We start from the raw sequence: 54941 nt of genomic DNA, 5'->3' as shown, positions 1-54941 counted from the left end.
ATTCGTGAAAACGGAGAGATAAAACGTATCGTAGAAGAGAAAGACGCAGACAGCGAGCAGAAGAAGGTCAGGGAGGTAAATACCGGATTTATGCTGGTGCCGACGCCGGATCTTACGCGCTGGCTTAAAAACCTTCGCTGCGACAATAATCAGCAGGAATACTATCTGACAGATCTGGTTGGGATGGCTGCCAGTGAAGGCCGCACTGTACATGCCTTTAAAGCAACGGACCCTTGGGAAGTTGAAGGTGCCAACAACAAACTTCAGTTAGAAGCCTTGGAACGCGCTTATCAGGCCAGACAGGCAGTGGCACTGATGAAGCAGGGCGTGCTTCTCGCAGATAAAAACCGACTGGATATTCGCGGAAATTTGAAGTGCGGCCGCGATGTTTTCATCGATGTCGGATGCGTTTTTGAAGGTGACGTTGTAATAGAAGACAATGTGAAGATCGGCCCGTACTGTGTGATTAAGTCTTCTGTGATCGGAAGCGGAACAACCGTTGAAGCGTACAGTCATTTTGACGGAGCTACAGTCGGAAAGAACGCGAAGATCGGTCCCTTTGCGCGATTGAGACCGCTTGCAGAACTGTCGGACGATGTGCACATTGGCAACTTTGTAGAAATTAAGAAAAGCTCGATCGGTGCCGCAAGCAAAGTCAATCATCTCTCGTATATCGGCGATACGGCTATGGGTTCCGGAGTCAACATCGGAGCAGGAACGATTACATGCAACTATGACGGCGTGAATAAATTCAGGACGGTCATTGAAGACGACTGCTTTATCGGCAGTGATACTCAGCTTGTCGCGCCTGTTAAAGTGGGCAAAGGCGCTACAGTTGGGGCTGGTACGACAGTGACAAAGAACGTGTCGGAAAATGTTTTAGTTATCAGCCGCGTGCGGCAGACAGAAATTCAGGGCTGGCAGAGGCCTGTCAAGAAAAAAATTTAATGGAGTTTAGAAATGTGCGGAATTGTCGCTGGCTGCAGCTATAGAAATATTGTTCCGATTCTGACAGAAGGTCTCAGAAGGCTTGAGTATCGTGGTTATGACTCATGCGGCGTTGCCGTAGTCGATGAGAATCGGCTTAAAAGAGCGCGCACGGTTTCAAGAGTTCAGGATCTGATCGAACAGACAGAAAAGAATGGAATTAAGGGACTTTCCGGAATTGCTCACACTCGGTGGGCTACCCACGGCGCGCCCGAGATCTGCAATACACATCCGCACTTCTCGCATGATCAGATTGCGGTGGTTCATAACGGCATCATTGAGAACTATGAGCCGCTCCGAGAAGAACTCAAAGCGAAGGGCTACGTATTCGTAAGTGAAACCGATACTGAGGTTATCGTTCATTTGGTCCATAGTTATTACGAAGGGGATCTTCTTGAGGCGGTAAAGAAGACGGTTCTTCGTCTGAAGGGTGCGTACGGCATTGCGGTTTCCTGCAAAGATGAGCCGGATCGTGTCATTGGCGCCAAGATGAGCGCGCCTCTCGTGGTAGCGCTTGGAGATAAAGAAAACTTTATCGCTTCAGATCCGCTTGCTCTGGCCGGTGTCACTGATTGTTATATCTATCTCGAAGACGGTGACGTTGCCGATATTCGTCCGACTTCAGCACAGATCTGGAACCGCTTAGGAGACGAATTTGTCGAGATCCAAAGGCCTGTTTCTGTTGTTCAGGGCTTTACTTCAGGTATTGCCTTAGGCCCTTATACGCACTACATGCAGAAGGAAATCTTCGAGCAGCCGCAGGCGCTTTCCGATACCCTAGAAGGCGTCCAATTCGTTACCAGCGCCATTTTCGGACATGAGGCAAAAGAGATTTTCCAGCAGATTAAACGCGTTCTGATTATTGCCTGCGGCACAAGTTATTACGCGGGTCTGGTGGCTAAATATTGGCTTGAGGCCCTTGCCAAGGTTCCCTGTGATGTTGAAATTGCCAGCGAATATCGCTATAGAGAGTCAGTCCCCGATAAGGACACTCTGGTGCTGACGATTTCTCAGTCGGGAGAGACCGCGGATACCTTAGCGGCTCTTGAACATGCCAAATCTCTGGGCATGGACAAGACGATGACCATCTGCAACGTTGCAACAAGCGCTATGGTGAAGCAGACTCGACTGCATTACATCACACGAGCGGGTGTGGAGATCGGTGTGGCTTCAACAAAGGCGTTTACAACACAGCTTGCGTCGCTCTTTTTAATGACGCTGGCGATTGCAAAAGAAAAAGGCAGACTGAGCGCTGAGGCGGAGGAAAAACTAATGGCTGATATGCGTCATCTGCCTCAGGCCATGCATGTCGTCCTCGAGAAAGAAAACGAAATTAAAGAATGGGCTTCTTTCTTTGCGTCTAAAAATAATGCGCTTTTCTTAGGCCGCGGAGTCCACTATCCGATCGCGCTTGAAGGAGCGCTGAAGCTTAAGGAAATCAGCTATCTGCACGCTGAAGGATATCCGGCCGGAGAGCTCAAGCACGGACCGCTGGCACTGGTTGACGCAGAAATGCCGGTAGTGACGGTTGCGCCAAATGACGAACTGCTGGAAAAGCTGAAAAGCAATATGCAGGAAGTTCGTGCAAGAAAGGGAGAGCTTTTTGTATTCTGTGACCAAGGTACAAACATAAAAAGCGCGCCCGGTATTCACGTGATTAAGATGCCCGAGAACTATGGTCATCTTTCTCCGATTCTTCATGTGCTCCCTCTGCAGCTGCTGGCGTATCACACAGCGGTTGCCAAGGGGACCGATGTAGATAAGCCGAGAAATCTGGCAAAGAGCGTGACAACTGAGTAAGTAAACTAAAGGGGCCCTGAGGCCCCTTTGTTTATGATCCTGCGATAAACGTTCGCACGCCCGAGCCGATAAATTGGACGCCGATACAGATTAGCAGGAACCCCATGAGTTTAGTCAGCACCTGAGTTCCGCTCGGTCCGAGACGCTCGGAGATGTAATCGGCGCATCGAAGCACGATCCAAGTCACAAATGCGGTCAGGATAATGGCGACTCCGGTCATAAAGAAGGCGCCCGCCATATCGATTACCTGCGGAAGTTCCGCGATTTCTGAGGCGATACCGATAACCACAGCGATCGTACCGGGACCGCTGATACCGGGCATCGCAAGCGGAAAGAACGAGTAGTCGTCCTTGTCTCTGCGCACAACCGGCGCTCCTTGTTGGTCACGAGCTCCGAACAGCATTTGATATCCGATCAGACCGACGACGAAACCGCCGGAGATACGCAGCGCTCCATATGAGATTCCGAAGAAGACAAGGAGCAGGTTGCCGGCGGCAAGGCTGACAAGCATAATGGCGGCAGCGTAATAACAGGCCCAATTGGCTTGTTTTTTTCTGACATCCACCGACATTCCCTGTGTCAGGCTGATGAAAAGGGGAATCTTAGAGAGCGGATTTGTGATAACAATAAGACTGACAAATCCTCCGAACAGGTATTGGAGGTACAAAGATTCAACCATGACAACTTTGGGCTCAGAAAAATAATGCTGAATGATAAGACGACTTGGAAGGAAAAACTCAACTTCTAGGTAGAAGCTCAGGGGGAGAATTTAACGACAAAAACGGTGTCTGCCTAAGGCCGTCTTCTGTTAGGCGGCGAGAATCTGTTTTTTGAAATAAGTCGCTGAATAACAGCTGAGAGATTTCAATTTATTTACGGCTTGAGCCGCAATCATTTAAAAGGCTGCGGATATAAGAAGCGGTGATGTGGCTGCAGAGTCGGACCTCGTGCTCAATCATCGCGTCATTCGGAATGAAGTGCGGATCACAGAGACGATGGTGGTACAGGTCGGACTTCAGCATCTCGATGTAATGCAGAGAGATCTCTTTGAGGTCGTTAAAGTCCAGCGGAAGTTTGTTTTCAAGGACCTTCGCAAAACAGAGATAACTGAGCTGAGCGCCTTCTGTGTAGTACCAGCGTCCGATTTCCGGTTCCCTTGCAGTCACGGAAAAAATTAGTCGGCTCGTACCGATCGCTTTGTCCGAAAGAATGGAACGCAGATAGATATTGCCGAAGACTTCGAGTTCCTCTTCCCAGCCGCGTTTCTCATCATAGAAATCTTCGTAGGCATAGTAGACCTCGTCCACCAGATGTTTTAGGCAGGCTAAAAACAGGCCGCGCTTGCTGCCGTAGAGCGAATAGATCGTGGAGCGCGAACCGCCCGCTGAGAGAATGATTTTCTCCAGCGAAGCCCGCTCGTATCCATGCTCTAAAAACACATTAATTGCCGTGTCCAGGAGTGTCTTTTGACGATCTCTGCCGCGCTGTGTTTTTGCTTCTTTTGTAATCGGTTTCAAGTAGCAGCCTTTTTTCTTCCGTGCGCGGCTGATCTCTGACAAGCCAAAAGCACGTTTTGAGTAACATTCATTGATTATCCCATAATTGTACTGTACCATACGGTACAGATTTTTTTAGGGAAAACTATATGAAGCGTCGGAGCTTTATTCTTTCGGTGTCATCGGCCGTCCTTTTAGGCTGCGGATCAATCGTTTCCGCACAGACGGGCAAAGAAGTCAGTCTGATAGTTCCGTTTCCTCCGGGAGGTGGCGGAGACAATTTAGCGCGTGCTTCGCTGGATCTGTTTGCTGAAAAATACGGTGAGCCGATCTGGGTGCTCAATCGTCCCGGTGCGGGCGGCAATATTGGAACAGCAGCAGCTGCGGCCGCTAAGCCGGACGGTAAAACACTTGCTTATGTCACAAACGGGATCATGTGTGTCAATAAGAAGCTTTATAAAAATGTTCCATTTGATCCGATGACAGATTTAATTCCTGTCGGTCAGCTCTCCAAAATCGGTTTGATCATGGTGCTGAATCCGAAAACCATAGAGGGTGTGACGGATTTACCGAGTTTGATCAAATACGCCAAAGAGCATCCTGAGGCGGTGAACTTCGCCTCTTCGGGCGTAGGCACCACAAGTCACTTGGCAGGCGAGTATCTGGCGAAACGGGCCGGCATCAAGCTTACTCACATCCCGCATTCCGGCGGCGCTGCCGCGCTTGTAGAGGTCATGGCGGGACGAATTCCGTTCATGATTGATGTGAGTTCGAATGTCCTTCCTCACGTGAAGAGCGGCGCGTTGAAGGCGCTTGCCGTAACAACGCCCGAAAGACTGTCGGCGGCACCGGAAATTCCGACGATGAAAGAAGCAGGACTGGACAACTACGAGCTGTACGCTTGGGACGGTTTTGCACTTCCGAAGGGAGCGGATAAGGAGACCGTGAAAGGTTTTTCAGACGCTTTTCACGCACTTGCTAAAGACGATCAGGCACGCAGAAGACTTCAGAATCTAGGTGTGGAGCCGGTTTTCTCGGACAGTGAAACATTCAGTCGCTTTATTCATGAAGAACAGCCGAAATGGGATGCGCTCGTTTCTCAAATTCCGTCGGCCAGGAACTAAAATTTGTTGTCATTAATTTAATTATTCTCTAGGAACAAAAAATGCAGCCACAGCTTGATACTTCTTCTCTTCCCCGCGTCCCCGAGTGGAAAAAAGCGGGAGATTTTGAGGATATCCGGTACGAAAAATCCGAAGAAGGCATTGCGAAAATTACCATCAACCGTCCGCAGGTGAGAAACGCTTTTCGTCCGCTGACCGTAAGGGAAATGGAACAGGCTTTGGCCGATGCCAGAGATGACGAAAATATCGGCGTCATTATTCTGACCGGAGAAGGCAAGGACGCTTTCTGCTCCGGCGGCGATCAGAAAGTTCGCGGAAACGGCGGCTATGTGGGCAGTGACGGCGTGCCTCGTCTGAATGTTCTTGATTTTCAGAGACAGATCCGTACTTGCCCGAAACCGGTCATCGCTATGGTAGCCGGCTGGTGCGTCGGCGGCGGCCACGTGCTTCACATGATGTGCGACCTTACTTTGGCAGCCGACAACGCCAGATTCGGACAGACCGGACCGAAGGTCGGTTCTTTTGACGGCGGCTGGGGTGCGTCTTATATGGCTCGAATCGTCGGTCAGAAGAAAGCCAGAGAAATTTGGTTCCTCTGCCGCTTCTATGATGCGACAGAAGCCCTTGAAATGGGTCTTGTCAATGCAGTGGTTCCGTATGAAAAGCTCGAGGCGGAAACGGTTCAATGGTGCCGTGAGATTCTTGCGAATTCTCCGATTGCCATTCGCTGTCTTAAAGCTGCGCTCAACGCGGACTGTGACGGCCAGGCCGGTCTTCAGGAACTTGCCGGAAACGCTACGCTTCTCTACTACATGACCGAAGAGGGTAAAGAAGGCAAAGAGGCTTTCTTAGAAAAACGCCGCCCGAACTTCAAGAAATTCCCCCGCTTACCTTAATCATCGAGCATTATGAGCAAAGAGGAAACGGATAAGGCTTTATCAATTTCAGCGGCAGCCTCTGAAAGAGCGGAGGCGCCCGCGGTGATTGATCACGGCAAAGTGATTTCCTACCGTGAGCTTCTTGAGCTGGTCAGACAGAAAGATAAGGAGCTTGATGACTCGGTTCCTTATCATCTGACGGCTTCCCCCTGTTTGGACACCATCGTATCGGTTTTTGCGCTTCTGGAAAGAAAGCAGCCGATTCTTCTTTTCCATCCGGGGCTGACGGACTACGAGAAGCGCGTACTTGCGGAAAGTGTTGCGCACATTGATCAGAAGCTGCCGGAAGATGCGGCGGTTATTTTGTTCACATCCGGAACGACAGGGCTTCCAAAGCCGGCCGTTCTCACGCGCAGAGCGCTGATAGCCAGCGCTGAAGCTTCTCGGGGCAACATCCCTTTGAATCACGATGACGTGTGGCTCCTATCTATTTCTCCGGCGCGTATCGGCGGTTTTTCGATTCTGACCCGTTCGCTGGCTGCCCGAAGCGCGATTGCGCTCGGACCGAAGTTCAAGGTTGAGGATTATCTGAGGACAATGGAGGAAGCAAAAATCACTTACTCGTCCATTGTTCCCACGATGCTGATGAAAGTGTTTGATGAGGCGCCGGATTGGCGCCCCAATCCCCGTCTGAAGGCGCTTCTTGTCGGGGGCGCGCCGACATCGGCAAAGCTTAAGGAAGAGGCTGAGAAGAAAGGCATTCCTCTCATCATGACGTATGGGATGACGGAGACAGCGAGTAATGTGGTGACGACACCCTTTTCCCTGCGTTTTCATAAAACAGAAGGAAGCGGAAGGATCAATCCCGGGGTTGAGCTTGAATCGCGGGACGGGCATATCTTTGTCCGCGGAGATATGCTGATGAGCGGCTATTGGGGCAGGAAGCCTTTGGAAAAGGGCGAATGGTTCGACAGCGGCGATATCGGAGAGGTCGGCGAAGACGGATTCGTACGGATTTTTGCAAGACGTACGGACATGATTATCAGCGGCGGCGAGAATGTCTATCCCGCAGAAGTTGAGGAGGCGCTGGAGAGGCTTCCGTCGGTCAAAAACGCTCTGGTTCTCGGAAAGCCAGATGAGACGTGGGGCTCAATTGTGACCGCACTTCTCGTGCCGAGAGACAAAGACCAAATTCCAAAAGTGGAAGATATCGTTAAGGCGCTTGAGCCTTATTTAGCGGCATACAAATCACCGCGCCGTATCGCCTGGGTGGAGGAACTTCCGAAAACGTCTGCGGGGAAACCTAATCGAAATCCCGCTTGCCTGGATGGACTTATGCTAACCGCACTTCATTACGCCGGAAAACACTGAGGAGGCTCTTAGAGCCCCCTTTGTCCCGTCTTATTTGTCGGCGAGTTTGATCGGCACAAAAATTCGTCTGCCGGATCGATCAATAAGGATGGCAAGGCTGTCCTTAGCCCCTTTGACAGCAGAGGCGAAGTCCTCCCGACTCTTTATTGTTCTTCCGCCTGCTTTTAAGATGATATCGCCTTTGCGTATACCGGCAGCGGCGGCAATACCGGCTGACGAAACAACGGCGATGCCGTTTTCAACGCGCTTTTTCTCTTTAGGATCCAGAGGGCGGGTTTCCAAGTCCAGAATTCCGATACTGAAATTTTCAGGGCGCTTGAGATTGCGGATTCCTTCGGGAGTCAGCTCCCCGATAACAATGGTGAAATCCTGAAGCTTTCCGTCTCTTATGACTTTAAGCCGGGCTTTGGTTCCGGGCTTAGTGCCTGCGACTGCCTGAGATAATTCATTCAGTTCCGAGATCGGTGTGCCGTTGAATTCAACGATAATATCGCCTTCCTTGAGTTTTGCCTTGTCTGCCGGACCGTCTTTTTCTAGCTGAGCGATCAGCGCGCCTTTGGTCTCCTTAATACCGAAACTTTTAGCAAGTTCCGGCGTCATCTGCTGCATCAGTATGCCGATTCTTCCGCGCGAAACTTTCCCGTACTTCTGCAGATTATTTTTAATCTGAACGGCAAGATTAATCGGGATTGCGAAGGAGAGTCCCATAAAGCCGCCCGAAGTCGAAAAAATCTGAGAATTGATTCCGATGACTTCACCCTTCATGTTAAAAAGCGGTCCGCCGGAGTTGCCCGGGTTTACCGCAACATCGGTCTGAATGAAGGGTACAAATTGTTCATCCGGCAGGCTGCGGCTTTTTGCCGAGACGATTCCGGCCGTGACGGTGTTGTCCAGACCAAAGGGCGCGCCGATGGCGGCCACCCATTCTCCGACCTTGACGTTGTCGGAGTTGCCGAGACGAACTGCCGGGAAGTCCTTTCCTTCGATCTTAATCAGTGCGATATCGGTTTTAGGGTCCGTTCCGACGACCTTAGCTTTGAACTCACGTTTATCGGTGAGACTGACTGTCACGTCATCTGCGTTTTCAACGACATGATTATTTGTGAGGATGTATCCGTCCGGGCTAATGATGAAACCTGACCCTTGTCCACGTCTTCCCGGCGTAAAGCCTCCGTTATCTCCGAAAGGAAAGGGGAAGCCGAAGTGGCGGAAAAAATCGAGTTGATCCTTTGGGATCATGCTTTCGGCACGTTTCTTTCTTTTTTCAACGACGGCGATACTAACAACCGCGTTTCCGTTGTCTTCAACGAGTTTAGAGAAGTCCGGGAGGGAGGAAACGGCAGATGTCTGTGCATGGGCAGAGCTGACTGCGTTTAGAGAAGAGAGCTGAGCCGGCACAGTCATGACAAGTACTGCGGCAGCCGCCGCGGCAGCAAATTTGTGAAACGTCATTATTATTGGACTCCGTTATCGATAATCGCTTTACCTAATGCACATCATTGTAGGAAGGAATTTAGGCTGCTTCATTAAAAAAGCGGAATCAAAATTGTTTAATTTTCTTCCTGAGCGCCTGCTACCGGGAATGAAATTCGGAAGCATACGCCTTTGCCGTTTAGTCCGGCGTCAAGCGAAGGTGTGCCGCCGTGCAGTTCCGCGACGCGTCTTACGATTGCGAGTCCGAGTCCTGTGCCGGGAATTGTTTTTGTGCCTTCAGCCCGATAGAAGCGTTCAAAGATGCGTTCTCTTTCTGTTTCCGGAACGCCCGGCCCGTCGTCGCAAACCTCGATAAAAGCCTTGGAAGCACGGATATACGTCCTGATTTCGATGTGTCCGTCTGCCGGTGTGTAACGCATCGCATTGTCACAGAGGTTGTTCATGAGCAAACGCAGTGCGTCTTCGTTGGCGATGGCTACAGCGGGTTTATCCGAGGCCGCTTTCAGTTCGATATTCTTCTGGGCGGCAAGCGGCGCGAGTTCATCGCAAACGGAATGGGCCAAGGCGGTCAGATCGAGCGGAAGCAAGGGCTGTGAGCGGTTGTCCGGGTCAAGGCGCGCCATTGTCAGCAGCTGAGTAACCAGACGCGTCGCGCGTTTGATTCCGTCCTTAAGACGGCCAAAGGCTTTTTGTCTGGCTTCTTCGGTTTTAGCTCTTTCCGCAAGCTGGATCTGAAGTGTCAGCGCGGTGAGCGGAGTCCGCAGTTCATGGGCGGCGTCCGAGGCAAATCGTTTCTGAGCTTTAAGGCTGTCGCTGAGCTGTTCCAGAAGGTTGTTCAGCGATGAAACAAGGGGTTCAATTTCCGCAGGCAGACCTTTTAGCGAAAGCGGGGTTAGGGATGACGGAGAACGCCGTCCGATTGCCGATGCGGTTCGGCTGAGCGCTCTGAATCCCTGCCCGATGATAATTTGGCATACCAAAGCGATGAGCACCAGCATAAAAAAGAGCGGCAGCAGTACGGATTTTGCCGACTGCAGCGCAATTTCGCTGCGCACAAATGTAGGCTGCGCTACCTCTATGATTGGTCCGTAAGAGTTCTGAGTTGTATAAAGTCGCCAGATTTCGCCGCCGATTTTGACATTGGAGAAGCCAATCTGATCTGCTATCGGCAGAGGATCCATACTTCTGGAAAGCGCCTTTGCTCCGGTGTTCGGATCGATAATCTGTACCACCATGCTCTCGTCCTGCGCAAAGAAATCTCTTCGAATACGCAGAATGTCCTGTGAGCGGACATTTTGATAGGCAAGGGCGACCTGTCGAAGAGAATTATCGAGCAGTCGGTTGATCTCGTTTTCAACAGAGAAATAGATAGCGGCAGCCGCACACAGGGTTGCCAGGGTCAGGGCAATTGTTATGGCCGCCAGCAGTCGAGTCTTAATGGAATACATTAGGTTTCGAGAACGTAGCCCACTCCACGGACGGTTTTAATGCTGTCCTCACTGAGTTTCTTTCTCAGATGATGGATGTGAACTTCAATAGCATTAGAGCCGATTAGGGAATCATAGTTATAGAGTTTTTCTTCGAGCTGAGAGCGGGAGAGAACAATGCCCTGTCTTTCGGCGAGCGCAAACAGCAGTGCGTATTCCTTACTGGAAAGTATGACGGAATTGCCGTTAAAGACGACTTCCCGAGTCGAGGGATTAATAGTGAGGCGGCCTCTGCGTATGATCGGATCGCTTCTTCCGGCTGAGCGTCTCAGAAGCGCTCGAATTCTTGCGCTGAGTTCGTCAAGGTCATACGGTTTGACCAAATAATCATCGGCGCCGGCGTCCAATCCTTCGATTCTGTCGTTGACCGTATCACGAGCGGTGGTTACAAGTACAGGGATATGATTTTTTCGTCTGCGAAGCTCTTTAAGTACGGCCAAACCGTCTTTGCCAGGCAGCCCCAGATCAAGAATTACGATCGAAAAAGGAGTTGTATCCAGAGCGATAACGGCTGAGTTGCCGTCTTTTACCCAATCTACCGCGTAACCTTCCGACTTAAGTCCGTCAGAAACGGCTTCGCCGATCATTTCATCATCTTCTACTAATAAAATTCTCACGTTTACCTCCTCGCCGAAATCCTGATAAAGGATACGGAATGCCAAGCCTATTTCCCAAAAAAGCCACGATTCTGAAAAATCCTTGTCTAATTGGACTTTAATAGCAATGATACGTGCAGAACGTTCCTTGTTGGGGAAAAGAATGAGCGAATATGAAATTGTAACTGATGAGAGCGGGGTTAGACGCGCTCCGGTTCCGCCCAGTTTAATTACTGTTACACGTGTGGTTTATGCGCTTCATGCGCTGTCGATTTTAATCGGAGTATTTACCGGAGCATCAATAGCGACGGCCTTTGTATTCGGCTGGCCGTCGATTATTGCCGTTATTATCAATTATGTGGAACGATCTGACGTCAGGGGCACCTATCTGGACAGTCATTTCTCCTGGCAGATCAGGACATTCTGGTATGCGCTTCTGTGGATTATTCTCGTCTGGCTTCTCGGCCTGCTGCTTGCTATTTTCCTGATCGGTTTCGCCATTTGGATTGTCGGTTTTGTCATTTTAGGAATTTGGGTCTGCTATCGCATTATTCGCGGATGGATGCGTCTGTCCGATGGTCTGCCGATGCCAATGTAACGTAAGCAGGCGACTCAGCTATAAGCCTCTCTTATAATCTCTCTCAGACGGATTCTTTGAGGGCATGGTGGCGCTTTTTCTTCAGACTTTCCTGGTTTCGCTGCCTCTTTTCCTGACAATAGGGGCCGGTTGGCTCTGTGCGAAAGTGAAACTGTTGGGAAGCGAGGTTGGCGCAGCTCTGGCAAAATTTTCGTTTACGGTAACGATTCCGTGCATGCTTTTTCAATCTATGCGCAGAATCGGGGAACTTCCGCCGCCGGACTGGAAGATCGGGATCGCGTTTTTTGGCGCATGTTTTATTGTCTGCATAGCGGCTTGGACTATCGGTCGAAAGTCTTTTGCCATGGCGGGCGATGAAAGCACTGTATTTTCCATGGGCGCCATTTTCTCGAACAATGTTCAGCTTGGTGTACCGCTTGCAATATCGCTGCTTGGAGAAGACTGTATTCCGGCGATTTCTCTTCTGATTTCGATCAATGTTTTTGTACTTTGGCTTGTTGCGACGATTGCTGTTGAGGTTTGCCGAAGCTGCTCTCCGTCGTATTTAAGAACGTGTGCGGAAGGCTTGTACAGAACGGTTAAGAATCCGGTGATTGCAGCGATCTTAGCCGGTCTTTGTTTTTCGTATTTCCATATATCGCTTCCGACGGCTGCTGAGTCGGTGCTTACAGGACTTGCCGCAGCGGCGACGCCGGTAGCGCTTTTTTCTGTGGGCATCGGATTGGCGCAGTATCGAATCGCTTCGCATCTGAGCGTTACCGCAGCAGAAACATTTTTTAAGCTCGCTGTGATGCCTCTGACGGTGTACCTATTGTGCCGGGGGCTCGAGCTTGGCCGAATAGAAACTCAGGCTGCATGTCTTTTCGGCTGTCTGCCGGTTGGCGTCAATGTGTACATTATGAGCCGCGAGTTTAATGTGGTAAAAGAATCAACAGCGAATGCTCTGCTTGCGAGCACTGCGCTGTCGTCTTTAACAATGCCGGTATTTATGGCCTCTTTCGGACTGCTTTAATTAGCAGAACAGAGGTCCCTGACTGAGGATGATGTATCCTGCAGCGGCCACACAGGGCCACGCAACCAGCGGAGAAAAAATAATATTAAGAATACGGCTGTTGGTTTTAAATCCCACACCGTGCACAAAGCACAAACTCATTCCGATCAGTAGGAGCACCAGCCATCCGTGGGGGACATCCGTCATATCGCTGGCGATAGCGCGCGGATAAAGGATAACGGATGCGGCCACCGCCAAAGCGATCAAAAAGGACAAGATACGCATTATGAATTCGACTGATTATCGTCGGAAAAATCCAGGCCCAGTGTTGCAAGGGCGCTAAGGACGATCATCAGAAGAAAGGCGCAGATCCAAGCAATATACGTCATAGTTTTTTTGTCTCTTTTCTGTCCGGACAGCGCCCGGACAGTTTTAAGTTGAAATAGATCGATTAGTAAAGATTCTTAGAATCTTTCTGAATCATTGCGTCGGTCAGTTTTCCGCTCATGACTTTGTAAGCCCAGCCTGTGTAAAGCAGGACAATCGGCAGGAATACGATCGTGACGAACAGCATCGTGAACAGAGTCAGTTCAGAGCTCGTGCAGTCCCATGCCGTCAGAGAAGAGACGGGGTTGGAAGAGGACGGCATCAGGAACGGGAACATGGCGACCAGCGGAGTAAAGATGGTACCGATTTCTGCCAGAGAGGAGAAAACGATTGCGGCGCCGGCCTTCATTTTGCTCACGCATACGAACGAGAGGAGTGCTCCGGCAACAGAAAGAGCCGGGAATATCCAGAGGATCGGGTAGTTCATGTAGTTAGCGAACCAGGCGCCTGACTGAACTTCCACGGTTTTGCTCATCGGATTGGGAAGCATGTTCGGATCGATCGCAGAGGTAATGACATAGCCGTTGATACCCATGTAGACCCAAATACCTGCAAGGATGAAGAGTGCAAGGAAGAGCAGTGAAGAAATCTGACCGCAGACCTTAGCACGTCCCTGCAGCTCGCCCTCCGTACGGAGTACGAGGTAGTTGGAACCCTGAGCGACGACCATACAGATGGAAACCAGACCGCAGAGGATTGCGAACGGGTTAAGAAGGGCCCAGAAGGAGCCTGTGTAGAAGCTTCTCAGATGGTCGTCAAAGTGGAACGGAACACCTTCGAGGAGGTTGCCGAAAGCGACGCCGCACACAACCGGCGGGACAAAGCTTCCGAGGAAGAGAAGCCAGTCCCAAGTTCCTCTCCATGCGGTATTTGCGACCTTGCTGCGGTAATCAAAACCGACGGGGCGGAAGAACAGGGCAAAGAGGACAAGCAGCATTGCCCAGTAGAAGCCGGAGAAGGCGGTAGCGTAGATCAGAGGCCAAGCGGCGAAGATAGCGCCGCCGCCCGTGATGAACCATACCTGGTTTCCGTCCCAGTGAGGCGCGACGGAATTAATCATGACGCGTCTCTGGTCATCGGTTCTGCCGATAAAGGGGAGGAGTGTACCGACGCCCATATCCTGTCCGTCCATCACCGCAAAACCAGCAAGAAGCAGACCGATAAAGAGCCACCAAATAAGCTTGAGTATTTCGTAATCAATAAACATTCTCTCTCTCCTTATTTTGCAGCCTGTTCATGGTGATAAGCACCTGTGCCTAAAGCACTCGGTCCGAGTTTGGCAAAGCGTACCATCAGCCAGGCCTCAACGATCAGCAAGCCGGTATAGAGAACCACCAAGCTTCCCAGAGAGCCCCAAAGCGAGCCGACAGACAGTGAAGATACAGATAAGTGAGTCGGGAGGATTTCCCAAATCGTCCAGGGCTGGCGCCCGTATTCAGCAACGAACCAGCCGGCTTCGCATGCGATCCAGGGGAGCGGAACCGCAAACAGTACCAGTCGCAGCCAGAGACGTTTCTGAGCGACTACACGGCGAACCGAGTAGTAAACAGACAGTCCGAAGACAAGTAGCAGCGCAACGCCTGTACCCGCCATAATTCGGAAGGCGTAGAACATGGAGTTGACTGAATAAGGGATGGAGTCATCCGCGGCTTTCTGGATGTCTTCTTCGGTTACCTTAGCGCTGTCAGGCTGATATTTCTTAGTAAGAAGACCGAAGCCGAGGTCTTTCTTGTGCTGCTCAAAAATATTCTTAGCCTGTTCGTCCTTAGGATCCTTTCTGAGTTTTTCAAGCGCCTGAACGGCGACGACGCCCTGAGTGATTCGCTCTTTGTTCTGGGCAATAATGTCGTTAAGGCCCGGAAGAGTCTTATCGAGAGAACGAGTGGAGAGGATACCGGCGACCCAGGGGACGGTAATTTCAAAAGTGTTTTTCTTCTGTTCCGGATCTGCCCAGGCGAGGAGCGCCATAGGAGCGGGTGCAGGATCTGTATGCCAAATGCCTTCCATGGAAGCGAGTTTAGCCGGCTGATCCTGAGCAACGAGGTAACCGGATTCATCGCCCTGCTGAACGGTGAAAATCGCGGCGACAAGACCGAAGACAGCGGCGATACGGAAGCTGCGCTTAGCGAAGTCAAGATCTCTGTTTTTAAGGATGTAGTAAGCGGAAATCGCGAGCACGAAAGCCGCACCGGTGCAGTAGCCGGCGGAAACCGTGTGGAAGAACTTAGCCTGGGCCCAAGGGCTAAGGAAGACGTCGAAGAAATTCGTCATTTCCATTCGCATCGTCTGATAGTTGAATTCGGCGCCTGTCGGGTACTGCATCCAGCCGTTGGCGACAAGAATCCAGAGGGCGGATAAGTTAGAGCCGAGCGCCATCAGGAAAGTGCAGAGGAAGTGCGTGCCCTTTTTCAGACGGTTCCATCCGAAGAAGAACAAGCCGATAAATGTGGACTCAAGGAAGAACGCCATGAGGCCTTCAATCGCAAGAGGGGCTCCGAAAATGTCGCCGACATAATGGGAGTAATAGGACCAGTTCGTACCGAACTGGAATTCCATGGTAATACCGGTTGTAACGCCGAGAGCAAAGTTAATTCCGAAGAGTTTTCCCCAGAATTTAACCATGTCTTTGTACACTTGTTTGCCCGTGACCAGATAACAGGCCTCCATTGCTACCAAAAGCATGGAGAGACCGAGGGTCAGAGGCACGAACAAATAGTGATACATCGCTGTTGCGGCGAACTGCAGCCGTGACAGGTCAACTAATTCAGTCGAGATCATTATTTCTTTCCCTCCGTTTCATTCATAGGTTGAGGGGCTAAGATCCCGCTGCTGACAGTTTCAGGATCCTGACTTTTTCGGGTTTCCGGTCCGAAAAACATGAAAAAGATCGCAAATATACAGAGCATTTTGATGAATATGACCAGAAAAAGTTTAACGCTTAGTTTCTGTTCACCTTTTATCTCCGTTTTTTGTATATCTGTGTTTTTTTTCAGTTGTGTCATACCAGCAAGAACGAGCCCGGTTAATTTGCATTCAATTGGTTTATTTGTTGTTGGATTTTATTACGAATGACACGTCTGAGAGAACAGTAACCTCTTGATCTCTCATTATTTAGTTTCCGCTGTCGATAGTTGCATTCGGCGCAGGAACATCATCTCCGCTTTCCCAAGCGAATGGAAGGACGGCCATGAAGACAACGAAAATCACGGCTACGGCGACAACGAGCCATTTCCACAGAGATTTTTTCTCTTTTTTGTCCATATACAAAAAACACAAAATTAAATTGCAGACAAGCTAATCATTGCATAAATAACCTCCCGCAACGCTTTATTTGTCCAATTTGAGAAAGAAAAAACTCCGGAGGTCCGGAGTTTTTGAGCATTCGTTTGAAATTACTTCTCAGAGGCGTTTCGAGCTGTTGTTTTCTTCTTTACGGAAGAAGATTTTTTAGCCGCAGTACCAGCTGAGCCGGAGGTTTTTGCGGTTTTCTTGGACGCTGTCGTTTTTTTAGCAGTCGTTTTTTTGACTGTCTCACTGCCTTCAGCGGTTTTTGCTGCAGTTTTCTTTCTTGCAGCAGTTTTGCGTTTGGGCTTTTCTGCTTTTGTTTCCTCTGTTTCAGCCGTCTGTTTCTTTGGGCGGCTGCTTGCGGTCATGGCCGGATCCTTAAAAGTCGGGGCTCTGAGGATCTCAACGGGCTCCTTAGGTTCTTCCGGAACCTGAACTTCAGGGGCCGGCTCTTCTGTTTCGGTCTCATCTCTGCCCATCGGAATGACGACGATGGGAGGCGGCGCCTTAGCTTCTTCTTCGGTGATTTTCCAAAGGGCGAGGAGCTCTTTCTGAGTAGGGGCAGAGCCGACTTTCAGACGTTCGCGGCGAGCGGCGACGGAATCCCTGACAATTTTCTCAAGGCTGTCGAGCGGAATACGGTTCAAGTCAGTGAAGCGGATGGCGCATCTTTCCGGAATATAGTTCTGAAGAGAACTTTTATGCTGTTCCATGACTTCAGGTTCGGCGACGAAGAGAGTCATATCCTTATCGGTTGACTCTAAAGCGAATAACGGGCCATGGAGCTCATAGAAAGCCAGACCATAACGCATACTTTCCCTTACGCCTCTTGCGGAACGGCGAATCATACTGCAGACTCTTGCCATCGCGACCCGTCTGTCAGCGGGTAAGTCTCTGAGGTAACCTCCAACGGTAGTTGCGGTCAGGCCCATTAATTTCCTCCCTAAAACCAATTGCTTAGCCAAACTGTAATTATACCTCAATTTGACTTTTGAACTTAGGCCCGTCATCGGGAGATCGAGCGCCTGCAGCTGCAGACGCGACGATCTCTAAGGTTTTCCGTGATGATTTACCCGCTACTTCCAGAAAACAAACTTAGCGCTGAAGGGGACCTTCTGCAGTTTGCCGTTATCGGGCTGGGTACAGGAACCCTGAGGCATTCCGCCGACGGTATCCAGTCTTTGGATGTACCTAACTCCTTTGAAGACGCCTTCTCGGTCATCCGACACGGCCTGTAGGAGTGCAAGTTTATTGTCGACGGCGGGATTAGCCGGATTAACCCAGGCGGTTATATGCGAAGAAATGATTCTTGATCCGTCGCTGTGGTCAAAGGCCTGCATTGGTCCGCTGAGTTCAGCGACAGTTTCTCCGGCGCTGTTTGTCAGTTTGGCTTCGGGTCTTTCGAATTTCCAGTATCCGCCTCTCGCATCGACAGTGCAGCGAAAATACTGATAGCCTTTGGCATCAAGTGTCAGGAAAGGCGCTCCGGACTTAGGGCTCAAGACATCTGCTGACGGGGCATGTGAAGTGCCGGGGCCGTTCAAATCGCTCAAATGGCTGCAGCCGGCAAGAATGAAAGCAGGAATTAGACAGAGAAAAATTCGACTGTTCACGGCGATCTCCTAGTTACATATTGGTAAATGTAAAGTAAAAGTGCGGTATGTAATCCAATCGGTACCCTTTATAGGCGAACGCATCTTTGGTTAGGCTCGCGGATGGCTGCGAAAATGCAAAGACGCGATTAATGCAGCGAGAAGCAGAAGGCCCGAGCAGATGATATAAGGCAGTCCGCCCAGGACTGATCCCGGGGCCATGTGAGAGGTGTGTACTAAAAGAGGCGTTCCGAGAAGAGGTGCCAGAACACCCATTAAGCTTCCGAGTGCGCTGACAGCGCCGAGAGCCCGACCCTGATCTGCCGACGGGACTTCTTCAGACACGATTCCGTTTAGGGTTGGGGTTACGGCCATTGACAGAAAGTTGAGGACAATGATGAGGTATGCAAGAGCGCCTACAGTAATCAGTCCGAACCCAAGGTAAGCAGCCGCTCCGCTGAGAAGACCAAAAAGAATAAGCCGCTTCGGTCCGAAAAAAGCGAGCAGACTTTTGATGAACTTCCCTTGAATAATCCCGGTTACTGTGCCGATTGCAACCAGAGACAGTCCGATATCCATAGGAGACCAGTGGAATCGGAAGGTCGTAAAGAGCGACCAGGTTGAGTGGAGCAGGGACTGCACGAAGCTGCTGAGCGCGATGACAACAAGGAGCGCGCCGATTTGTTTGAATTTTCCGAGTTCGAGCAGAGACGAGATCGGATTGCATCTTGCAAATGTGACGGCGTTTGGATTTTTAATCCTGAGTGATTCCGGAAGGATAAATAGGCCGTAAAAGAAATTGAGGATTGCAAGGGTTCCGGCCAGAATGAACGGGAGTCGAATGCTGTATTCTCCGATGAGGCCGCCCGCTGCCGGGCCGAGGATAAATCCCACGCCAAAGCACGCTCCGATTTTTCCGAAGGCCGCGGCGCGCTGTTCTTTAGGTGTGACATCGGCAATATAAGCCTGAGCGACAGCGATATTGGCCGAGAACATTCCGCCGAGGACTCGTGACAGGAGGATGACAGTTAGGGAGTCGGAGAAGGCCGGAACAAAGAACATTACGCCCAGACCGAGAACCCCGAGCAAAAGAATCGGTCTGCGTCCCCATTTGTCTGACAGTGACCCGAGTGTCGGCGCAAGCGCAAACTGCATGAAACCGTAGGCGATCAGCATAGCGCCGAGCCACCAGGCCTGTGCCTGAGCGTTTTCTACAAGGGTTCCGACAAGTTTGGGAAGTACAGGAATGATTAAGCCGATCCCAAGAATGTCCAGAAAGATGTTGAACAGGACAAACGGGACAGCAGGGAGTCCTCGCGATAATTTCATGTAGAAGCCGTGCAAAAAAGGAACTATGAGTTTAGGAGAATTGCCAGAAAAAAAGTAAACTCAAAGCATAGTTACAAATCAATATAGTTAAAAACCATGAGAAGAACTTTTCCTTTCTTAATTTCACTTATTAAGCAGGGCTCGCTCGTTAAGCAGATTTTGGCAGGCCTTGTTCTTGGTATTGCTCTTGCCTTCATTTATCCGGAAGGAGCGAAGCTCTGCGGCATTTTAGGCAGTTTCTTTGTCAGTGCGCTTAAGGCTGTTGCACCTGTACTGGTATTCGTTTTGGTTGCCGCATCCATTGCCAATCAGGAAGGCCACACCGGCGGCGGCATTAAATCCATTTTGTTTCTTTATATGGTCGGTACTTTGCTTGCAGCTTTAGTTGCTGTTGTGGCGAGCTTCGTATTTCCGACCAGTATCGCGCTGGCGAATATTCAGGACGGAGTCACGGCCCCGGGAGGCATCGGAGAAGTTCTTCGCAACCTTCTTTTTAACATTGTTGACAATCCCGTGAAAGCGATTGCCAATGCGAACTACATAGGTATTCTTGCCTGGGCGATCAGCTTAGGTTTTGCGCTTCGTTATTCATCAGATCAGACAAAGAGCATTGTTTCCGATCTTTGTTTCAGTGTTGAGTACGTGGTTCGTGTTGTTATTCGTCTTGCTCCGATCGGCGTATTCGGCCTGGTGGCAGAAGTGGTTGCGACGACAGGTCTTGAAGGAATGCTGAGCTATGTTCGCCTGCTGTGCGTGCTGCTCGGTTCTATGGCTGTTATCGCGCTCATTGTCAATCCGCTTCTTGTTTTCCTCTGCACCAAAGAAAATCCCTATCCTCTGGTTTGGGCTTGTCTTAGAGAAAGCGGTGTTACAGCATTCTTTACGCGTTCTTCAGCGGCAAATATTCCGGTGAATATGAATCTTTGCCGCAAGCTTGGTCTGGATGAAAACCTTTATTCTCTTTCTATTCCGATCGGAGCAACCATCAACATGGGCGGCGCCGCGGTGACGATTACCGTACTCACACTTGCTGCAGCGCACACGCTTGGTATTCAAGTTGATGTCTTCACAGCGCTTCTTCTTTCTGTTGTTGCTTCCGTCTGTGCCTGTGGTGCTTCCGGTGTTCCCGGCGGTTCGCTGCTTCTGATTCCGCTTGCCTGCGGACTCTTCGGCATTGATCAGAATGTTGCGATGCAGGTCGTTGCGGTTGGTTTCGTCATCGGTGTACTTCAGGATTCGGCCGAAACCGCGCTGAATTCCTCAACGGACGTAGTCTTCACAGCCGCCGCCTCAAAGTACATTGAGCGAAAGAAAACTAAGGAGTAAGTCCTCACTTTCATAAAAAAGGACCGAATCGGAGATTAGTCTGATTCGGTCCATTTTTTTGTGGCTATTTGCTGCCGTCTTCTGCTTTTGTTTCTTCTGTCGGGACTGCGGTCTGTTCAGTTTGTCCGCTTCGCGGTTTTTGTTTACGAGAAGCGAGGATCTTGTCAAAGAGGCAGTTTGGAATCAGGCACAGAATTTTAGAAAGGATGCCCATTTGGTAGGGGATTGTCGCATATGAACGGCCCGCCATGATGACTTTGACGGCTTCCTTGGCGAATTCTTCCGGTTCCATAATGAAGGGCATCTTATAAGGATTGTGCGCTGTCAGCGGTGTCCTAACAAATCCCGGCGATATGGTCACCACTTTAACCCCGTACTTTTGCATTTCCACGCGCAGGCTTTCGCAATAGGTGATGGCGGCGGACTTACTGGCGCAGTATGCTTCGCTGCCCGGCAGGCCTCTGATGCCGGCCACGCTGGCAATACCGACCAATGTTCCGAGTTTGCGGCTGATCATCGGGTCGATAAATGCGTGAAACGTAGAAGCCATGGCGAAAACATTCGTATCAAAGACCTTGTTAAAAACGTCCAGGTCTTCGCGATACTGAGTTTTTACGCCGACAGAGATGCCGGCACAGGCGATAGCGATATCCGTTCCTCCGCACTGCTGATCAAATTTGCGGGCTTCCTCGATCAGTTTATCTCTGTCGGTCACGTCACAGACGATAGCTGTGTGGAGTTCCGGATGAGGAAGCGAGGCGATCAGTTCATCGAGTTTATCCTTTCGGCGAGCGACAAGTCCAAGCGTCGCGCCGTTAGCGGCAAATTCCTTGGCAAGCGCCTGACCGATACCGCTCGAGGCTCCGGTGAGAAAAATATTCATGTAAGAACTCCAGGTTAAATCGTTCCGGACGGAGGCTTCCGCCCCTTCATTTTTATTAGTTTAGATAAAAAGCAAAGTGTTTTGCCAAAATAAAAAGGCGCTCTGAAGCGCCTTCTCAGTCGGGCTTATTTTTTAGCTTTTCTTTCCTTATCGATGAGGAACTCCATCACTTGGATAGCGCCTTCACGCGTTCCGACCATGTGAGGTGCGGTGACATATTTGCCGTTGACCGCATTAGCTGGGGTTCCGTCAATGTTGTAAGCCTGCCACGTTTTGAAAGCGCGGTCGTTTTTCATCTTGGTAGAGAAAGAGTTGGCCGCTTTCATGAAATCGTCACGGTCAAGCCCCTGGGTTGCCAGGAAATCCGCAATGCTTTCGATTGTCGGAAAGTCTTTACGCTGTTTGATGACTGCTTCAAACAGCGTTTCATGATAGGGATGCAGTTTGTTCAATGCTTCCAAGGCGTAATAAGCCTTGGAGTACTGGAAGTATTTATCAGACCACGCCACCGGAACACGAACGAACTCGACGTCCTCAGGGAGTTTTTCTGCCCAAGGTTCTAATGTTTTTTCGTAGGTGTAGCAGTGAGGGCAGGTATAAGCAAAGAAAGAAATTACTTCGATCTTTTTAGGGTTCTGTGTTTGAACAGGAGTCTTTAAAACGGTGTAATCCGTACCCTCTTCAGGATGTTCCGCCGAAGCAAAACTAAGTGCCGGGATGGCCAGACAAGCTGCAAGGAGAATTCTACGAAGCATAAAAGTCCTAACTAAATAAAAATTCAAGGCCCGAAAAGCAGTTACTTAATTCTTCCGGTGATTGCCTGAATAGAGTTTTCTAATAACTTTGTACGTACGAAATTTGCCTCCTGGACAGTTCCGTACGGCCCGAGACGGACGCGATAAAGTGTTTTACCTTCGTCGGTTCTGGGGATCACGCGTGATTCAAACCCAAGGAGCGCAAGCTCAGCTCTGCGGTTTTCTGCTTCTGCCTCGGAACTGAACGCTCCGGCCTGAACAACGAATCTTGAACCCTGTTCCTGCTGAAGTTTAGCTTCCGCGTCCGCTTGTTCGGCAGTCGGCGGTTCAACAGTTACAACTTTGCTCTTAGGAGCATTGCTCGGAGCACCGCCGGTTTCTGAGAGCGGTTTGTTAGGATCAGGGATCATACCTCCGGCGATCGGGTTAATTTTTTCGCTCGCCTGGTTGACCTTATTCACAAACGGGATTGGAGCCTTAGTGATGTAAAGCGCTGCGGCCGCGCAGCAGCCGACACCGACTACCGCGCCTACCAGTACGCCGTAAAACCAAGTTCCAAAACCGCCGCCGGATTTACTTGCCATAAAACAGTTCCGTTAATTAATTTTGTTCAGTTTCTCTTTCCAGACGTTCCGGGGCAGAAATTCCAAGAATCTCAAGGCCGTTTCTCAGTACTCGGCGTGTCGCGAGTAAAAGAGCCAGTCTTGCATTTCTTGTTTTTGTCTCATCGACCAGCACTCGCTCTGCGTTGTAGAGAGAGTGGAAGTCGGCAGCCAGATCCTTCAGGTAGGTGACGACGCTCTGTGGGGAGAGATCGTCAGCGGCCTGAGCCAGTGCGGCAGGGAAGTCTGAAAGTTTGTTCAGCAGCACGGTTTCCGCCGGCGTGGTCAGAGAAGACAGATCCGCGGCTGCGAGTGTCTTTTCAGAAGGAACATTAAAGCCTTTTTCTTCTGCCTGTCTCAGTACGGAGCAGATTCTGGCGTGCGCATACTGCAGGTAATAAACCGGATTTTCGTCTGACTGGCTGAGAGCCAAGTCGATATCGAATACAAATTCGGCATCGGCCTTACGGTTAACCATAAAGAGGCGTGCCGCATCTTTTCCGACCCATTCGACCAAATCGGCGAGCGTCACATAGTTGCCTGCGCGCTTGCTCATTTTCAGCGGCTTGCCGTCTTTCACAAGCTGCAGCATGGTGTGGAGCATATATTCCGGGAAGTCCTTCGGAATGGTATATCCGTATGCCCCGGAAGCGGCCTGAATGCCGGCGCGAACTCGTGCAATTGTTCCGAAATGGTCGGTTCCCTGAATATTAATCGCACGGGAATGGCCGCGTTCGAATTTGGCAAGGTGGTATGCAACGTCCGGGATGAAATAGGTGTAGGTTCCATCCGCTTTGCGCATAACACGGTCTTTATCGTCGCCGTAATCGGTGCTCTTAAACCACAGCGCGCCGTCTTTCTCGTAAGTTTTTCCGGCATCCTTGATGGCCTGAACTGCTTTTTCTACTCGACCGTCTTTGTAAAGAGAGCTTTCGAGATAATAGTTGTCGAAAGAGACGTCGAGCGCTTCAAGGTCGCGGTGCTGCTCATTTCTGAGGTAGGCAACCGAGTAAGTGCGGATATCCTCGAGGTCATCCGGGTTTCCGGAGCTTGTAATGACGCCGCCGTCGAACGTCTGAATATCTTTTTTAGCCAAGTAATCTTTAGCGATATCGACGATATAGAGTCCGTGATAGCCGTCTTCGGGGAATACAACATTCTCGCCCAGAAGTTCTTTAGCTCTTGCCTGAACGCTGATGGCAAGATTGTGGATTTGAACCCCGGCGTCGTTGTAATAGAACTCACGAGTAACAGACCAGCCCTGGCTTTTCAGCATACGGGAGAGGACATCTCCGAGCGCAGCCTGTCTTGCATGACCGAGATGCAGAGGTCCGGTCGGATTTGCGGAGACGTATTCCAGCAGAACTGACTGACCGGTGTGTTCATCCGAGCATCCATATGCCGCCCCTTCTTTAAGGATAAGGGGAACAACAGCCTGTTTTGCAGCTTCCGAGAGCGTCATATTGATGAAGCCCGGGCCGGCGATCTGGATGGCGGAAATGAGTTCCTTGGTCTGCGGGTTCTCATTTAATTTGGCAACGATCTGTTCGGCGATCGCACGCGGAGGCATTTTCATAGCCTTGGCGCACTGGAGGGCGACGGTGCAGGCGACGTCTCCGTGAGCAGTCTGTTTGGGCCGCTCTAAAACAATTTTTGCATCAGAAGGTGCTCCGACGGCCTGCAGCGCAGATGCAAAAAGCTGAAGAATTTCTTTCTTCTGATTGGCGAGCATATCGACCTCTAAAAATTATTCGTTGTCTTTATTAAAAGCGATGGAAGCGAAAGCGGAATGATTGTGGATAGACTCGAAGTTTTCAGCCTCTACAGTAAAGGAGAGGATAGAAGGTTCATCCTGGCAGCGAATTGCGACATCGCGCACGAGGTCTTCAACGAATTTCGGGTTTTCGTAGGCGTGTTCGGTGACGAACTTCTCATCGGAGCGTTTCAGAAGGCCCCAGACCTGGCAGGAAGCGCTGCTTTCAATCATTTCGATTTGTTTTTCGATCGGGAAGTTTGTCTGGACCTCGGCGCTGATCGAAACGTGAGAGCGCTGATTATGAGCTCCGTATTTACTGATTTCTTTGCTGCAGGGGCAAAGACTTGTGACGGGAGCAGTCACTTTCTGGAAGACTGTTGTTTGTCCGTTTAGCGTCTCGGCAACGAGTTCAACGTCGTAATCCATGGTGCTTTCAAGTTCGGAAACAGGCGCCTTTTTCTCCATGAAGAATGGGAAGCACAGGCGGATGTAACCCTCATCAGCCTTAAGCGATTCCAGCATTTGGCTGATGACTTCTTTGAGCATCACAGGTGCGAAAGGTTTCTCAACGCTTCCGAGCAGAGTCCAGAAGCGGGACATGTGCGTGCCTTTTTTGTCAGCGGGCAGCGCTACGTACATTTCGACGTGAGCGACAGTGTGCTGAGCACCTGACTGGCTTTTAACAAGAATCGGTGTACGAATGCCCTTGACACCGACTTTCTGAATAGGAATATTTCTTCTGTCCGTACTGGACTGGACATCAGGAAGGACCATCAATGTAGATTCTGTCATTGGTTTGATAAATTAAAATTAGGTCAAATACCTCGACCATACTAATTAGAAGTCTGAAAAGTATACCGCCAATTTAGGAAAGCTCCGATTTCTGGAGCCTATCTAGGTAACAAGCCGTGAAGTGCGGGAGAAAACAGAAATATTTCAAAACGCATTGATCTCGTTATTTCTCTTTTGTCAAAGTAGAATGAAACTGCCTTTCCTTCTATTAATTGTTAGGAGCAGACTTTGAACATTCAATTTTCCAAGTTCATTGTGCCGGTTTTACTGATAGCGGTCGGCCTGGCGGCAGCCATGTTTATTCTGCCGGTTCTCGGAGCCGTCCTCATCGGCGCGTTTGCGCTATCAGGGCTGCTTTGGCTGAGCGGGAAAATCTTTGCAGTATTTCAAGGACAGACGGATTATTCAGAAGATAATCCCGGCGATTATTACAGAACGGACAATAATTCCGGCCGCGGCGGCAGCATTGTGCCTAAGAACTGGCATAAAAGCGAGGCCGTTGATGCGGAAATCATCTCCGAAGAGAAAGTTGTAAAAAAAGATTAATAATTTATGCAGAGAACTTCTGACAAAAAAATTCCGATTTCACAGACTCGAGCCGCTGTCATTGCGCGTACTTCACTTTATGTGATTTCAGCAGTGATGATGGGCAAAGCGCTGGCCGGTCTGAGTGAGGGAGACACAGCTGAGAGCTTAGGAAACATGGGACTTGCGCTTATTTTTGCAGGGATGTGTTTCAGAAGCAGTGAGTTTGCCATTTTGACTTACGTCACGGACGGGAAAAAGCGTGAAGAAGCGTTGAAGAAACTGCGCGATGCGGAGGATCAGAACCGTCCCTGGGTTGGCTGGATGGTTCGTCTCGGATGGGTTCTGACAATGTTCGGCGTCGGCGCTCAATTGTCAACTCTCATTTAATTATGTAGAATTACGCTTCTGCTTACGAGCGGAGGGGTGCCCGAGTGGCTAAAGGGGGCAGACTGTAAATCTGTTGGCTTACGCCTACGATGGTTCGAATCCATCCCCCTCCACCAAATGACTCAATCTAAAGAGGTTTGTAAGAGCTCGTAAAAATATATCTTCAGCAGGCTTGACAAAGAAAAAGTTCTTTGGCAAAATCTGCGTTCTCCAAATGTGGAGGGGTGCCCGAGTGGCTAAAGGGGGCAGACTGTAAATCTGTTGGCTTACGCCTACGATGGTTCGAATCCATCCCCCTCCACCAAGATTTCCAAAGAAAGTGTTCAGTTGAACATTTGCTTTGAGCGGGTGTAGCTCAATGGTAGAGCAGAAGCCTTCCAAGCTTATGACGAGGGTTCGATTCCCTTCACCCGCTCCAATCGCCCATGTGGCTCAGTGGTAGAGCACTCCCTTGGTAAGGGAGAGGTCACGCGTTCGATCCGCGTCATGGGCACCAGTTATTTAATAGTCTGACAGAGTCAGGCGCTTCAGGAGCTACACATGGCAAAGGGTAAGTACGAAAGAACAAAGCCCCACGTGAACGTGGGTACCATCGGTCACGTTGACCATGGCAAAACAACTCTGACGGCTGCTATCACAACCGTTCTTTCCAACAAGTTCGGCGGCGAAGCCAAAGCCTACGATCAGATTGACGCTGCTCCTGAAGAAAAAGCACGCGGCATCACGATCAACACCGCTCACGTTGAATACGAAACTGAAAAGCGTCACTACGCTCACGTTGACTGCCCGGGACACGCTGACTACGTTAAGAACATGATTACCGGTGCTGCCCAGATGGACGGCGCTATTCTGGTTGTTTCCGCTTCTGACGGCCCGATGCCGCAGACTCGTGAACACATTCTTCTTGCTCGTCAGGTTGGTGTTCCCTACATCATCGTTTACCTCAACAAGTGCGACCTCGTCGAAGACGAAGAACTGCTTGAACTGGTTGAAATGGAAGTTCGCGAACTTCTGAGCAACTACGACTTCCCGGGCGATGACATTCCTATCATCAAGGGTTCTGCCCGTATGGCTCTCGAAGGCGACAAAGGCCCGATGGGTGAAGAATCCATCCTGAAGCTTGCCGACACACTCGACTCTTACATTCCGACACCGGAACGCGCTATTGATCAGCCGTTCCTTATGCCGGTTGAAGACGTGTTCTCGATTTCCGGCCGCGGTACAGTTGTGACCGGCCGTGTCGAACGCGGTGTCATCAAAGTTGGTGATGAAGTTGAAATCGTCGGTATTCGTCCGACACAGAAGACCACCTGCACAGGCGTTGAAATGTTCCGCAAACTGCTGGATCAGGGCGAAGCCGGTGACAACGTTGGTATTCTTCTTCGCGGTACAAAGCGTGAAGACGTTGAACGCGGCCAGGTTCTTGCTAAACCGGGCACCATCACACCGCACACAGAATTCCAGGCAGAAGTTTACGTTCTGACCAAGGAAGAAGGCGGTCGTCACACACCGTTCTTCAAAGGCTATCGTCCGCAGTTCTACTTCCGTACAACTGACGTTACCGGCACAATTCAGCTGCCTGAAGGCGTTGAAATGGTTATGCCCGGCGACAACATCCGTATGGACGTTACACTGATCGCCCCGATCGCTATGGAAGAAGGTCTTCGCTTCGCTATCCGTGAAGGCGGCCACACTGTCGGTGCCGGCGTTGTTTCTAAGATCGAAGCCTAATAAGTTTTAAGCTCTCTCGTTTGAGAGAGTCAATAGGGGTATAGCTCAATTGGCAGAGCGACGGTCTCCAAAACCGTAGGTTGAGGGTTCGATTCCTTCTGCCCCTGCCACAATTCAGAACCGCGGTCCTCGGATCGCGGTTTGATTTCACCGGAAATACAGATGAGTACGCAAAAAACAGCACCAGCACCCGAAAGCAAAGGCGGTATCGTTCTGATGACGATCGCCGTTCTTATCGCTTTGAGCGGAGTGTTTGCTTTTGCTCTGTTAGCCGAACAACCGACAGCTGTTCGTGCCGGCATTTTAGTCGGCTGTCTGGCTGTGGGTGTCGTTATTGGATGGTTCAGTGCTCCCGGAAAAGAGTTTGCTGCGTATTGCCGCGCCTCTTATGAAGAGCTGAGAAGAGTTGTTTGGCCGACCAGAAAAGAGACAATCAATACGACAGGGCTCGTTTGTGCCTTTGTCGTTGTCGTAGCTTTTTTCCTTTTCGTGGTTGACAAGCTGATTGAATTCCTCCTTTACGATGTACTTCTTTCCTTAATCTAACGAGGCAAGTTATGGCAGACGACATGAAGTGGTACGTTATTCACACTTACTCCGGAATGGAGAAAAGTGCTGAATCCGCACTGAGGGAGCGCATTAAGCGCGCCGGCCTTGAAGATTCTTTCGGAGAAATTCTTCTGCCGACTGAAGATGTCGCTGAAGTCCGCAACGGTAAAAAGCGTGTTTCCACACGTCGCATGTACTCCGGCTATATTTTCGTCAACATGATCATGAATGACGAAACATGGCATCTGGTTAAGAATACACCGCGCATCACCGGCTTTTTAGGCGGCAGCGCGAACAGGCCTTCTCCCTTGCCTACTCGTGAAATCGATGTAATCAAGAAGAAGATGGCAGACGGAAATGAAGCTCCGAGACCGAGAGTTGAATTCGAGGTTGGTGAGTCTGTCCGTATTAAGAACGGTCCGTTTACAGAATTTAAAGGAATTATTGAGGACGTTAACTACGATAAGAACCGACTTCGTGTTAAAGTTCTCATCTTTGGTCGTGAGACCCCCGTTGAATTAGCGTTCAACGAAGTAGAAAAAGGTTAATTCTCCTGATCGTTAAGAGTCCGACGATTAGGTTTTTACAGTGGACTTAATTTTTACCTCGGGGAGCTTTTAAAAGCGATTACCCGTAAGGAAAGCAAATGGCAAAGAAAATCGTAGGCTTTATTAAGCTTCAGGTTCCTGCCGGCAAAGCGAATCCTTCGCCTCCTATCGGACCGGCGTTGGGCCAGCGCGGCTTGAACATTATGGAATTCTGCAAAGCGTTCAACGCTAAGACACAGGGTGTTGAACCTGGTCTGCCGATTCCTGTTGTGATCACAGCGTACGCCGATAAGAGCTTCACATTCATCATGAAGACTCCCCCGGCTACTATTCTGATTAAGAAAGCCGCGAAGATTCAGAAGGGTTCTGCACGTCCTCATACTGACAAAGTCGGTAAGATCACACGTGCTCAGGCTGAAGAGATCGCCAAGACAAAGATGCCTGACCTCACAGCAGCCGATATGGACGCCGCCGTTCGCACGATCGCCGGAAGCGCTCGTTCGATGGGTATTACCGTTGAAGGAGTTAAGTAATGGCTATCAGCAAACGTGAAAAAGAAAACAAGAGCAAAGTCGAGGCTCAGAAGTTCTACAGCCTCAACGAAGCGATTGAACTCGTGAAGGCTCTCGCCAACGCTAAGTTTGACGAATCCGTTGACGTTGCTGTTCAGCTTGGTATTGATCCTCGCAAGAGCGACCAGGCTGTCCGCGGTGCGATTGTTATGCCTGCCGGTACTGGCAAGACTGTTCGCGTTGCCGTGTTCGCTCAGGGCGCTGCTGCTGAAGCCGCCAAAGAAGCCGGTGCGGATGTTGTTGGTCTGGAAGACCTGGTTCACCAGGTTAAGGCCGGTGAAATCAACTTCGACATCGTTATCGCCGAACCGTCCGCAATGCGTTTTGTCGGTCAGGTTGGTCAGATCCTCGGCCCGCGCGGTTTAATGCCGAACCCGAAGCTTGGTACTGTTACTCCGAACGTTGCTCAGGCTGTTAAGAACGCCAAAGCAGGTCAGGTTCAGTTCCGTGCCGATAAAGCTGGTATCATCCACGCTCCTGTCGGCCGTGCTTCTTTCGAAGCCGACAAGCTTCTTCAGAACGTCAAAGCGCTGGTTGAAGCCCTCAACAAGGCCAAACCCGCTTCTGCAAAGGGTGTCTACCTTCGCAAGATGTCCGTCAGCTCTACAATGGGCCCCGGCGTCAAGATCGACGTTCAGACATTAGGATAATTTGATCGTCTGAATCAGATGATCCGAGGCGAAAGCCTCAAGTAAAGTACTTTGGGTTACGGCCTTCGGGCCGTAGCCGTCAAAGACCGCTGGTGAATGTTACTTCATAATTTCCTTGACTGAGGATCCCAGCGTAGATGGCAACCGAAGAGAGAACAAGCGTTGTGTGCCGTACATCGGCATTTTCCTTGAAACTCTCGGAGTGAGCCGGTTATTAGTAAACCGGTGCTGATAATTCAGCACCTCTGAGTGGAGCAGACCATGAGTCTTAACAGACAAGAAAAGGCTGACATGATCAAAGAGATCGGTGAAATTATCGCCGGTACTCAGGGTCTTGTTATTGCCGAATATCGTGGGCTGACCGTTGATGCAGCTACCAAACTTCGTGCTGAAGCACGTAAGAATGGTGTTGAGTTGCGCGTACTGAAGAATACTTTAGTTCGCCGTGCCGTGAAGGAAACTCCGTTCGAAGGATTGTCCGACCAGTTCGCCGGTCCTTTGATGTATGGTTTTTCCGCCGATCCGGTTGCTGCGGCTAAGGTAATCGCCAAGTTTGCCAAAGACAATCCTGCCTTGGTTATTAAGGGCGGCGCAATGCCGAACAGCGTCCTTGACGTTGCCGGTGTTGAGAAGCTCGCTACAATGCCGAGCAGAGAAGAGTTGCTGGCTAAACTCATGGCTACAATGAACGAACCTGTCGCCAAGTTTGTCCGTACGCTCAACGAAGTTCCGGCGCGTTTCGTCAGAACTCTTGCTGCTGTGCGCGATGCCAAAGATCAGCAGGCTGCTGCCTGATTTAGTTAAATTAGTTTAAATTTTACGTACACAACGTATTGGAGTAACAAAATGGCTTTGTCCAAAGAAGAAATCCTTGACGCAATCGCGTCCATGTCCGTCCTTGAAGTTTCCGAACTCATCAAAATGATGGAAGAAAAGTTCGGTGTTTCCGCTGCCGCTGCTGCTGTTGCTGTTGCCGCCCCCGGTGCTGCCGCTGCTGCTCCTGCTGAAGAAAAATCCGAATTCGACGTCGTTCTGACTGAAATCGGCGCTAACAAAGTCCAGGTTATTAAGGCTGTTCGTGAACTGACCGGCCTCGGCCTGAAGGAAGCCAAAGACCTCGTCGACGGCGCTCCGAAGACTGTTAAGGAAGGCCTTGCCAAGGCTGACGCTGAAGAAGCTAAGAAGAAACTCGAAGCTGCCGGCGCTAAAGTTGACTTGAAGTAATTTTTTAGGTATACTGCAAGGCTCCAAAATTTTTGGAGCCTTGTTTTTTCAATGGAAACTCTGAGTGGATCTACTTAGGTCTAGTCAAAGTCTTCAATGGATGCAGTAAATTTGACAATTTGTGTTATGCCGCGCAAGGGCCTCTCATGAGGCCTAGCGTGGCTATTCGTGTCTAATCTGCAACTATTGGAATTTCTTTTGTTTCTCTTCCGAACGGAGTGTTCATGTCGTACTCGTTCACTGAAAAGAAGCGTATTCGGAAAAGCTTTGCGAAGCGTCCGAGCGTACTTGAGGTGCCTTCCTTACTGGAAACGCAATTGCATTCCTATCACGAATTTCTTCAGACCGGTGTCCCGGCTTCTGAGCGTCGTGACCAGGGTTTACAGGGTGCATTTACTTCCATTTTCCCTATTGTCAGCCACAACGGCTTAGCAAGACTTGAATTTCAAGAGTACATTTTAGACGATCCTGTCTTCGATGTCTCGGAATGTCAGCTCCGCGGTCTGAATTATTGTTCTCGCCTCCGCGCCAAAGTTCGTCTTGTTATTTTAGACAGAGATTCTCCTAAACAGAGCACCGTTAAAGAGATTCGCGAATCCGAAGTATACATGGGCGAGATCCCGCTCATGACCAATAAGGGTTCTTTTATTATCAACGGAACTGAGCGCGTTATTGTATCTCAGCTTCACCGTTCTCCGGGCGTATTTTTTGAGCATGACCGCGGCAAGACCCACAGCTCCGGCAAACTGCTCTTCAGCGCCCGCATTATTCCTTACCGCGGCTCCTGGCTTGACTTTGAGTTTGACGCTAAGGACATTCTGCATTTCCGTATTGACCGCCGTCGCAAGATGCCGGGTACGATCATGCTCAAAGCACTGGGCATGACTCCTGAGAGCATCCTTCAGCAGTTCTACGACTTTGATTCCTACAAGCTCAATGCAGACGGCGCTTCCATGGCGCTTGTCCCGGCGCGCTTCCGCGGTGAGATTGCTGCCTTTGATATTAAAGACAAAGACGGTAAAGTTATTGTCCCGAAAGATAAGCGCATCAACGCTAAGCATGTTCGCGACATGGAAAAGCTTGGTATTACCGAGCTGAATATTCCTGACGAAATTCTTGTCGGTAAAGTCCTCGCTACGAATCTTTATGATGAAGAAAGCGGCGAAATTGTTGCGAACGCCAACGATGAGATCACTGCCGATCTGCTTGTTCGGATGCGTGAGAAGGGTGTTACGGAATTCCAGACGATTTACGTCAATGAACTGAACCGCGGTCCGTATATCTCCGACACGCTGCGTCTGGACGAAACTCCTGATCAGCTTTCCGCTCGTATCGCGATTTACCGCATGATGCGTCCCGGCGAGCCGCCGACAGAAGAAGCGGTTGAAACGCTCTTCCGTCGTCTGTTCTTTGATCCGGAAACTTATGATCTGTCCCGCGTCGGCCGCATGAAGATCAACTCCCGCTTCAAGAGAGGAACCGAGCAGGGTCCGATGACACTTGAACCGGAAGACATCATCGACACGATGAAGGCGATCGTTCAGCTTCGCAACGGTGAAGGCCAGATCGACGATATTGACCATCTGGGCAACCGTCGTGTCCGCTGTGTCGGCGAACTGACAGAAAACCAGTTCCGCTCCGGTCTCGTTCGTGTTGAACGCGCGGTTCGTGAGCGTCTCGGCCAGGCCGAAGCTGACAACCTGATGCCTCATGATCTGATCAACAGCAAGCCGATCAGCGCTGCGATTCGTGAGTTCTTTGGCTCTTCTCAGCTGAGCCAGTTCATGGATCAGACGAACCCGCTGTCTGAAATCACGCACAAGCGTCGTATTTCTGCTCTTGGTCCGGGCGGTCTGACTCGCGAAAGAGCGGGCTTTGAAGTTCGAGACGTTCATCCGACTCATTACGGCCGCGTGTGCCCGATTGAGACTCCTGAAGGTCCGAACATCGGTCTGATCAACTCCCTGGCTCTTTACGCCCGTTTGAACGACTACGGCTTCCTTGAGACTCCGTACCGCAAGGTTATCGACGGTCACGTGACCAATGAGATCGCATATCTTTCCGCGATTGACGAAGGCAATTACATTATTGCTCAGGCGAATGCGGCGATCGATAAGGACGGCAATCTTTCCGACGAACTTGTCAGCTGCCGTGACAAGGGCGAATTTGTGCTGATGACGCCTGATCGAGTTCAGTACATGGACGTCGCGCCTGCGCAGATTGTATCTGTTGCTGCGTCTCTGATTCCGTTCCTTGAACACGACGACGCGAACCGTGCGCTGATGGGCTCCAACATGCAGCGTCAGGGCGTTCCCTGTCTGCGTCCGGAAAAACCGGTTGTCGGTACTGGTATTGAGCGTACTGTTGCGGTTGACTCCGGCACTACGATTCAGGCTGAACGCGGCGGTGTTGTTGACTACGTTGACGCCAACCGTATCGTTGTTCGTGTCAATGATGAGGAAGACATCCCCGGCCGAGTCGGTGTTGATATTTACAACCTGCAGAAGTTCACACGTTCCAACCAGGGCACTAACATCAATCAGCGTCCGATTGTGAACCCCGGCGACCATATCGCCAAGGGTGACGTGATTGCCGACGGCGCTTCTACTGATCTTGGCGAACTTGCCCTTGGTCAGAACATGCTCGTTGCGTTTATGCCTTGGAACGGCTACAACTACGAAGACTCTGTGATGGTGAGCGAGAAGGTCGTTGCTGATGACCGTTATTCTTCCATTCACATTGAAGAGCTCGTTGTTTCAGCTCGTGACACAAAGCTTGGCAGTGAAGAGATCACACGCGATATTTCGAATCTGAGTGAAAACCAGATTAATCGTCTTGACGAGTCCGGCATTGTTTACATCGGTGCTGAAGTCAAGGCCGGTGACGTTCTGGTTGGTAAAGTGACTCCGAAGGGAGAAACTTCTCTTACCCCGGAAGAAAAGCTGCTCCGTGCGATTTTCGGTGAAAAAGCCAGCGACGTTAAGGATACCTCTTTGCGCGTTCCGAGCGGCATGGTTGGTACTGTTATTGACGTTCAGGTCTTCACCCGTGAAGGTATTGAACGCGATAAACGTGCGCAGTCGATTATTGACGAAGCGCTGAAGCGTTACCGTACCAACCTGAATGACCAGCTCCGTATTGTTGAGCGCGACGCATTTGACCGCTTGGCTCGTCAGCTGATCGGTCACGCTGCCAACGGCGGTCCTAACGGCCTTGGCAAGGGTAAGAAGATTACCCAGGAATATCTGGACGGTGTAAACGTTCACCAGTGGTTTGAAATCCGCATGGCTGACGAGAACCTTCAGAAGCAGATCGAAGACGTTCGTATTTCTCTGGAAGACAAGCGCAAAGAATTTGACGCTGCCTTTGAAGAAAAACGCAAGAAGCTGACACAGGGCGATGAACTGCCGACAGGCGTTCAGAAGATGGTTAAGGTTTACCTGGCTGTCAAACGTCGTCTGCAGCCCGGCGATAAGATGGCCGGCCGTCATGGTAACAAGGGTGTCGTATCCCGTATTACTCGTGTGGAAGACATGCCGTTCATGGCTGACGGACGTCCCGTTGACATCGTTCTGAACCCGCTGGGTGTTCCGTCTCGTATGAACATCGGTCAGGTTCTTGAAGTTCATCTCGGCTGGGCCGCTTTCGGTCTGGGCTGGAGAATTGAAGAGATGCTTAAGAAGGAGCGCTCCAAGCAGGTTGCAGAGATTCGCGCCTTCCTGAATCAGATCTACAACAAGAGCCACGGCAAGAAAGAAGACTTTGATTCTCTCACTGATGACGAGATCATTGTTCTTGCCAAGAACCTTAAGAAGGGCGTTCCTTTTGCGACTCCGGTTTTCGACGGAGCCAGCGAGGAAGATATTCATGAGATGCTGAATCTTGCCTTCCCGCCGGAAGCCGCTGAGAAGCTTCATCTCACACCTTCCAAGACACAGGCTCAGCTGTTTGACGGCCGCACCGGCGACGCGTTTGACAGACCTGTGACAGTGGGTGTGATGCATTATCTGAAGCTGCACCACTTAGTTGACGACAAGATGCATGCTCGTTCGACCGGTCCTTACTCTCTGGTCACACAGCAGCCTCTGGGCGGTAAAGCTCAGTTCGGTGGTCAGCGTTTTGGTGAAATGGAAGTCTGGGCTCTGGAAGCTTATGGTGCCAGCTATGTACTGCAGGAAATGCTCACGGTTAAGTCTGACGACGTTACCGGCCGTACAAAGCTTTATGAAAATATTGTCAAGGGCGATCACGTGATCGATGCGGGTATGCCGGAGTCCTTCAACGTTCTGGTTAAGGAAATCCGTTCTCTCGGTATTGACATCGACCTCGACCGCAATAAGGAACCTGCTAAAAAATGATGAATTCTCCTTTTAATCTTTTAAAGAAGAACAGCGAAGATGAGCCTTTTGACGCAATCAAGATCGGTATTGCCTCTCCTGAGAAAATCCGATCTTGGTCATACGGCGAAGTAAAGAAACCGGAAACGATTAACTATCGTACGTTCAAGCCTGAGCGTGACGGTCTTTTCTGCGCCAAGATCTTCGGACCGGTTAAGGATTATGAATGTCTTTGCGGCAAATACAAACGTCTGAAACATCAGGGCGTTGTCTGCGAGAAGTGCGGTGTTGAAGTCACACTCTCCAAAGTTCGCCGTGAAAGAATGGGACACATTGAGCTTGCCAGCCCGGTCGCTCACATTTGGTTCCTCAAGAGCCTTCCCTCCAGAATGGGTATGGTTCTTGACATCCCGCTCCGTGACATTGAGCGTGTTCTGTATTTTGAAGCCTACATCGTTGTCGACCCCGGCATGACAGAGCTTCGCCGCGGTCAGCTGATGACTGAGGACGATTACTTTGCCAAGACAGAGGAATACGGCGACGAATTCAAGGCGATGATGGGCGCAGAAGCGATTCGTGAGCTTCTCGCATCCATCGATATTGATCAGGAAGTTAACGACCTGAGAACCGAGCTCAAGGAAACAACGAGTGACGCCAAAGTTAAGAAGATTGCCAAGCGTCTGAAAGTTCTTGAGGGCTTCCAGCGCTCCGGCATTAAACCGGAATGGATGGTTATGGAAGTTCTTCCTGTCCTTCCGCCGGATCTTCGTCCGTTGGTTCCGCTTGACGGCGGCCGCTTTGCGACCAGTGACCTGAACGATCTGTATCGCCGCGTCATTAACCGCAACAACCGTCTGAAACGTCTTCTTGAGCTGAAAGCTCCGGACATCATTGTCCGCAATGAAAAGCGCATGCTTCAGGAAGCGGTTGACTCGCTGCTTGACAACGGCCGCCGCGGCAAAGCCATGACCGGTCCGTCGAAGCGTCCTCTGAAGTCCCTTGCTGACATGATCAAGGGTAAGGGCGGTCGCTTCCGTCAGAACCTGCTCGGTAAGCGTGTTGACTACTCCGGTCGTTCTGTTATTACAGTAGGCCCGTACCTCAAGCTTCATCAGTGCGGTCTGCCGAAGCTGATGGCTCTTGAGCTGTTCAAGCCGTTTATTTTCAACAAGCTTGAGCTTCGCGGTCTTGCGACAACCATTAAGGCTGCCAAGAAGATGGTCGAGAACCAGGAACCGGTTGTTTGGGACATCCTGGAAGAAGTGATTTACGAGCATCCGGTCATGCTGAACCGCGCTCCGACACTTCACAGACTCGGTATTCAGGCGTTTGAACCGCTTCTGATTGAAGGCAAAGCGATTCAGCTCCATCCGCTCGTCTGCGCGGCGTTCAACGCCGACTTCGACGGCGACCAGATGGCTGTTCACGTACCGCTTTCTCTGGAAGCCCAGCTTGAAGCCCGTTCTCTGATGCTTGCCTCGAACAACGTTCTGTTCCCGGCGAACGGCGATCCTTCGATCGTTCCGTCTCAGGACATCGTGCTTGGTCTGTACTACTCCACCCGTGAACGTATCAATGGCAAGGGCGAGGGTATGTTCTTTGCCGACATCGGCGAAGTTGAACGCGCGATTGCCAACAAAGCGATCGAGCTTCAGACTCGCTGCACGGTTCGTGTGAATGAGTTTGACGTCGACAAAGAGACCGGTGAGAAGACACCGCGCATGGTTCGTTACGAAACAACAGCCGGCCGTGCGCTTCTTTCGGAAATTCTTCCTCCGGGACTTCCATTCAGCGTTCTGAACAAGACACTGAAGAAGAAAGAGATTGCCAAGCTGATCAATATGGCTTTCCGCCGCTGCGGCCTGCGCGAAACGGTTATTTTCGCCGACAAGCTGATGCAGCGCGGTTATCACCTTGCTACCATCGGCGGTCTTTCCATCGCTATTGACGACATGATTGTTCCTGAAGCGAAGGAAAAGATTGTGCATGAAGCCGAGCAGGAAGTTAAAGAGATCGATGCTCAGTACACTTCCGGTTTGGTGACTGCCGGTGAACGCTACAACAAGGTGGTTGATATTTGGGGCCGCACAAGTGATAAGGTCGGTAAGGTGATGATGGAAGAAATTTCCAAGGAGCCTGTTATCGATCGTCATGGCAACAAAGTTGAGCAGGAATCGTTCAACTCCATTTACATGATGGCTGACTCCGGTGCCCGAGGCTCCGCTGCGCAGATTCGTCAGCTTGCCGGTATGCGCGGCCTGATGGCCAAGCCGGACGGCTCCATTATTGAAACGCCTATTACCGCGAACTTCCGTGAAGGCTTGAACGTTCTGCAGTACTTCGTGTCTACCCACGGAGCACGTAAAGGTCTGGCCGATACGGCTCTGAAGACAGCGAACTCCGGTTACCTGACTCGTCGTCTGGTTGACGTGACACAGGATCTGGTGGTCACAGAAGACGACTGCGGCACACACCGCGGTGTTCTGATGAAGGCTCTGGTTGAAGGCGGCGACGTTGCTGAAGCTCTGGGCGATCGTGTTCTTGGCCGTGTTACAGCTGAAGACGTTCTCGATCCGGATACTCATGAAGTCATTTTTGAAGCCGGCCATCTGATCAATGAAGACGATGTCGAACAGATCACGAAGCTCGGTATTGATGAAATGATGGTTCGCACCCCGCTTACCTGTGAAACCCGTTACGGTCTGTGCGCGAAGTGCTACGGACGTGATCTCGGCAGAGGTACACTGGTTAACGCCGGTGAAGCAGTCGGTGTTATCGCTGCTCAGTCCATTGGTGAGCCGGGTACTCAGCTGACAATGCGTACATTCCACATCGGTGGTGCTGCGAGCCGAAACGCTGTTGCGAGCAACGTCGTGACGAAGTCTGCCGGTACAGTCCGCTTCACAAGCGCGATGCGTTATGTGACGGGTGAGAAGGGCAACAAGGTTGTTATTTCCCGCTCCGGCGAAATCGTTATCGAAGGTCAGAATGGCCGTGAACGTGAACGCCATAAGATTCCTTACGGCGCGAACCTGCTCGCCAATGACGGACAAGAAGTTCAGGTCGGTGTTGAGCTTGCCAACTGGGATCCGATGACTCGTCCGATCGTTACCGAATACGCCGGCCGTGTCCGCTTTGCCAACGCGATTGACAACGTCACAGTTAAGAGCCAGATCGATGAAGTGACGGGCTTGAGCTCTCTTGTCGTTATCGACGGCAAGCACTCTGCCTCGAGCAAGATCGGTCGTCCGATGATTCAGCTTCTTGATGACGAAGGCGAACTCGTTAAGATTCCGGGAACAGAGCATCCGGTGAGCATTCAGCTTCCGGTTGGTGCCCTGATCACGGTTCATGACGGTGACCACGCGAGCGTTGGTGACGTTCTGGCGAGAATTCCGACAGAAAGTCAGAAGACTCGAGACATTACCGGCGGTCTGCCGCGTGTTGCCGAGCTCTTCGAAGCACGTTCTCCGAAGGATGCCGGCGTACTTGCCGAAGCCAGCGGTACTGTTACATTCGGTAAAGAAACCAAAGGTAAACAGCGTCTGATTATTACGGATACGGAAGGCGCCGAACATGAATTCCTGATTCCGAAGGACAAGACAATTCTGGTCCATGACGGTCAGGTGGTTCATAAAGGCGAGGTCATTGTTGACGGTCCGGCCGATCCGCATGACATTCTGCGTCTGAACGGTATTGAGGCTCTGGCCCGCTACGTTGTTGACGAAGTCCAGGCGGTGTATCGTCTGCAGGGCGTGAAGATCAGCGACAAGCACATTGAAGTGATTGTTCGTCAGATGCTTCGCCGTGTTGTGATTACCGATCCGGGCGACACAAGATTCATCAACGGAGAGCAGGTTGAACGCAGCGAAATGCTGGATGAAAACGAAAAAGTTTTGGCCGAAGGCAAACGTCCGGCGCTCTACGACAACATTCTGCTCGGTATTACCAAGGCGAGTTTGTCGACAGACTCCTTCATTTCTGCGGCGTCCTTCCAGGAAACCACACGTGTTCTTACCGAAGCAGCCATCATGGGCAAACGTGATGAGCTTCGCGGCCTGAAGGAAAACGTGATTGTGGGTCGTCTGATTCCTGCCGGTACAGGTCTGGCCTATCACAGAGCCCGTCGCGATCCGGACGCGTTTAAGTACGACAATGAGATCATGACTGACACTGCTTATGTCGGAAATGAGAATCTTGTCGGAGACGCGGTCAAATCCGCAGCGGACGACGTGATTATTCCCAGCAAGTAAACTGAGAAGCACTCGTTAAAAGCCAAGAAGGGCGGCCGAAAGGCCGCCCTTTTTCCTTTGTAGGAAGTTGCAGGAAACACAATTGCTAACTACTTAATCGAACAAGAAAAATTTGACAAAAGATTAGATTTGAGCAATAATGCGGAACTTTTCGGAAATCCGCTCGGATTTCTGCGCTCTTTGAAAGCTCCCTAGAGAGCTCCTCCGCTGCGCAGAGTCCGCGCCAATCTCCCTAAAGTATTTTTGTTAAACCCCACTCGTCAAGAGTGGTTTTCTAATCGTTTCGGATACGGACTTTATGCCGACCATTAACCAATTAGTGCGTAAGCCTCGCGAGAGAGCTATTGAAAAGAGCAAGAGCCCCGCGCTCAAGAACTGCCCCCAGAAACGCGGTGTTTGCACCCGTGTTTACACTACAACTCCGAAGAAACCGAACTCGGCTCTTCGTAAAGTTGCCAAAGTACGTCTTACCAACGGATTTGAAGTCATTTCCTACATTGGAGGTGAAGGTCACAATCTGCAGGAGCACAGCGTCGTGTTGATTCGCGGCGGTCGTGTTAAAGACTTGCCGGGCGTTCGCTACCACGTTGTTCGTGGTTCTCTTGATACCCAGGGTGTCAAGGATCGTAAGCAGTCTCGCTCTAAGTATGGCGCAAAGCGCCCCAAACAGGCTTAATACCGGCCCGCACCCGGTGACGGTCTCTTTTTATGACCGAGTAAGTCGCGGTTCACTTATTGACCCGCATTTTTAATTTATTTGACTGAAGACAGAATTGAGGTAAAAAATGCCCCGTCGTCGCGAAGTACCTAAACGTGAAGTACTCCCGGATCCTAAGTTTGGTTCCGTGGAAATCACAAAGTTTGTCAACATGATCATGCTTGACGGCAAGAAAGCCGTCGCAGAACGCATCGTGTATGGCGCTTTGGAAGAAATCCAGACTAAGTCTGGTAAAGATCCTATCGAAGTGTTTACGAACGCTTTGAACAATGTTCGTCCGCTGGTTGAAGTTAAGTCCCGCCGTGTTGGCGGTGCCAATTACCAGGTTCCGGTCGAAGTTCGCCCTGTTCGCCGTATGGCTCTGGCCATGCGCTGGCTGCGTGAAGCCGCCAAGGGCAGAAGTGAAAAATCCATGCCGCTCCGTCTCGCCGGAGAATTACTTGACGCCTCCGAAGGCCGCGGCGGTGCTATGAAGAAACGTGAAGAAGTCCATCGTATGGCTGAAGCCAACAAGGCCTTCTCTCATTTCCGCTTTAACTAATTTCTTAAACAATTGGGAGAGGTGTCAGCCTCTCTCGTTAATATAGGATAAAAAACATGGCTCGCAAAACTCCGATTGAGCGTTATCGCAACATCGGCATTTCCGCGCACATTGACGCGGGTAAAACAACCACCACGGAACGCATTCTGTTCTACACCGGTGTCAATCACAAGATTGGCGAGGTGCATGATGGCGCTGCGACCATGGACTGGATGGAACAGGAGCAGGAGCGCGGTATTACTATTACCTCCGCTGCTACGACTGCCTTCTGGCGCGGCATGGACATGAATCATCCCGAACATCGTATCAACATTATTGATACCCCGGGACACGTTGACTTTACAGTTGAAGTTGAACGCTCTATGCGTGTTCTTGACGGCGCCTGCATGGTTTACTGTGCGGTCGGCGGTGTTCAACCGCAGTCTGAAACTGTTTGGCGTCAGGCCAACAAGTACGGTGTTCCCCGTCTTGCTTTCGTAAACAAGATGGACCGTACCGGCGCTAACTTCTACAAGGTCTATGACCAGATGAAGTCCCGCCTGAAGGCCAACCCTGTGCCTATCGTTATTCCTATCGGCGCTGAAGATACATTTAAAGGCGTTATTGACCTGGCCAAGATGAAAGCGATCATCTGGGACGAAGCTTCCCAGGGTATGAAGTTCGCATTTGAAGACATTCCTGCTGAACTTCAGGCTGATGCTGAAAAATGGCGCAGCAACATGGTTGAAGCTGCTGCTGAAGCCAATGAAGAGCTGATGGACAAGTACCTTGAAGAAGGCGACCTGTCTGAAGCCGACATTACTAAAGGTCTGCGTCTGCGTACCATCGCCGGTGAAATCCAGCCGATGCTCTGTGGTACCGCGTTTAAGAATAAAGGCGTTCAGCGCATGCTTGACGCCGTGATCGAACTCCTTCCGAGCCCGGTTGACATTCCTCCGGTCGAAGGCGTTGATCCGGATGACGACTCTGTTGTTTCCCGTAAGGCTGATGACAAAGAGCCGTTCTCTGCTCTCGCATTCAAGATCATGACTGACCCGTTCGTTGGTCAGCTGACCTTCCTTCGCGTTTACTCCGGCGTTGTTAACTCCGGCGACACCGTTCTGAACTCTGTTAAGGGCAAGAAAGAACGTATTGGTCGTCTGCTGCAGATGCACGCCAACGAACGTAAAGAAATTAAAGAAGTTCTCGCCGGCGACATCGCTGCTGCAGTTGGTCTGAAAGAAGTTACAACAGGCGACACACTGTGCGATATCGCTAACCCGATCATCCTTGAAAAGATGGAGTTCCCGGAACCTGTTATTTCTCAGGCTGTTGAACCCAAGACCAAGGCTGACCAGGAGAAGATGGGCATTGCGCTTAACCGCCTTGCTCAGGAAGACCCGTCCTTCCGCGTTCGCACTGATGAAGAAAGCGGTCAGACGATTATTTCCGGTATGGGCGAACTTCACCTCGACATTCTCGTTGACCGTATGCGCCGCGAGTTCAATGTTGAAGCCACAGTCGGCAAACCTCAGGTTGCCTATCGTGAAACCATTCGTTCTACAGTTGAAAACGCAGAAGCCAAGTTTGTTAAGCAGTCCGGCGGCCGCGGCCAGTATGGTCACGTTGTTCTGAAGCTTGAGCCGAATCCCGGCAAAGGCTATGAATTCGTCGACGCGATTAAGGGCGGTGTGGTTCCTCGCGAATACATCCCTGCAGTTCAGAAGGGTATTGAAGACACCATGAAGTCCGGTGTTCTTGCCGGATACCCGGTTGTTGACGTTAAAGCCACACTTCATTTCGGTTCTTACCACGAAGTGGACTCTAACGAAAACGCCTTCAAGATGGCCGGTTCTATGGCTTTCAAAGAAGGTATGCGCAATGCCAACCCGGTCCTTCTTGAGCCGATCATGGCTGTTGAAGTTGAAACTCCGGAAGAGAAGATGGGCGACGTTATGGGCGACCTTTCTTCCCGCCGCGGTGTTATTCAGGGTATGGACGATCTGCCCGGCGGAGGCAAAGCTGTTAAGGCTGAAGTTCCGCTGTCCGAGATGTTCGGCTATGCTACACAGCTGCGTTCTCTGACACAGGGCCGCGCCTCCTACACAATGGAATTCAAACATTATGCTGAAGCTCCGAAGAACGTTGCGGAAGCAGTGATTGAAGCTAAGGCAAAGTAATTTTTTAACGCTATTTAAACTTTCTAAGGAATCTTAAAAAATGGCAAAAGGTAAGTACGAGCGTACAAAGCCCCACGTGAACGTGGGTACCATCGGTCACGTTGACCATGGCAAAACAACTCTGACGGCTGCTATCACAACCGTTCTTTCCAACAAGTTCGGCGGCGAAGCCAAAGCCTACGATCAGATTGACGCTGCTCCTGAAGAAAAAGCACGCGGCATCACGATCAACACCGCTCACGTTGAATACGAAACTGAAAAGCGTCACTACGCTCACGTTGACTGCCCGGGACACGCTGACTACGTTAAGAACATGATTACCGGTGCTGCCCAGATGGACGGCGCTATTCTGGTTGTTTCCGCTTCTGACGGCCCGATGCCGCAGACTCGTGAACACATTCTTCTTGCTCGTCAGGTTGGTGTTCCCTACATCATCGTTTACCTCAACAAGTGCGACCTCGTCGAAGACGAAGAACTGCTTGAACTGGTTGAAATGGAAGTTCGCGAACTTCTGAGCAACTACGACTTCCCGGGCGATGACATTCCTATCATCAAGGGTTCTGCCCGTATGGCTCTCGAAGGCGACAAAGGCCCGATGGGTGAAGAATCCATCCTGAAGCTTGCCGACACACTCGACTCTTACATTCCGACACCGGAACGCGCTATTGATCAGCCGTTCCTTATGCCGGTTGAAGACGTGTTCTCGATTTCCGGCCGCGGTACAGTTGTGACCGGCCGTGTCGAACGCGGTGTCATCAAAGTTGGTGATGAAGTTGAAATCGTCGGTATTCGTCCGACACAGAAGACCACCTGCACAGGCGTTGAAATGTTCCGCAAACTGCTGGATCAGGGCGAAGCCGGTGACAACGTTGGTATTCTTCTTCGCGGTACAAAGCGTGAAGACGTTGAACGCGGCCAGGTTCTTGCTAAACCGGGCACCATCACACCGCACACAGAATTCCAGGCAGAAGTTTACGTTCTGACCAAGGAAGAAGGCGGTCGTCACACACCGTTCTTCAAAGGCTATCGTCCGCAGTTCTACTTCCGTACAACTGACGTTACCGGCACAATTCAGCTGCCTGAAGGCGTTGAAATGGTTATGCCCGGCGACAACATCCGTATGGACGTTACACTGATCGCCCCGATCGCTATGGAAGAAGGTCTTCGCTTCGCTATCCGTGAAGGCGGCCACACTGTCGGTGCCGGCGTTGTTTCTAAGATCGAAGCCTAATTAACACAAACTTGAATCGCGGGCCGAAGACGGCTTCGGCCCCTTGTTCTTTAAAGGATTAAAATGCAAAGCCAACGTATTCGTATTCGCCTCAAGGCATTTGATTACAAACTGATCGATCAGTCTGCTCTTGAGATCGTCGACACTGCCAAGAGAACCGGTGCTATCGTAAGAGGCCCGATTCCCCTGCCGACACGCATTCAGCGTTTCGACATTCTGCGCAGCCCGCACGTCAACAAGACCAGCCGTGACCAGCTTGAAATCAGGACTCATCAGAGACTGATGGACATCATCGACCCGACTGACAAGACAGTCGACGCTCTGATGAAGCTTGACCTGCCGGCAGGCGTGGACGTTGAAATCAAGGTCCAGTAATCGGTTGACTTATTAAGCGAAACCTCCGTAGATTTAGTTCTGCGGAGGTTTTTCTCTCGTCTATTGTTTCGTGTCTTTAAAGACGACCGGGCCGCTTTGAGGGATGATTGCCGTTTTAAGCGCTGGGTCAGTGACGCGGACTAGAGATTCAGCACTCTTGGTGATGGCTGCCTTTTTCACCGATTCATCGACGAGCACCGCCGGAAGATCGGGATGCTCCTGAAGGAACTTGACTGCTCCGTCCCACCCCATTACGAACAAGGCGGTGCAAAGCGCATCGGCCTGAGCGGAGTTTTTATCAATGATTGTGACCGAAGAGAGTGTCGCCGGGACCGGTTTTCCTGTTTTCGGGTCGAGGATATGGCTGTACTTCACGCCGTTTTCAACAAAGAATTTCTCGTAGTCGCCGGAGGTCACAATTGAGGTGTCATCAAGCGGCGCGACAGCAAAGAAATTTCCTCTTTCTTTATCCGGGCTCTGCAGGCCTACGTTCCAGGGTTTATTTTCGGCATTGGTTCCGCATCCGATGACATTTCCTCCGAAACTGAGCAGGGCGTCTCTGCATCCGTGGTCCTTGAGAGTTTTCATAACCTTATCGGCAATAAAACCTTTTCCGATGGCTCCGACGGAAATTTGCTGCTGCTTTCCTATTTTTGCGTAGAACTTGCCATTTTCCTGTTTTAATCCGATTTTTTCGTAGCCGACAGCTTTAAGCGCTTTTTCAAGGCTTTGGTTTTTCGGGATATGATGATCGGGCTGATCAACGCTCCAAAGTTTAATAACTGTTCCGATAGTCGGATCGAAAGTGCCGTGGGTTTCTTTAGAGATGATTTTAGAAGCTGAGAGGACTTCGAAGGTATCACGGGAGATTTCAACCCAATGGCCGGCGTTGCTGCCGAGTCGGGAAATATCGCTGTCCTCGTCGTAGGCAGAAAGCAGATGTTCGAGGCGGCGTGTTTCGTCGTTCATCAGGCGATAGCAAGCAGAAGCTTCTTCTTTTGTTTTTGTTTTGAACTGTCCGGTGACAATGGTGCCGACCGCAAAGGTTTCGGTAAAGAAGACTTCAGCAGATGCAGCGGCAGTGCAAGTAAGTGCAAAAGCCGATGCCGCACAGAAAATCAATTTTCTAAACATATTCGTCAAAAAACTCTGAAAGCAGAGTTAAATAAAAAGTCAAACCTAAAGCAACGAATTCTTACATATTAATTGCGGACATAGATTTTAGTCGAATATTGCGCAGGGGAAGGCGGTTAGAGATTGTTTTGAGTAGCGAAAACGGCCTAATGCGCATGCAGGAGGGACAAATTGCGGTGGGGAAAGGCAGCAGAAGCGGGAAGAAAATTTGCAAACAACAGAAATGAAATATTTTGAGGCAAATTAACAATTGATAACTCACGGTTTTTAGAAGGAATATTTGCAAAAAGGATTTTTTCGTTGTAGAATCGCCTTCTTTTCGTGATCACCTAATGTCTTTTAAGGTGATTTTTTCTAAACTAGTCCCGGCCAATCGCAGCTGGGGTGGAGATAATAATGAGTGAGAAGCTCGGCCTCGTCGGTCGTAAGATCGGCATGACGCGCATCTTTACCGAGGATGGTGTGTCTATTCCGGTAACAGTGCTCGATGTGTCGAACAACCGCATTACACAGGTAAAAACGGTTGAGACTGACGGCTACAATGCAGTGCAAGTCGCCTACGGCTCCAAGAAGCCGTCGCGTGTGAGCAACCCTCTGAAAGGCCAGTTTGAAAAAGCTGGTGTTGAAGCAGGTTCCGTGCTCAAAGAATTCCATGTTGAAGAAGATAAGATTGGCGAAATGAAAGTTGGCCAGACTCTTCCGATTTCCATGTTTACTGAAGGTCAGAAAGTTGACGTTACAGGAACAACAATCGGTAAGGGATTTGCCGGCGCTATCAAACGTCATCACTTCTCATCCAATCGTGCCAGCCACGGTAACTCCGTGTCTACAAACGCTCCCGGTTCTATCGGTAACCGTCAGGACCCGGGCCGCGTATTCCCAGGCAAGCGCATGGCAGGTCATTTAGGTGACGTGCAGCGCACAACTCAGAATTTAGTTATCGCCCGTGTTGATGCTGATCGTCAGCTCATCATGGTTCGCGGTGCCGTTCCCGGTGCCAGCGAAGGCGAAATTGTTATCCGTCCGGCCGTGAAGGCCAAAGCCTAAGGAGCGATTAATGGAACTGAAAGTCTTAAACGATCAGGGCCAGCAGACCGCTACTCTTGCGGCTGCCGATTCCCTTTTCGGTCGTGAATACAATGAAGCTCTGGTTCATCAGATCGTTGTTGCCTATCAGGCCAACGCTCGTCTCGGAACCCGTGCGCAGCTTACTCGTGAAGCTGTTCATCACTCCACACGCAAACCCTGGCGTCAGAAAGGTACAGGCCGTGCCCGCGCCGGTATGTCTTCCTCGCCGGTTTGGCGCGGAGGCGGCAGAGCTTTCCCGAACACACCTGATGAAAACTTCACACAGAAAGTTAACAAGAAGATGCTTAACGGCGCCATGGCCTGCATTTTCTCCAAGTTAGCTCAGGACGGACGTCTTGTTGTTGTGGACTCCATCGATGTTGACACTCCCAAGACAAAGAACTTTGCCAACAAGCTTAAGGCAATGGGTCTCGGCAGCGCTCTGATCATTACAACAGAGCTGAGCGAGAATCTTGATCTTGCCAGCCGCAACCTGAAGAACGTTTGGGTTGTTGAGCCGCGTTATGCTGATCCTGTTTCTCTGGTTCACTTCGATTCTGTTGTCGTTACAAAACAAGCTATTGCTAAGCTTGAGGAGATGTGGGGATGAGCCAAGATTTCCTTTACAAAGTAATTCTCGGTTCTGTTGTCTCTGAAAAGGCGACAAGAATCGGTGATAAGCACAATCAGTACATCTTCAGCATTGTTCCTGAAGCAACTAAAGAGGATGTCAAGGCCGCCGTTGAATTTCTTTTCAAGGTAAAAGTATCCGGCGTTCAGGTCGTGAACATCAAAGGCAAGCAGAAACGCAACGGTCGTTTCCCCGGTAAGCGCAGCGACGTTCGCAAAGCTTATGTCTGCCTGGCCGACGATCAAGAAATTAACTTCGCAGAGGTGAAGTAATGGCTCTGGTTACACTTAAACCTACATCTCCCGGCCGCCGTCATGCAGTTAAGGTTGTCAACAACGAACTGCACAAAGGCAAGCCGTATGCTCCGCTGGTTGAAAAGAAGAACCGCGGATCCGGCCGCAACAACTTCGGCCGTATTACCGTTCGTCATCAGGGCGGCGGTCACAAGAAAGCGTATCGTATTATTGACTTCAAGCGCGACAAAGACGGAATTCCCGCTATTGTTGAACGCATCGAGTACGATCCGAACCGTTCTGCGAACATCGCTCTTGTTCTGTACAAGGACGGTGAACGCCGCTACATTCTCGCACCGAAAGGCCTGAAAGCCGGTGACGAAATCATGAGCGGTCAGGAAGCCCCGATCAAAGTCGGCAATACACTTCCGCTTCGCAACATTCCGGTTGGTTCCACGATTCACAACATCGAAATGAAGCCGAAGAAAGGCGGTCAGATGATTCGTGCTGCCGGTGCTTTTGCACAGCTTCTGGCTCGTGAAGGCGCCTATGCTCAGGTTCGTCTTCGTTCCGGTGAAGTTCGCCGCGTTCTTATTGAATGCCGTGCGACAATCGGTACCGTCGGCAATGAAGAAAACAGTCTTCGTGAACTCGGCAAAGCCGGTGCCAAGCGTTGGCGCGGTATTCGTCCGACCGTTCGCGGTGTTGTAATGAACCCGGTTGATCACCCGCACGGTGGTGGTGAAGGCCGTACCGGTACCGGTCGCGCGCCTGTCACACCTTGGGGTCAGCTCACCAAGGGTTATCGTACTCGTAACAACAAGCGCACAGACAACATGATTGTGTCTCGTCGCTATCGTAAGTAAGGGGGCCTGAATGTCTCGTTCGCTTAAGAAGGGACCGTTCGTCGACGGATCCTTACTGAAGAAGGTCGAAGCCGCCCAAGCCGGTCGTGACAAACGTCCGATCAAGACTTGGTCTCGTCGTTCGACAATTCTTCCTGAATTTATCGGTCTTACCATTGCTGTCCACAACGGACGTCAGCATGTGCCGGTATTTATTAATGAAAACATGGTTGGCCACAAGTTGGGTGAGTTTGCTCTTACCCGTACTTTCAAGGGCCACGCAGCTGATAAGAAGGCTGCTCCAGCTAAGAGGTAAGAATAATGGAAACCACAGCAATCGTACGTGGAGTTCGCCTCTCGGCTCAGAAAGGCCGTTTGGTTGCGGATCTTGTTCGCGGTAAACCCGTTGACAAGGCCCTGAACATTCTTTCTTTCACGCAGAAGAAGGCTGCTGGCATCATCGGCAAAGCGCTTCAATCTGCCATTGCCAATGCCGAGCATAATGACGGCGCTGATATTGACGATCTTCGCGTTACTTCCATCTATGTTGAGAAGGCCGCCACACTTCGTCGTTTCTCCGCCAGAGCCAAGGGCCGCGGCGCTCGTATCGGTAAGCAGACTTGTCACATCTATGTGACAGTCGGCGATACACCGGCTAAGAAATAATAGGTGAACCATGGGACAGAAAATTAATCCGACAGGCTTTCGCCTTCCTGTAACACACGACTGGACATCACGTTGGTATGCTACAGGCCGCGATTTTGCCCGCACACTGGCAGAAGACCTCAAGGTTCGTGAATTCCTGGGCAAGAAGCTCAAGAACGCATCCGTTGGTCGTATTCTCATCGAGCGTCCCGCTAAGAACGCTCGCATCACCATCTTCTCCGCTCGTCCGGGCATGGTGATTGGCAAGAAGGGTGAAGATCTTCAGGTTCTGAAGAACGAACTCTCCAAGATGATGGGCGTACCTGTACACGTCAACATTGAAGAAGTTCGTCGTCCTGACTTGGACGCTCAGCTGATTGCCGACGGCATTACTCAGCAGCTCGAAAAGCGCATTATGTTCCGCCGCGCGATGAAGCGCGCTATGCAGAACGCCATGCGCCAGGGCGCTCTTGGTATCAAGATCATGTCTTCCGGTCGTTTGAACGGTGCTGAAATCGCCCGTACCGAATGGTATCGTGAAGGTCGTGTTCCTCTGCACACTCTTCGTGCCGACATTGACTACGGTTTCTCCGAAGCCAATACCACATACGGCATTATCGGTGTGAAGGTTTGGGTTTACAAAGGCGACAATACTGCCAAGGATCTTGCAGCTGAAGCTGCTGCTCCGGCTGATCGTGAAGATCGCCGCAATCGTCGTCCGGGCAAGCCGAACAACCGCCGCGGCCGCAAACCCGCTGACGGAGAAGGCAAGCAGGCTCGTGCTCCCCGCAAGGCCGCCGAAACTGCTGCTAAGGAAGGAGAAGAATAATGCTGCAACCAAACAGAACCAAGTACCGTAAGGACCAGAAGGGCCGTAACTATGGTTTGGCTCAGAGAGGCGCAAAGGTCTCCTTTGGTCAGTTCGGTCTGAAAGTTACCGAGCGCGGTCGTCTGACAGCTCGTCAGATTGAAGCTGCTCGTCGTGCCATCACCCGCCACATTAAACGCGGCGGCCGTGTATGGATCCGTGTGTTCCCGGACAAACCTATTTCCTCTAAACCCGCTGAAGTTCGTATGGGTAACGGTAAAGGTAATCCGGAATACTGGGTTGCATTAGTGCAGCCGGGTCGCGTGATTTATGAACTGGACGGCGTTGATGAAGCGCTGGCTCGTGAGGCTTTCCGTCTTGCCGCAGCCAAGCTTCCTCTGAAGTCTATGTTCGTTACACGCCAGATTGGCCAGTAAGGAGAGTGCAGAATGAAAGCCAAAGATTTACGCGCTATGGACGAAGCTGCGCTTAACAAAGAACTGCAGGACCTTCTGAAAGCACAGTTCACACTGCGTCTGCAGAAGTCTCATCAGCAACTTGAAAATACGAGCATGATTCGTAAGACACGCCGCGACATCGCACGCGTCCGTACAATTCTTGCTCAGAAGGCAGCGACGAAATGAGCGAAAACAAACTTACACGTACCCTGATCGGTAAAGCTGTTAGCACCAAGATGGACAAGACAGTTACTGTTCTTGTTGAACGCAAGGTTAAGCATCCGATCGGCAAGATCGTCGTCAAGAGCAAGAAGTATCATGTTCATGACGAAAACAACGACGTTAGAGAAGGCGACATCGTCGAGATCTCTGAAACCCGTCCGATTTCCCGCACGAAGTCCTGGACAGTTTCCAAGATCATCGAACGCGCAGTCATCTAATTGTAAAAAAATAATTTAATTTTCTTAGAGAGCTTGCAAAGATATCCTTAATTGGATATACTTGCGGCTCTCTAAGTTTATTTATTTGGAAAGTTCTTTCCGTTTAATAACTTAGAGGTTCACTGGGGTTCCGGTTCTTTTGAACAACCTGCCCCGTAAAAGCAGGTATCTGTGAGACTGGATTGGAAACTCTTCTCCCGGACGGGACCAAAACTGGCCGAGCATAGCGAATCGCTATGACCTCGGAATAAGTTGGAATATTAAAAACCATGATTCAGATGCAATCTAATCTGGACGTCGCCGACAACACCGGTGCTCGTTCAGTGCAATGTATTAAAGTGTTGGGCGGCTCCAAGCGCCGCTACGCCAATATTGGCGACATTATCAAAGTGACCGTCAAAGAAGCGGCCCCCCGCGGTCGTGTCAAAAAAGGCGAAGTCTACAGTGCTGTTGTAGTTAGAACTGCTAAGGGTGTTCGTCGTCCTGACGGTTCCTCCATCAGCTTTGACGGCAACGCTGCTGTCCTGCTTAACAACAAACTGGAACCGATTGGAACACGTATCTTCGGACCGGTTACGCGCGAACTGCGTACCGAACGTTTCATGAAGATCGTTTCTCTGGCTCCTGAAGTTCTTTAAGGAGAACACAGAATGCAACGTATCCGCAAAGGTGACGAGGTTATCGTCATTACCGGCCGTGATAAAGGCAAAAAAGGCACGGTGACTGCTGTTCACAGCGACGGTAAAGTCGTTGTTGAAGGCATCAACATCGTTAAGAAGCACGTCAAGCCGAACCCCATGCTGGGTCAGGCCGGCGGCATTATGGACAAGACGCTTCCCATTGACGGTTCCAACGTCATGCTCGTCAATCCGAAGACCGGTAAGGGCGACCGCATCGGTTTCCAGGTTGTTGACGGCAAGAAAGTACGCGTCTTCAAGAGTGACGGTGCCGTTGTCGGCGCCAAAGCATAAGAGGTCGCAGTAAATGTCTCGTTTTTTCAATAAATATCGTGACGAAGTGGTTCCGGCCCTGACAAAACAGTTCGGTTACAAAACCGAAATGCAGGTTCCCCGCATCACAAAAATCACACTGAATATGGGTGTCGGTGAAGCTGTCAATGACAAGAAGCTTATTGACCACGCTGTTTCCGACCTGACCAAGATTGCTGGTCAGAAGCCTGTTGTTACCAAGACTCGTAAGGCTATCGCCAACTTCAAGATTCGTGAAAACATGCCGATCGGCTGTATGGTCACGCTTCGCGGCGAGCGCATGTATGAATTCCTTGACCGTTTAGTCACAATCGCTTTCCCGCGTGTTCGTGACTTCCGTGGTGTTAACGCTCGTGCCTTTGACGGCCGCGGCAACTACAACATCGGTCTGAAGGAACAGATTATTTTCCCGGAAATTGAATACGACAAGATCGACAAGCTCCGCGGACTTAACATCAGCATTACGACAACCGCTAAGACGGACGAAGAAGCCAAGGCACTTCTGGCTGCCTTCAAATTCCCGTTCCGTAACTAAGCGAGGTGATTTAATTGGCTAAACTCGCACTTATCAATCGTGAACTCAAGCGCAAAATGTGCGCTCAGAAGTTTGCTGCTAAACGTGCCGCTCTGAAAGCGGTTATTAACGATGCTACCCGCTCGATGGAAGAGCGCATGGAAGCCCGCATCGCACTTCAGTCTCTGCCCCGTGACGCAAGTCCCTGCCGTCAGCGCAACCGCTGCGGCATCACCGGTCGTCCCCGCGGTACATTCCGCAAATTCGGCCTAGCCAGAGGCAAGATCCGCGAAGCGGCTATGCATGGTGACATTCCCGGCCTGACTAAGGCCAGCTGGTAAGCGAGGAGATTACAAATGAGTATGAGTGATCCGATCGCCGACATGCTGACCCGTATCCGTAACGGTCAGATGGTCGACAAAACGGAAGTTACAATGCCTTCTTCCAAGCTGAAGGTGGCGATTGCAAAGGTTCTTGAAGACGAAGGCTACATCTCCGGTTATTCCGTTGACGCCAACGAAGGCAAGCCCGTTCTTCATATTGGTCTTAAATATTATGCCGGCCGTCCTGTTATCGAAACAATCGAACGTGTTTCGAGACCCGGACTGCGTGTATACAAGAATCACGAAACGATTCCTCAGGTCATGAACGGCCTTGGAATTGCGATCATTTCCACACCGAAAGGCGTGATGACTGATCGCAAAGCTCGTGAAGCTGGCATTGGCGGCGAAGTCATCTGCTACGTTGCCTAAGCTAGGAGAATACTATGTCACGAGTTGCTAAGATTCCCGTCACCCTCGGTAAGGGTGTTGAAGCCTCGATCGCTGACGGCGTTATCACCGTCAAAGGACCGAAAGGCACGCTTACTCAGAAGCTTGACGCTTCTGTTGAAGTGAAGGTTGAGAACGGCCACGTTTACTTCAAAGCTCTTGAAGAAACGAAGCAGTCCAACGCAATGAGCGGTACGCTCAGAGCTCTTGTTAACGCGATGAACATCGGCGTTACAGAAGGCTTCACAAAGAAACTGACTCTGGTCGGTGTTGGTTACCGTGCTCAGGCTCAGGGCGACACCCTGAATCTGAACCTCGGTTTCTCTCATCCGGTTGCTCACAAGATGCCTGCCGGCATTAAGTGTGAAACCCCGACTCAGACAGAGATTCTGATTCACGGCGCCGACAAACAGAAAGTCGGCCAGGTTGCTGCAGAAATTCGCAGCTATCGTGCTCCTGAACCCTATAAGGGCAAGGGTGTTCGCTATGCTGATGAAGTTGTAGTGATCAAGGAAACTAAGAAGAAATAAGCGGGCGGAGGCTTAAAGTGATCGACAAGAAACAAAATCGTCTGCGTCGTGCGCGTGCCACGCGTGCCCGCATTAAGAGCATGAAGGCTAATCGCCTGACTGTTCATCGTACAAATCTGCACATTTACGCTCAGATCATTTCTGCCGACGGCAAGAATGTTCTGTGCTCTGCCTCTACGGTTGAGCCGGAAGTCCGTGCTCAGCTGGCAGGTGTGTCCGGCAAGGGTGGCAACGTCAACGCTGCGAAGATTATCGGTACACGCATTGCTGAGAAAGCAAAGGCTGCCGGAATTGAAAGCTGCGCTTTTGACCGCGCCGGTTATCGTTTTCATGGCCGTATCGCCGCGCTTGCAACAGCAGCGCGCGAAGCCGGTCTCAAGTTCTAAGGAATAGCTAAATGGCAAAACAAGCTAAAGGCCCCATGGCTGAAGAACAGGATGACGGCATTCGCGAAAAAATGATTGCTGTCAATCGCGTCACCAAAGTTGTTAAAGGCGGTCGTATTCTCGGCTTTGCTGCTTTAACAGTAGTTGGCGACGGCGACGGCCGTATCGGTATGGGCAAGGGCAAGTCCCGTGAAGTTCCTGTTTCCGTCCAGAAAGCG

At 50.7% G+C, this 54941-nt stretch carries 61 protein-coding genes and 5 tRNA genes (2 of these 66 running past the window's edge); 47 read left to right on the top strand and 19 right to left on the bottom strand.

What is annotated here, in order from left to right; genetic code table 11:
• Positions 1 to 948: the 3' portion of a bifunctional UDP-N-acetylglucosamine diphosphorylase/glucosamine-1-phosphate N-acetyltransferase GlmU gene (gene glmU, locus AC6I1F_RS11820; protein WP_289162795.1), read on the top strand. Its footprint begins 411 nt before the window's first position; 948 of the gene's 1359 nt are visible here — the last part of the coding sequence; the start codon falls outside the window, past its left edge; it ends in the stop codon at positions 946 to 948.
• Positions 949 to 960: 12 nt separating this feature from the next.
• On the top strand, positions 961 to 2787 hold the full coding sequence (gene glmS / locus AC6I1F_RS11815; RefSeq protein WP_290432534.1) for a glutamine--fructose-6-phosphate transaminase (isomerizing): 1827 nt from the start codon (positions 961 to 963) through the stop codon (positions 2785 to 2787).
• 31 nt (positions 2788 to 2818) lie between these two features.
• Here the strand turns inward: glmS and AC6I1F_RS11810 are convergent, their stop codons facing one another.
• Both AC6I1F_RS11810 and AC6I1F_RS11805 read right to left on the bottom strand, forming a co-directional pair.
• Complete coding sequence (locus AC6I1F_RS11810) at positions 2819 to 3466, bottom strand: MarC family NAAT transporter (RefSeq protein WP_160335974.1); 648 nt, start codon at positions 3464 to 3466, stop codon at positions 2819 to 2821.
• Between the two features lie 190 nt (positions 3467 to 3656).
• Positions 3657 to 4304 carry a TetR/AcrR family transcriptional regulator gene (locus tag AC6I1F_RS11805; RefSeq protein WP_289162797.1) on the bottom strand — a complete coding sequence of 216 codons (648 nt, stop codon included), beginning with the start codon at positions 4302 to 4304 and terminating at the stop codon, positions 3657 to 3659.
• 128 nt (positions 4305 to 4432) lie between these two features.
• Here AC6I1F_RS11805 and AC6I1F_RS11800 point away from each other — a divergent pair, with 128 nt between their 5' ends.
• Genes AC6I1F_RS11800 through AC6I1F_RS11790 form a run of 3 tightly spaced genes read left to right on the top strand, consistent with a single transcriptional unit; the run spans position 4433 to position 7656 of the window.
• Positions 4433 to 5407, top strand: a complete 975-nt coding sequence (locus tag AC6I1F_RS11800) for a Bug family tripartite tricarboxylate transporter substrate binding protein (protein ID WP_289162799.1) — start codon at positions 4433 to 4435, stop codon at positions 5405 to 5407.
• 41 nt (positions 5408 to 5448) lie between these two features.
• Positions 5449 to 6303: a 1,4-dihydroxy-2-naphthoyl-CoA synthase gene (gene menB, locus AC6I1F_RS11795; protein WP_289162800.1), complete on the top strand. Its 855-nt coding sequence runs from the start codon at positions 5449 to 5451 to the stop codon at positions 6301 to 6303.
• A 12-nt stretch (positions 6304 to 6315) separates the two neighbouring features.
• On the top strand, positions 6316 to 7656 hold the full coding sequence (locus AC6I1F_RS11790) for a class I adenylate-forming enzyme family protein (protein ID WP_289185198.1): 1341 nt from the start codon (positions 6316 to 6318) through the stop codon (positions 7654 to 7656).
• 30 nt (positions 7657 to 7686) lie between these two features.
• Here AC6I1F_RS11790 and AC6I1F_RS11785 read toward each other — a convergent pair whose 3' ends face one another.
• From AC6I1F_RS11785 to AC6I1F_RS11775, 3 genes are all read right to left on the bottom strand, one after another.
• On the bottom strand, positions 7687 to 9108 hold the full coding sequence (locus tag AC6I1F_RS11785) for a Do family serine endopeptidase (protein WP_160336220.1): 1422 nt from the start codon (positions 9106 to 9108) through the stop codon (positions 7687 to 7689).
• A 98-nt stretch (positions 9109 to 9206) separates the two neighbouring features.
• Complete coding sequence (locus AC6I1F_RS11780) at positions 9207 to 10538, bottom strand: ATP-binding protein (RefSeq protein WP_160336219.1); 1332 nt, start codon at positions 10536 to 10538, stop codon at positions 9207 to 9209.
• Positions 10538 to 11194, bottom strand: a complete 657-nt coding sequence (locus AC6I1F_RS11775) for a response regulator (RefSeq protein WP_289162807.1) — start codon at positions 11192 to 11194, stop codon at positions 10538 to 10540. Before AC6I1F_RS11775 ends, AC6I1F_RS11780 begins: the two co-directional genes overlap by 1 nt.
• Positions 11195 to 11336: 142 nt before the next feature.
• Here AC6I1F_RS11775 and AC6I1F_RS11770 point away from each other — a divergent pair, with 142 nt between their 5' ends.
• Together AC6I1F_RS11770 and AC6I1F_RS11765 are read left to right on the top strand one after the other, a co-directional pair.
• Entirely contained in the window at positions 11337 to 11771 is a 435-nt protein-coding gene (locus AC6I1F_RS11770) for a DUF4870 family protein (RefSeq protein ID WP_160336217.1), read from the top strand.
• 64 nt (positions 11772 to 11835) lie between these two features.
• Entirely contained in the window at positions 11836 to 12783 is a 948-nt protein-coding gene (locus AC6I1F_RS11765) for an AEC family transporter (protein ID WP_160336216.1), read from the top strand.
• Here AC6I1F_RS11765 and AC6I1F_RS11760 read toward each other — a convergent pair whose 3' ends face one another.
• The 8 genes from AC6I1F_RS11760 to AC6I1F_RS11725 all read right to left on the bottom strand — a co-directional run bounded on the left by AC6I1F_RS11760 (position 12784) and on the right by AC6I1F_RS11725 (position 19355).
• The gene (locus AC6I1F_RS11760; protein ID WP_160336215.1) at positions 12784 to 13047 is read right to left on the bottom strand and encodes a cyd operon YbgE family protein; all 264 of its coding nucleotides are present in this window, start codon (positions 13045 to 13047) and stop codon (positions 12784 to 12786) included.
• Positions 13048 to 13213: 166 nt separating this feature from the next.
• On the bottom strand, positions 13214 to 14356 hold the full coding sequence (cydB, locus tag AC6I1F_RS11755; RefSeq protein ID WP_160336214.1) for a cytochrome d ubiquinol oxidase subunit II: 1143 nt from the start codon (positions 14354 to 14356) through the stop codon (positions 13214 to 13216).
• 11 nt (positions 14357 to 14367) lie between these two features.
• Complete coding sequence (locus tag AC6I1F_RS11750) at positions 14368 to 15927, bottom strand: cytochrome ubiquinol oxidase subunit I (protein ID WP_160336213.1); 1560 nt, start codon at positions 15925 to 15927, stop codon at positions 14368 to 14370.
• Positions 15927 to 16151: a cytochrome oxidase putative small subunit CydP gene (gene cydP / locus AC6I1F_RS11745; RefSeq protein WP_289171402.1), complete on the bottom strand. Its 225-nt coding sequence runs from the start codon at positions 16149 to 16151 to the stop codon at positions 15927 to 15929. Before cydP ends, AC6I1F_RS11750 begins: the two co-directional genes overlap by 1 nt.
• Positions 16152 to 16260: 109 nt before the next feature.
• On the bottom strand, positions 16261 to 16410 hold the full coding sequence (locus tag AC6I1F_RS11740) for a hypothetical protein (RefSeq protein ID WP_160336212.1): 150 nt from the start codon (positions 16408 to 16410) through the stop codon (positions 16261 to 16263).
• Between the two features lie 131 nt (positions 16411 to 16541).
• Complete coding sequence (locus tag AC6I1F_RS11735) at positions 16542 to 17366, bottom strand: DUF1801 domain-containing protein (RefSeq protein WP_160336211.1); 825 nt, start codon at positions 17364 to 17366, stop codon at positions 16542 to 16544.
• 144 nt (positions 17367 to 17510) lie between these two features.
• Positions 17511 to 18047 carry a DUF3455 domain-containing protein gene (locus AC6I1F_RS11730; RefSeq protein WP_251451396.1) on the bottom strand — a complete coding sequence of 179 codons (537 nt, stop codon included), beginning with the start codon at positions 18045 to 18047 and terminating at the stop codon, positions 17511 to 17513.
• Between the two features lie 90 nt (positions 18048 to 18137).
• Positions 18138 to 19355 (bottom strand): MFS transporter, encoded by a 1218-nt coding sequence (locus AC6I1F_RS11725; RefSeq protein WP_160336210.1) that lies wholly within the window; start codon positions 19353 to 19355, stop codon positions 18138 to 18140.
• A 96-nt stretch (positions 19356 to 19451) separates the two neighbouring features.
• Between AC6I1F_RS11725 and sstT the strand changes: the two genes are divergently transcribed.
• Positions 19452 to 20681, top strand: a complete 1230-nt coding sequence (gene sstT / locus AC6I1F_RS11720) for a serine/threonine transporter SstT (protein ID WP_160336209.1) — start codon at positions 19452 to 19454, stop codon at positions 20679 to 20681.
• Between the two features lie 64 nt (positions 20682 to 20745).
• Here sstT and AC6I1F_RS11715 read toward each other — a convergent pair whose 3' ends face one another.
• From AC6I1F_RS11715 to folE2, 5 genes are all read right to left on the bottom strand, one after another.
• The gene (locus AC6I1F_RS11715) at positions 20746 to 21564 is read right to left on the bottom strand and encodes an SDR family oxidoreductase (protein WP_251570217.1); all 819 of its coding nucleotides are present in this window, start codon (positions 21562 to 21564) and stop codon (positions 20746 to 20748) included.
• Between the two features lie 125 nt (positions 21565 to 21689).
• Positions 21690 to 22319: a thiol:disulfide interchange protein DsbA/DsbL gene (locus tag AC6I1F_RS11710; protein WP_160336354.1), complete on the bottom strand. Its 630-nt coding sequence runs from the start codon at positions 22317 to 22319 to the stop codon at positions 21690 to 21692.
• A 41-nt stretch (positions 22320 to 22360) separates the two neighbouring features.
• Positions 22361 to 22903: an SPOR domain-containing protein gene (locus tag AC6I1F_RS11705; RefSeq protein WP_251570216.1), complete on the bottom strand. Its 543-nt coding sequence runs from the start codon at positions 22901 to 22903 to the stop codon at positions 22361 to 22363.
• A gap of 16 nt (positions 22904 to 22919) precedes the next feature.
• Positions 22920 to 24653 carry an arginine--tRNA ligase gene (argS, locus tag AC6I1F_RS11700; protein ID WP_290432533.1) on the bottom strand — a complete coding sequence of 578 codons (1734 nt, stop codon included), beginning with the start codon at positions 24651 to 24653 and terminating at the stop codon, positions 22920 to 22922.
• Positions 24654 to 24668: 15 nt separating this feature from the next.
• Positions 24669 to 25469, bottom strand: coding sequence for a GTP cyclohydrolase FolE2 (gene folE2, locus AC6I1F_RS11695; RefSeq protein WP_160336357.1), 801 nt, complete (start codon positions 25467 to 25469; stop codon positions 24669 to 24671).
• A gap of 228 nt (positions 25470 to 25697) precedes the next feature.
• Here folE2 and AC6I1F_RS11690 point away from each other — a divergent pair, with 228 nt between their 5' ends.
• The 21 genes from AC6I1F_RS11690 to rpsJ all read left to right on the top strand — a co-directional run bounded on the left by AC6I1F_RS11690 (position 25698) and on the right by rpsJ (position 45272).
• Complete coding sequence (locus AC6I1F_RS11690) at positions 25698 to 26015, top strand: hypothetical protein (protein ID WP_160336358.1); 318 nt, start codon at positions 25698 to 25700, stop codon at positions 26013 to 26015.
• Positions 26016 to 26021: 6 nt separating this feature from the next.
• The gene (locus AC6I1F_RS11685; protein ID WP_160336359.1) at positions 26022 to 26384 is read left to right on the top strand and encodes a hypothetical protein; all 363 of its coding nucleotides are present in this window, start codon (positions 26022 to 26024) and stop codon (positions 26382 to 26384) included.
• A gap of 30 nt (positions 26385 to 26414) precedes the next feature.
• Positions 26415 to 26500, top strand: a tRNA-Tyr gene (locus AC6I1F_RS11680).
• Positions 26501 to 26602: 102 nt separating this feature from the next.
• Positions 26603 to 26688, top strand: a tRNA-Tyr gene (locus AC6I1F_RS11675).
• Between the two features lie 40 nt (positions 26689 to 26728).
• A tRNA-Gly gene (locus AC6I1F_RS11670) sits at positions 26729 to 26802 on the top strand.
• Between the two features lie 3 nt (positions 26803 to 26805).
• Positions 26806 to 26880 (top strand) — tRNA-Thr (locus AC6I1F_RS11665).
• 44 nt (positions 26881 to 26924) lie between these two features.
• Positions 26925 to 28115 (top strand): elongation factor Tu, encoded by a 1191-nt coding sequence (tuf, locus tag AC6I1F_RS11660; RefSeq protein WP_160335496.1) that lies wholly within the window; start codon positions 26925 to 26927, stop codon positions 28113 to 28115.
• A gap of 34 nt (positions 28116 to 28149) precedes the next feature.
• Positions 28150 to 28225 (top strand) — tRNA-Trp (locus AC6I1F_RS11655).
• A gap of 52 nt (positions 28226 to 28277) precedes the next feature.
• Positions 28278 to 28661 (top strand): preprotein translocase subunit SecE, encoded by a 384-nt coding sequence (gene secE, locus AC6I1F_RS11650; RefSeq protein ID WP_251570509.1) that lies wholly within the window; start codon positions 28278 to 28280, stop codon positions 28659 to 28661.
• A gap of 23 nt (positions 28662 to 28684) precedes the next feature.
• Complete coding sequence (nusG, locus tag AC6I1F_RS11645) at positions 28685 to 29212, top strand: transcription termination/antitermination protein NusG (protein ID WP_370455743.1); 528 nt, start codon at positions 28685 to 28687, stop codon at positions 29210 to 29212.
• 98 nt (positions 29213 to 29310) lie between these two features.
• Positions 29311 to 29745, top strand: a complete 435-nt coding sequence (rplK, locus tag AC6I1F_RS11640) for a 50S ribosomal protein L11 (RefSeq protein ID WP_066594862.1) — start codon at positions 29311 to 29313, stop codon at positions 29743 to 29745.
• A complete protein-coding gene (rplA, locus tag AC6I1F_RS11635) occupies positions 29745 to 30434 on the top strand; it encodes a 50S ribosomal protein L1 (protein ID WP_160335489.1) in 690 nt (229 codons plus the stop codon). Before rplK ends, rplA begins: the two co-directional genes overlap by 1 nt.
• Before the next feature lie 261 nt (positions 30435 to 30695).
• Complete coding sequence (gene rplJ, locus AC6I1F_RS11630) at positions 30696 to 31229, top strand: 50S ribosomal protein L10 (protein WP_160335490.1); 534 nt, start codon at positions 30696 to 30698, stop codon at positions 31227 to 31229.
• A gap of 51 nt (positions 31230 to 31280) precedes the next feature.
• On the top strand, positions 31281 to 31658 hold the full coding sequence (gene rplL, locus AC6I1F_RS11625) for a 50S ribosomal protein L7/L12 (RefSeq protein WP_251570507.1): 378 nt from the start codon (positions 31281 to 31283) through the stop codon (positions 31656 to 31658).
• A 224-nt stretch (positions 31659 to 31882) separates the two neighbouring features.
• A complete protein-coding gene (gene rpoB, locus AC6I1F_RS11620; protein WP_251570505.1) occupies positions 31883 to 36016 on the top strand; it encodes a DNA-directed RNA polymerase subunit beta in 4134 nt (1377 codons plus the stop codon).
• A complete protein-coding gene (gene rpoC / locus AC6I1F_RS11615) occupies positions 36016 to 40248 on the top strand; it encodes a DNA-directed RNA polymerase subunit beta' (RefSeq protein WP_251570511.1) in 4233 nt (1410 codons plus the stop codon). Before rpoB ends, rpoC begins: the two co-directional genes overlap by 1 nt.
• Before the next feature lie 298 nt (positions 40249 to 40546).
• Positions 40547 to 40924, top strand: coding sequence for a 30S ribosomal protein S12 (gene rpsL / locus AC6I1F_RS11610; protein ID WP_160335493.1), 378 nt, complete (start codon positions 40547 to 40549; stop codon positions 40922 to 40924).
• A 109-nt stretch (positions 40925 to 41033) separates the two neighbouring features.
• Complete coding sequence (gene rpsG / locus AC6I1F_RS11605; RefSeq protein ID WP_160335494.1) at positions 41034 to 41507, top strand: 30S ribosomal protein S7; 474 nt, start codon at positions 41034 to 41036, stop codon at positions 41505 to 41507.
• Between the two features lie 56 nt (positions 41508 to 41563).
• Positions 41564 to 43666, top strand: a complete 2103-nt coding sequence (gene fusA, locus AC6I1F_RS11600; protein ID WP_160335495.1) for an elongation factor G — start codon at positions 41564 to 41566, stop codon at positions 43664 to 43666.
• A gap of 40 nt (positions 43667 to 43706) precedes the next feature.
• Positions 43707 to 44897: an elongation factor Tu gene (gene tuf / locus AC6I1F_RS11595; protein WP_160335496.1), complete on the top strand. Its 1191-nt coding sequence runs from the start codon at positions 43707 to 43709 to the stop codon at positions 44895 to 44897.
• Between the two features lie 63 nt (positions 44898 to 44960).
• Entirely contained in the window at positions 44961 to 45272 is a 312-nt protein-coding gene (gene rpsJ, locus AC6I1F_RS11590) for a 30S ribosomal protein S10 (protein ID WP_160335497.1), read from the top strand.
• Positions 45273 to 45332: 60 nt separating this feature from the next.
• Here the strand turns inward: rpsJ and AC6I1F_RS11585 are convergent, their stop codons facing one another.
• A complete protein-coding gene (locus AC6I1F_RS11585; RefSeq protein ID WP_160335498.1) occupies positions 45333 to 46406 on the bottom strand; it encodes an FAD:protein FMN transferase in 1074 nt (357 codons plus the stop codon).
• Between the two features lie 396 nt (positions 46407 to 46802).
• Here AC6I1F_RS11585 and rplC point away from each other — a divergent pair, with 396 nt between their 5' ends.
• The 18 genes from rplC to rpsE form a co-directional block, all read left to right on the top strand.
• The gene (gene rplC, locus AC6I1F_RS11580) at positions 46803 to 47453 is read left to right on the top strand and encodes a 50S ribosomal protein L3 (RefSeq protein WP_160335499.1); all 651 of its coding nucleotides are present in this window, start codon (positions 46803 to 46805) and stop codon (positions 47451 to 47453) included.
• A gap of 10 nt (positions 47454 to 47463) precedes the next feature.
• Positions 47464 to 48084 carry a 50S ribosomal protein L4 gene (gene rplD, locus AC6I1F_RS11575; protein ID WP_160335500.1) on the top strand — a complete coding sequence of 207 codons (621 nt, stop codon included), beginning with the start codon at positions 47464 to 47466 and terminating at the stop codon, positions 48082 to 48084.
• Positions 48081 to 48377 carry a 50S ribosomal protein L23 gene (rplW, locus tag AC6I1F_RS11570; protein ID WP_289077165.1) on the top strand — a complete coding sequence of 99 codons (297 nt, stop codon included), beginning with the start codon at positions 48081 to 48083 and terminating at the stop codon, positions 48375 to 48377. The genes rplD and rplW overlap by 4 nt, the downstream gene beginning before the upstream one ends.
• Positions 48377 to 49204 carry a 50S ribosomal protein L2 gene (rplB, locus tag AC6I1F_RS11565; RefSeq protein WP_160335502.1) on the top strand — a complete coding sequence of 276 codons (828 nt, stop codon included), beginning with the start codon at positions 48377 to 48379 and terminating at the stop codon, positions 49202 to 49204. Before rplW ends, rplB begins: the two co-directional genes overlap by 1 nt.
• Positions 49205 to 49214: 10 nt before the next feature.
• Complete coding sequence (gene rpsS, locus AC6I1F_RS11560; RefSeq protein ID WP_160335503.1) at positions 49215 to 49499, top strand: 30S ribosomal protein S19; 285 nt, start codon at positions 49215 to 49217, stop codon at positions 49497 to 49499.
• A gap of 5 nt (positions 49500 to 49504) precedes the next feature.
• A complete protein-coding gene (gene rplV, locus AC6I1F_RS11555; protein WP_160335504.1) occupies positions 49505 to 49849 on the top strand; it encodes a 50S ribosomal protein L22 in 345 nt (114 codons plus the stop codon).
• Between the two features lie 10 nt (positions 49850 to 49859).
• Positions 49860 to 50657: a 30S ribosomal protein S3 gene (gene rpsC / locus AC6I1F_RS11550; RefSeq protein WP_160335505.1), complete on the top strand. Its 798-nt coding sequence runs from the start codon at positions 49860 to 49862 to the stop codon at positions 50655 to 50657.
• Complete coding sequence (rplP, locus tag AC6I1F_RS11545) at positions 50657 to 51073, top strand: 50S ribosomal protein L16 (protein WP_160335506.1); 417 nt, start codon at positions 50657 to 50659, stop codon at positions 51071 to 51073. The genes rpsC and rplP overlap by 1 nt, the downstream gene beginning before the upstream one ends.
• Before the next feature lie 12 nt (positions 51074 to 51085).
• Complete coding sequence (gene rpmC / locus AC6I1F_RS11540) at positions 51086 to 51280, top strand: 50S ribosomal protein L29 (RefSeq protein ID WP_160335507.1); 195 nt, start codon at positions 51086 to 51088, stop codon at positions 51278 to 51280.
• A complete protein-coding gene (gene rpsQ / locus AC6I1F_RS11535) occupies positions 51277 to 51534 on the top strand; it encodes a 30S ribosomal protein S17 (RefSeq protein ID WP_160335508.1) in 258 nt (85 codons plus the stop codon). The genes rpmC and rpsQ overlap by 4 nt, the downstream gene beginning before the upstream one ends.
• Positions 51535 to 51803: 269 nt before the next feature.
• Positions 51804 to 52172 carry a 50S ribosomal protein L14 gene (gene rplN, locus AC6I1F_RS11530; RefSeq protein ID WP_160335509.1) on the top strand — a complete coding sequence of 123 codons (369 nt, stop codon included), beginning with the start codon at positions 51804 to 51806 and terminating at the stop codon, positions 52170 to 52172.
• A gap of 12 nt (positions 52173 to 52184) precedes the next feature.
• On the top strand, positions 52185 to 52505 hold the full coding sequence (rplX, locus tag AC6I1F_RS11525) for a 50S ribosomal protein L24 (RefSeq protein ID WP_160335510.1): 321 nt from the start codon (positions 52185 to 52187) through the stop codon (positions 52503 to 52505).
• 13 nt (positions 52506 to 52518) lie between these two features.
• Entirely contained in the window at positions 52519 to 53058 is a 540-nt protein-coding gene (gene rplE / locus AC6I1F_RS11520; RefSeq protein ID WP_160335511.1) for a 50S ribosomal protein L5, read from the top strand.
• Between the two features lie 14 nt (positions 53059 to 53072).
• Positions 53073 to 53378 (top strand): 30S ribosomal protein S14, encoded by a 306-nt coding sequence (gene rpsN, locus AC6I1F_RS11515; RefSeq protein WP_160335512.1) that lies wholly within the window; start codon positions 53073 to 53075, stop codon positions 53376 to 53378.
• Between the two features lie 15 nt (positions 53379 to 53393).
• Positions 53394 to 53789 (top strand): 30S ribosomal protein S8, encoded by a 396-nt coding sequence (rpsH, locus tag AC6I1F_RS11510; protein WP_160335513.1) that lies wholly within the window; start codon positions 53394 to 53396, stop codon positions 53787 to 53789.
• A 14-nt stretch (positions 53790 to 53803) separates the two neighbouring features.
• Complete coding sequence (gene rplF, locus AC6I1F_RS11505; RefSeq protein WP_160335514.1) at positions 53804 to 54337, top strand: 50S ribosomal protein L6; 534 nt, start codon at positions 53804 to 53806, stop codon at positions 54335 to 54337.
• 20 nt (positions 54338 to 54357) lie between these two features.
• The gene (gene rplR / locus AC6I1F_RS11500) at positions 54358 to 54723 is read left to right on the top strand and encodes a 50S ribosomal protein L18 (RefSeq protein ID WP_160335535.1); all 366 of its coding nucleotides are present in this window, start codon (positions 54358 to 54360) and stop codon (positions 54721 to 54723) included.
• An 11-nt stretch (positions 54724 to 54734) separates the two neighbouring features.
• Positions 54735 to 54941 carry the start of a 30S ribosomal protein S5 gene (gene rpsE / locus AC6I1F_RS11495; protein WP_160335515.1) on the top strand. It continues 312 nt past the right edge of the window, so the window shows 207 of its 519 coding nt (coding positions 1-207); the start codon lies at positions 54735 to 54737; the stop codon falls past the right edge of the window.

The organism is Parasutterella sp. St.1A3 (assembly GCF_059728705.1).
The sequence above is the reverse complement of the archived record's forward strand: the minus strand, read 5'-3'. Positions and strand labels throughout refer to the sequence as shown.

Excerpts from the sequence above, each read along its gene's own strand:
- nusG (WP_370455743.1), top strand. The coding sequence starts at position 28,685 with ATGAAGTGGTACGTTATTCACACTTACTCCGGAATGGAGAAAAGTGCT.
- rplD (WP_160335500.1), top strand. The coding sequence starts at position 47,464 with ATGGAACTGAAAGTCTTAAACGATCAGGGCCAGCAGACCGCTACTCTT.
- AC6I1F_RS11780 (WP_160336219.1), bottom strand. The coding sequence starts at position 10,538 with ATGTATTCCATTAAGACTCGACTGCTGGCGGCCATAACAATTGCCCTG.
- rplB (WP_160335502.1), top strand. The coding sequence starts at position 48,377 with ATGGCTCTGGTTACACTTAAACCTACATCTCCCGGCCGCCGTCATGCA.
- AC6I1F_RS11760 (WP_160336215.1), bottom strand. The coding sequence starts at position 13,047 with ATGCGTATCTTGTCCTTTTTGATCGCTTTGGCGGTGGCCGCATCCGTT.
- cydP (WP_289171402.1), bottom strand. The coding sequence starts at position 16,151 with ATGACACAACTGAAAAAAAACACAGATATACAAAAAACGGAGATAAAA.
- rplP (WP_160335506.1), top strand. The coding sequence starts at position 50,657 with ATGCTGCAACCAAACAGAACCAAGTACCGTAAGGACCAGAAGGGCCGT.
- AC6I1F_RS11740 (WP_160336212.1), bottom strand. The coding sequence starts at position 16,410 with ATGGACAAAAAAGAGAAAAAATCTCTGTGGAAATGGCTCGTTGTCGCC.
- rplF (WP_160335514.1), top strand. The coding sequence starts at position 53,804 with ATGTCACGAGTTGCTAAGATTCCCGTCACCCTCGGTAAGGGTGTTGAA.
- rplL (WP_251570507.1), top strand. The coding sequence starts at position 31,281 with ATGGCTTTGTCCAAAGAAGAAATCCTTGACGCAATCGCGTCCATGTCC.
- AC6I1F_RS11715 (WP_251570217.1), bottom strand. The coding sequence starts at position 21,564 with ATGAATATTTTTCTCACCGGAGCCTCGAGCGGTATCGGTCAGGCGCTT.
- AC6I1F_RS11810 (WP_160335974.1), bottom strand. The coding sequence starts at position 3,466 with ATGGTTGAATCTTTGTACCTCCAATACCTGTTCGGAGGATTTGTCAGT.
- rpmC (WP_160335507.1), top strand. The coding sequence starts at position 51,086 with ATGAAAGCCAAAGATTTACGCGCTATGGACGAAGCTGCGCTTAACAAA.
- rplN (WP_160335509.1), top strand. The coding sequence starts at position 51,804 with ATGATTCAGATGCAATCTAATCTGGACGTCGCCGACAACACCGGTGCT.
- AC6I1F_RS11765 (WP_160336216.1), top strand. The coding sequence starts at position 11,836 with ATGGTGGCGCTTTTTCTTCAGACTTTCCTGGTTTCGCTGCCTCTTTTC.
- rpsC (WP_160335505.1), top strand. The coding sequence starts at position 49,860 with ATGGGACAGAAAATTAATCCGACAGGCTTTCGCCTTCCTGTAACACAC.
- glmS (WP_290432534.1), top strand. The coding sequence starts at position 961 with ATGTGCGGAATTGTCGCTGGCTGCAGCTATAGAAATATTGTTCCGATT.
- AC6I1F_RS11790 (WP_289185198.1), top strand. The coding sequence starts at position 6,316 with ATGAGCAAAGAGGAAACGGATAAGGCTTTATCAATTTCAGCGGCAGCC.
- rpoB (WP_251570505.1), top strand. The coding sequence starts at position 31,883 with ATGTCGTACTCGTTCACTGAAAAGAAGCGTATTCGGAAAAGCTTTGCG.
- AC6I1F_RS11770 (WP_160336217.1), top strand. The coding sequence starts at position 11,337 with ATGAGCGAATATGAAATTGTAACTGATGAGAGCGGGGTTAGACGCGCT.
- rplW (WP_289077165.1), top strand. The coding sequence starts at position 48,081 with ATGAGCCAAGATTTCCTTTACAAAGTAATTCTCGGTTCTGTTGTCTCT.
- AC6I1F_RS11785 (WP_160336220.1), bottom strand. The coding sequence starts at position 9,108 with ATGACGTTTCACAAATTTGCTGCCGCGGCGGCTGCCGCAGTACTTGTC.
- tuf (WP_160335496.1), top strand. The coding sequence starts at position 26,925 with ATGGCAAAGGGTAAGTACGAAAGAACAAAGCCCCACGTGAACGTGGGT.
- argS (WP_290432533.1), bottom strand. The coding sequence starts at position 24,653 with ATGCTCGCCAATCAGAAGAAAGAAATTCTTCAGCTTTTTGCATCTGCG.
- rpsL (WP_160335493.1), top strand. The coding sequence starts at position 40,547 with ATGCCGACCATTAACCAATTAGTGCGTAAGCCTCGCGAGAGAGCTATT.
- rpsH (WP_160335513.1), top strand. The coding sequence starts at position 53,394 with ATGAGTATGAGTGATCCGATCGCCGACATGCTGACCCGTATCCGTAAC.
- folE2 (WP_160336357.1), bottom strand. The coding sequence starts at position 25,469 with ATGACAGAATCTACATTGATGGTCCTTCCTGATGTCCAGTCCAGTACG.
- AC6I1F_RS11710 (WP_160336354.1), bottom strand. The coding sequence starts at position 22,319 with ATGCTTCGTAGAATTCTCCTTGCAGCTTGTCTGGCCATCCCGGCACTT.
- rpsG (WP_160335494.1), top strand. The coding sequence starts at position 41,034 with ATGCCCCGTCGTCGCGAAGTACCTAAACGTGAAGTACTCCCGGATCCT.
- rplC (WP_160335499.1), top strand. The coding sequence starts at position 46,803 with ATGAGTGAGAAGCTCGGCCTCGTCGGTCGTAAGATCGGCATGACGCGC.
- rplE (WP_160335511.1), top strand. The coding sequence starts at position 52,519 with ATGTCTCGTTTTTTCAATAAATATCGTGACGAAGTGGTTCCGGCCCTG.
- AC6I1F_RS11685 (WP_160336359.1), top strand. The coding sequence starts at position 26,022 with ATGCAGAGAACTTCTGACAAAAAAATTCCGATTTCACAGACTCGAGCC.
- AC6I1F_RS11725 (WP_160336210.1), bottom strand. The coding sequence starts at position 19,355 with ATGAAATTATCGCGAGGACTCCCTGCTGTCCCGTTTGTCCTGTTCAAC.
- sstT (WP_160336209.1), top strand. The coding sequence starts at position 19,452 with ATGAGAAGAACTTTTCCTTTCTTAATTTCACTTATTAAGCAGGGCTCG.
- AC6I1F_RS11750 (WP_160336213.1), bottom strand. The coding sequence starts at position 15,927 with ATGATCTCGACTGAATTAGTTGACCTGTCACGGCTGCAGTTCGCCGCA.
- rpsQ (WP_160335508.1), top strand. The coding sequence starts at position 51,277 with ATGAGCGAAAACAAACTTACACGTACCCTGATCGGTAAAGCTGTTAGC.
- secE (WP_251570509.1), top strand. The coding sequence starts at position 28,278 with ATGAGTACGCAAAAAACAGCACCAGCACCCGAAAGCAAAGGCGGTATC.
- cydB (WP_160336214.1), bottom strand. The coding sequence starts at position 14,356 with ATGTTTATTGATTACGAAATACTCAAGCTTATTTGGTGGCTCTTTATC.
- AC6I1F_RS11585 (WP_160335498.1), bottom strand. The coding sequence starts at position 46,406 with ATGTTTAGAAAATTGATTTTCTGTGCGGCATCGGCTTTTGCACTTACT.
- rplK (WP_066594862.1), top strand. The coding sequence starts at position 29,311 with ATGGCAAAGAAAATCGTAGGCTTTATTAAGCTTCAGGTTCCTGCCGGC.
- tuf (WP_160335496.1), top strand. The coding sequence starts at position 43,707 with ATGGCAAAAGGTAAGTACGAGCGTACAAAGCCCCACGTGAACGTGGGT.
- rpsS (WP_160335503.1), top strand. The coding sequence starts at position 49,215 with ATGTCTCGTTCGCTTAAGAAGGGACCGTTCGTCGACGGATCCTTACTG.
- rplJ (WP_160335490.1), top strand. The coding sequence starts at position 30,696 with ATGAGTCTTAACAGACAAGAAAAGGCTGACATGATCAAAGAGATCGGT.
- rplA (WP_160335489.1), top strand. The coding sequence starts at position 29,745 with ATGGCTATCAGCAAACGTGAAAAAGAAAACAAGAGCAAAGTCGAGGCT.
- AC6I1F_RS11705 (WP_251570216.1), bottom strand. The coding sequence starts at position 22,903 with ATGGCAAGTAAATCCGGCGGCGGTTTTGGAACTTGGTTTTACGGCGTA.
- fusA (WP_160335495.1), top strand. The coding sequence starts at position 41,564 with ATGGCTCGCAAAACTCCGATTGAGCGTTATCGCAACATCGGCATTTCC.
- rpsJ (WP_160335497.1), top strand. The coding sequence starts at position 44,961 with ATGCAAAGCCAACGTATTCGTATTCGCCTCAAGGCATTTGATTACAAA.
- AC6I1F_RS11735 (WP_160336211.1), bottom strand. The coding sequence starts at position 17,366 with ATGGGCCTGACCGCAACTACCGTTGGAGGTTACCTCAGAGACTTACCC.
- menB (WP_289162800.1), top strand. The coding sequence starts at position 5,449 with ATGCAGCCACAGCTTGATACTTCTTCTCTTCCCCGCGTCCCCGAGTGG.
- rplV (WP_160335504.1), top strand. The coding sequence starts at position 49,505 with ATGGAAACCACAGCAATCGTACGTGGAGTTCGCCTCTCGGCTCAGAAA.
- AC6I1F_RS11800 (WP_289162799.1), top strand. The coding sequence starts at position 4,433 with ATGAAGCGTCGGAGCTTTATTCTTTCGGTGTCATCGGCCGTCCTTTTA.
- rpoC (WP_251570511.1), top strand. The coding sequence starts at position 36,016 with ATGAATTCTCCTTTTAATCTTTTAAAGAAGAACAGCGAAGATGAGCCT.
- rplX (WP_160335510.1), top strand. The coding sequence starts at position 52,185 with ATGCAACGTATCCGCAAAGGTGACGAGGTTATCGTCATTACCGGCCGT.